Below are 48,774 nucleotides of genomic sequence, written 5' to 3' on the forward strand. Positions count from 1 at the left end.
CGATGACCTGAAGCAACTCGCTGCCGAAAACTGCGTAACTCATTGTTTACCAAGGAGTTTTCCGTTTCGACTGCGCCGGAAGTGGGGCGAATTATAGACTTCCAGAATCTGCCGTCAACCCTTAATTACGCTTTTCGTGCAGAAGGTGTCTTTTTGGCTATTAATCGTGGGATTCGGCGGGTTACAGGGGGTAGTCGCAACACTAATAGCAATGCACCTATAGAGGCGTAAACCGCCCACTCCTTAAGATCAGCGCGCACGATCCACAACATATGCAGCAATCCAAGCCCGAGAACCACATAGGCAAGACGATGTAATTTCTTCCAGCTAGAACCCAAACGCCGCTGACTATAGCGATTTGAGGTCAGCGCCAAGGCCAATAAACACAGAAACCCAAGCGTCCCGACAATAATGTACGGCCGTTTGCGCAACTCGACACCCAACTGCGACCAATCAAAGCCGAGGATGAACGCCGTATACCCACTCAAATGCAAAACCACATAAGCGAAGCACCACAACCCCAGTTGCCGCCGGACAGCAACCCACCCCGCCCAACCGGTAAGCTTCTGCACAGGTGTCATGCTTAACGTAATGAGCAGCAGGACAAGCGCCCCCAGCCCCAATCGATCCACCAGCACCTTGCCCGGATCAGGCCCCAGCACATCCTCCCAGGCCTGATACAACCAAAGCAGCGGCCAGACCGCAGCAGCTATAAAGACGCCAATTCGCCAAAACGGAAATCGCATCAGTAGTTCTTCCGCAAATCGAGCCCTGTATATAGAGAGGCGACTTCATCCGAGTAGCCATTGAACATCTGCGTGTCCCGCACATTGGGCTTGAACAGCCCGCTCGGCAAACGCCGCTCACGCGCCTGAGTCCAACGCGGATGGTCGACCGCAGGATTTACGTTCGCATAAAAACCATACTCATCCGAGGCAATGCTCTGCCAGGTGGTTTTCGGCTGCTCACTCACCAAACTGATCCGCACGATGGATTTGATGCTCTTGAAGCCGTATTTCCACGGCACCACCAAACGCAGAGGCGCGCCGTTCTGATTAGGCAACTCCCGCCCGTACATGCCCACGGCAAGAATCGCCAACGGATTCATCGCCTCATCCAGACGCAGCCCTTCCACATATGGCCAATCGATCAAGCCAAAACCGGAACGTTGCCCGGGCATGCTCTTGGTATCTTCCAGGGTTTCGAAGCGAATGAATTTGGCATTGGACGTCGGCTCAACTTCCTTGAGCAAGGCCGAGATGGGAAATCCGATCCATGGAATGACCATCGACCAAGCCTCTACACAGCGAAGACGGTAAATACGCTCCTCCAACTGATAAGGCTTCATGAAGTCTTCCAGTGCGTACCGTCCCGGCTTGCCCACCTCCCCGTCCACCACCACACTCCAAGGTTCGGTTTTCAGCGCGCCGGCGTTGGCGGCAGGATCACCTTTATCGGTGCCGAACTCATAGAAGTTGTTGTAATGGGTGGCGTCCTTGAATGGCGTGATCGCCTCATCCTTGACGTTGACCGCGCCCCACTGCGTAGAAGGAAGTTTTTCGGCAAACCAGGAAGGCGCCTTGCCAGGCTCGACATCAGCATAACGCGCAGCATCGTCGGCAGAGGCCCAACGCGGCAGGCTGCTCACGGCCAGACCGGCAACGGCGGCGCCAAGAACATTGCGACGAGATAGATAGAAGGATTCAGGCGTGACGTCCGACTCATGGCAGTCAGACGCTTTGGAGACTTTGATCAGCATGGCAACTCCGCAGCATTGGAGGACAGATGTACCAATAGACTGCGGAGTATGAGGGAAATTACATCACTCGGCTTTTTTGTGCCGACGAAGGCGCAGCAGGTACTGCACCGGCCCGGAAGCCGCATAGGCAAGGAAAACCAGCAGCAGGATGCGCGGCGGATCACTGAACACAACGGCGAATACCAATACCACTGCGAGGATCGCGACAAAAGGAACGCGCCCTTTCAAGTCCAACTCTTTGAAGCTGTTGTACTTGATGTTACTGACCATCAGCATGCCGGCGGCAGCGACCATCAGCGCAACCAGGAAGGACATCTTCGAGCCCTGAATGCCGTAATCACTGAACGCCCAGACAATGCCTGCAACCACACCAGCAGCAGCCGGACTGGCCAGACCAATGAAGTAGCGCTTGTCCGCAGTGCCGACCTGGGTATTGAAACGCGCCAGACGCAACGCTGCACCGGCTACATAAATGAAGGCAACCATCCAGCCGACCTTACCCATGTCGCCCAAGGCCCAACCGAATGCCAACAATGCCGGCGCAACACCAAAGGCAACCATGTCGGACAGCGAGTCGTACTCGGCACCGAAGGCGCTCTGGGTATTGGTCATACGGGCAACGCGACCATCGAGGCCGTCGAGCACCATCGCGACAAAAATCGCGATCGCTGCAAAAGCAAAATACTTGCTCGCACCAATCGAATCACCGGCACTCAAGGCGCTCTGGGCGCTCATCGAGTTGATGATGGAATAAAACCCTGCGAACAGGTTCGCAGTCGTAAACAGATTCGGCAGAAGATAGATACCACGATGCCGGACTTTACGACCTTCAGCGTCATGCCCTTCCTCGATGTGCTCATCGATGGGCAGCAGGCTTTCGGCGTCAGAAGCCTGGTTTGGCTCTTCGGGACGTTCGCTCATGGACATTACCTTGCAACGGGGTGGAAAGTTTGGACAGGTGTCTGGGACGACGGTTCGGCCGCAAACGATGCAGCTTTATACCAGAACCGGCCACCCAAACGAAAAAACGCGGCCTAGGCCGCGTTTTTCGTACAAGTGCGCGACTTAGTTTTTAGCTTTGTCGACGATCTTGTTGGCACCGATCCACGGCATCATGGAGCGCAGTTGCTCGCCGATGATTTCGATACCGTGAGCGGCGTTGTTACGACGCTTGGCGGTCATCGAAGGATAGCCGGTAGCGCCTTCGCTGATGAACATCTTGGCGTATTCGCCGTCCTGAATACGTTTCAGGGCGTTGCGCATAGCCTGACGGGATTCGGCGTTGATCACTTCCGGACCGGTCACGTACTCGCCGTATTCAGCGTTGTTGGAGATCGAGTAGTTCATGTTGGCGATACCGCCTTCGTACATGAGGTCAACGATCAGTTTCAGTTCGTGCAGGCATTCGAAGTAGGCCATTTCCGGCGCGTAGCCAGCTTCAACCAGGGTTTCGAAACCGGCTTTAACCAGTTCAACGGTACCACCGCACAGAACGGCTTGTTCGCCGAACAGGTCGGTTTCAGTCTCGTCCTTGAAGGTGGTTTCGATGATACCGGTACGACCGCCACCAACGCCTGCGGCGTAGGACAGTGCAACGTTTTTGGCGTTGCCGGAAGCATCCTGATAGATAGCGATCAGGTCAGGAATACCGCCGCCTTTGACGAACTCGGAACGCACAGTGTGGCCCGGAGCTTTCGGCGCGATCATGATCACGTCGAGGTCAGCGCGCGGAACAACCTGGTTGTAGTGGATCGCGAAGCCGTGGGAGAAGGCCAGGGTGGCGCCTTTCTTGATGTTCGGCTCGATTTCGTTCTTGTACAGAGCGGACTGGAACTCGTCCGGGGTCAGGATCATGACCAGGTCGGCAGCCGCAACAGCGGAAGCAACGTCGGTCACTTTCAGGCCGTGAGCTTCGGCTTTGGCAACAGTCGCCGAACCTTTACGCAGACCAACAGTAACGTCAACGCCGGAGTCTTTCAGGTTGCACGCTTGAGCGTGGCCCTGGGAACCGTAACCGATGATGGCAACTTTCTTGCCCTGGATGATGGACAGGTCGCAGTCTTTTTCGTAATAAACTTTCATGAAATTCCCCTATGTATCCAGGCCGTTCAGGCCATTCGCTAATTTGGTTTAGATGCTGAGTACTTTGTCGCCGCGGGCAATGCCGGTTACGCCGCTGCGGACGGTTTCCAGAATCGAGGCGGTGCCAATGGACTGAATGAAGCTGTCGAGCTTATCGCTGGTACCGGTCAATTGAACGGTATACACGCTAGCGCTGACGTCAACGATCTGCCCACGATAAATATCGGTAGTGCGTTTGATCTCGGCGCGCTGGGCACCGGTGGCCTTGACCTTGACCAGCATTAGTTCGCGCTCGATGTGAGCACTCTCCGACAGGTCGACCAGTTTGACCACTTCGATCAACTTGTTCAGGTTCTTGGTGATCTGCTCGATAACTTCATCGTGGCCAACCGTGGTCAGCGTCAGACGCGACAGGGTCGGGTCTTCGGTAGGTGCCACGGTCAGGCTTTCGATGTTGTAGTTGCGCTGCGAGAACAGGCCGACTACACGAGACAGAGCGCCCGGTTCGTTTTCCAGAAGCAAGGAAATAATGTGCCGCATGATTATGTACGCTCCGTCTTGCTCAGCCACATATCGCGCATGGAGCCGTCTTTGATCTGCATCGGGTAGACGTGCTCGCTGGTGTCGACCGAAATGTCGATCACCACCAGGCGATCTTTCATGGCGAACGCTTCCTCCATCTTCGACTTCAAATCTTTCGAGTCGGTGATGCGCACGCCGACGTGACCATAGGCCTCTGCCAGCTTGACGAAATCAGGCAGCGATTCCATGTAGGAGTGCGAGTGACGGCTGCCGTAACTCATGTCCTGCCACTGGCGAACCATACCCAGCACGCCGTTATTCAGGATGACGATTTTTACCGGCAAACCGTATTGCAGGCAGGTCGACAGTTCCTGAATGTTCATCTGGATGCTGCCCTCGCCCGTCACGCAGACGACGTCGTCATCCGGGAAGCTCAGCTTGATGCCCATGGCCGCCGGAAAACCGAAGCCCATGGTGCCCAGGCCACCGGAGTTGATCCAGCGGTTCGGCTTGTTGAACGTGTAGTACTGCGCCGCGAACATCTGGTGCTGGCCCACGTCGGAGGTCACAAAGGCATCGCCCTTGGTCACTTCGCACAGGGTTTCGATCACGGTCTGCGGCTTGATGATGCTGCCGTCGCCCTTGTCGTAAGGGAACAGGCCGCGATCACCGCGCCACTCATCAACTTGCTTCCACCAACTGGCAACGGACTCCTTGTTCGGGGTCTCGCCGATTTCCTTGAGGATCGCGACCATCTCGGTCAGGACACTCTCCACCGGACCGACGATAGGAACGTCTGCCTTGATGGTCTTGGAGATCGAAGCCGGGTCGATGTCGATGTGAATGATCTTGGCATTCGGGCAGAACTTGGCCGGGCCGTTGATCACGCGGTCGTCGAAACGAGCGCCGACTGCAAGGATCACGTCGGCATGGTGCATCGCCAGGTTAGCGGTGTAGCTGCCGTGCATGCCGAGCATGCCGATGAACTGACGGTCGGTGCCAGGGTAGGCACCCAGCCCCATCAGGGTATTGGTCACTGGCAGGTTAAGCATCTTCGCCAGCTCGGTCAGCGGCGCGGAGCCGCCACCGAGAATCACGCCGCCGCCGGCGTACATCACCGGACGCTTGGCCGCCAGGAGCATTTCTGCCGCCTTGCGGATTTGCCCGGAGTGACCGCGAACGGCCGGGCTGTAGGAACGCAGCTTGGCTTTTTTCGGGAAGATGTATTCGAACTTCTCGGCCGGGTTGGTCATGTCTTTCGGGATATCGACAACGACCGGACCAGGACGACCGGATTGCGCCAGGTAGAACGCTTTCTTCATGACTTCCGGGATTTCCGACGCGTGCTTGATCATGAAGCTGTGCTTCACGATCGGCCGGGAGATACCGATCATGTCGGTTTCCTGGAACGCGTCAGTGCCTACCATGTTGCTAGGCACCTGGCCGGAAATGATCACCATCGGAATGGAGTCCATGTAGGCCGTGGCAATACCGGTTATGGCGTTGGTTGCGCCCGGGCCCGAGGTCACCAGTACCACACCGGCTTTACCGGTGGCACGGGCATAGCCGTCAGCCATATGGGTCGCAGCCTGTTCGTGACGAACCAGAATGTGGGTCACTTCCGGTTCTTTGAACAGGGCATCGTAGACATGAAGAAGAGCACCACCCGGGTACCCGTAGATATATTTGACGCCTTCGTCACGCAAAAAGCGGACGAGCATCTCACCGCCAGATAAAAGCTCCACGTTGTTCACCTCTAAAACGCCAGAATACCGCCCACATAAAAGGGGACGGGTCTTAATAGGTTTACTTCTCAGCAGAGCATGAGCGACGGTGGTCGCCGACTACGTCAGCACTGACTGAGCAAGTATTGGGATCGTCCCAAGTGTTGCGGGCCTTTCCCACCCAGCGCGAGGTAACGCGTTGCGGGTGTAACAGGTCGGCGCGGATGTGCGCCTCATGATCTGCTGAGCGGGCCTGCTTCTGGCAGTCCCTCTACAGCGGACTTTGGATTCTTCTGTTTCGTCCTCTCCAAGTCAAGTCGTCTATGTGCTTTATTGAACTAAGCACATGAGAAAGCAAGAAAAAACCGCTAAACAGCAACTGTGTTAGCTTCAATTGCGCAACCCAATACAAGGAAATGGCATGCGAACGTTTTTCCTGACCGTCAGCCTGCTGATTGGCATCAGCCCTTTGTGCATGGCCGCTCAGATCTACAAATGGGTCGACGCCCAGGGCGTTACCCACTTCGACGCCCAGCCGCCCCAAGGCCAGGAAGCCACCACCGTGGTCACGCCCTCGCTGCCCGCCAGCAACCAGCCCCCGCCGCCACGCAGCAGCGCCATTGGCGATCAACAGGCCATCGACAGTAAAGTGAAAAAGCAGGTCGCCGAGCAGCAAGCCCAGCTAAAGGCATTCTGCGAACAGGCGCGGACGAATCTGGCTCAACTGCAGAACAATCCGCGAATACGGGAGGATGTCGAAGGTGAGATGCGCCGCCTGACCGACCAGCAACGTCAGGACCGCATCACCGAAGCACAGAAACAGATTGCGGATAACTGCCAATAAACAGCTGTAGGAGCTGTCGAGTGAAACGAGGCTGCGATTTTTTTAAAAGCAAAGTCAAAAGATCGCAGCCTCGTTTCACTCGACAGCTCCTACACAGCTCCTACAACGGATCGGCGTTAGCGAGAGGCGGTGATCAGTAGATCAAACTCTTTGAGCAGCACCTGCAACTGCCGGTCCTTGCCCTGGACATTACGGGCAGCGAAGACCATTTCGGCCATCTCCTGAATTCCCGAAGCGTTTGGCAAGGGCAGATCCTGCTCGAGGATCACCTTCATCCGCGGAAGGAAGATCCATTGCAGCCACTGCTCGAAATCCAGCATATCGACCGAGAATGGTTCGACGCTGGAAAGCGCTTCAGCGGATGGCGAGACTTCGTCCCACCAACCCTGAACCCGCAGCTCACGCTCGATCAACAGCAACTGCTCGGCAATTTTCGGAAAGCGTGCATCCATCACAGCGAAACCTTGGCCTTCTGACGGGCCAATGCTGCGCCAGCGGAATCACCCTGTTTCTCACGCGTCTGAGCGATCAATGCCCACAGACTGGCCTGAAGTGCCGGACGACCGTTGGCGAAGGTCAGGCCACGACGAGCAAACTGCTCGGCTTGTGGCGCATCGCCTTGAGCCATACGCACCTGAGCCAGACGATAAAGCACTTGCGGCTCACGCGGCGCAACACGCTGGGCGCGCTCAAGGCTGGAGGAAGCACCGTTGAGATCACCGCTCGCCTGTTGCTGCTGAGCGGTAGTCAGCAAGGCCAGAACCGGACCGTCCAATTGCTCGTCGGCAGACAAGCCACCGGAGCTCGCCGAAGGAATCCCGCTCGGCGTCGACGGCATGCTGTAGCTGCCCTGATTGACCGGTGCCGACTGGACCGGCGCGGTATCGATCGGCCCCGGGGTAATCGGGCCTGGCGTGATCGGCGCAGTACTGATCGGTGCCGACGTCACTGCGCCGCCACCTGGCACCATCACGACGACGCCGGTATCACCTTGTGGAATCGCCTGAGTCTGGGCTTGCGCAGGACGTTTAGTCGTCGTCTGACGGAAACCGCCATTCGCCGAAACCCGTTCACTGTTCGAAACGGCGCTACCGGAATCCACAACCGGAATCGAACCGCGTTGTACGGAGGAGCAACCGCTGAGCAAAGCCACGGCGGTAACCGCTGGAATCAACCACTTGTTCACTTGAAACCCTCTTTGCTTAATTCATCCAGCCCTTGACCCAATCCATCACCGTTTCGCCGGAAACAGGGCTTTCGCCACCGCAAGCGGCACCGGGAGGCGGTTCGCTGCCGCGAATATACGGCATCTGCACCGCACCTGGGCAGTTGGCATCAGAGCCTTGTCCTGTGCGCGAATCCACCCAGGCCAGAACAATGTTATCTGGCTGCGGCATGTCCAGCGGCAACGGATCGGCTTTGCGCATGAAACTGGTCCAGACTTGCAATGCACCGGTGGCACCGGTGAACGGTGTCTTGCCGTTGTCATCGCGACCCAGCCAGACCACTGCCAGCAGGTCCTGACTGAAACCGGCAAACCAGCTGTCCCTCGAGTCGTTACTGGTGCCGGTCTTGCCGGCCAGGGTCAGGGTTTTCGGCAACACGTTGTAAACCGAACTACCGGTACCTTCACGCATGACCCGCTGCATGGCGCTCTGGATCAGGTAAATGGAGGCCGGATCGAAGCGCTGCTGAATCTGGAACGGATAACGCTTGAGCGGTTCACCTTCAGCGGTCAATACGCTACGGATCCCGCGCATCGGCGTATTGAAACCACCGTTGGCCAACGTCTGGTACATGGCCGCCACTTCGATCGGGGTCAGACCGCCAGCGCCCAGCAACATCGACGGGAACGCCGGGAATTCGCGACTCACACCGAGACGCGCCAGGGTCTTCAGGACATTCGGTACGCCCACCGCCAACCCGAGACGCGCGGTCGACAGGTTGTAGGAATGCGCCAGGCCCTGATACAGAAATACGGTGCCATGGGATCGGCGGTCGTAGTTCTGCGGTTTCCAGACTTGACCGTCCGCGCCTTTGACAGAGAAGTAGTCGTCCGACAGCCAACTGGTCAAGGTGTACTGGCTCGGTTTCTCCAGGGCTGTCAGATAAACCGCCGGTTTGATCAAGGAGCCGATTGGTCGTACAGCATCCAGCGCACGGTTGAAGCCGGCAAAACCTGCCTGACGACTGCCAATCATGGCCTGCACTTCACCGGTTTCCGGGTTGGTCACGACCATGGCCGCTTCAACCTCATCAGAGCCCTTGCGCCCGGCCAATCGTTTGAAGGTGTCGTTGACCGACGCTTCGGCTTTCATCTGCAGGATCGGGTCGAAACTGGTAAAGATCCGCAGGCCTTCTTCGGTCAAGTCTTCGTCGCGATAGTCTTCGCGCAGCTGACGTTTAACCAGGTCGAGAAAACCCGGGAACGAGCTGTCCGCCAGGCTGCCGCGCTTGGTCACGCCCAACGGCATCTTCTTCGCGGCTTCGACTTGTTCGGCAGTGGCGACGCCTTGCTCCTGCAACACGTCGAGTACCAGATTGCGCCGCTCAAGAGCACGTTCCGGATAACGACGTGGGTTGTAGGAAGACGGCCCTTTGACCATGCCCACCAGCAACGCCACTTGATGCAGCTTCAGTTCGGCCAACGGCTGGCTGAAGAAGAACTGACTGGCCAGACCAAAACCGTGCACCGCGCGCTGACCGTCCTGACCGACAAACACTTCATTGAGGTAAGCCTCAAGGATTTCGGGTTTGTCGTAATGCAGCTCAAGCAGCAGCGCCATCATCGCTTCGGTGAGCTTGCGGCTCAGGCTGCGCTCATTGGTCAGGTAGAAGTTTTTGACCAACTGTTGAGTCAGGGTACTACCGCCCTGGCGCATTCGACCGGACGAACCGTTGACCCAGATCGCCCGAGCGATCGACTTCGGTGAAACGCCAAAGTGGTGATAGAAGTCGCGGTCTTCAACAGCCACCAAAGTCTCGAGCAAGTACGGCGGCACCTGATCGATCTTGATCAGGATCCGGTCTTCAAGGTTTTTCGGGTACAGGCCACCGATCAGCAGTGGCTCAAGGCGCACGACCGAAAGCTTCGAACCGTTGGTCGCCGAAAGTTCGGCCACGTAGTCGCCAGAGAAGCGCACCCGTACCGGCTGCGCTTGCTCCATGCCTTCATAGAACTGAAAGCCACGAGTATTCAGATCGACGGTATTGCCATTGACCGAGGCGGCGCCGGGGCCGTTGGCCGCGCTTTCGCGTCGATAGCCCAAGGCATCGAGTTCGGTCAGAAAATCGTCCTTGCTGAGCTTTTGTCCGACGAACAGCTCCAGCGGGCGCGCGTACACCTTGGCCGGGATGGTCCAGCGCTTGCCGGAGAACTTCTCCTGGACGATCGCGTCGAGGTAAACCGCGAACCCGGCCAGCACCACAAGGCCGACCAGACTGAGTTTAAGGGCCCAGCCCAGCCAGGGGCGCAGGCCCTTGGAAGGTGGTTTTTTGGGGGTGCGGGGGGATCGAGTACGAGTCATGGCGGCGGATTATACGCACTTTATTCATACTCAACAGGAGCCCTCCGAGGTTTGCGTCAGACGGACTTGCGGCCATAATGACGGCCGTGAATTTTCCCCAGACTCTGAAGGATCGCCTGTGAGCCAGTCCCTGATCGCTGCCCTGCAAAACCCGGCCCTCTACCCGCATCCCGTAGACGGGTTCCAGGTCATCGAAACCCATATTTCCTGGGTAATCCTCACTGGCCCCTTTGCTTATAAAGTGAAGAAGCCAGTGAATTTCGGCTTCCTGGATTTCACCAACCTCGACGCTCGCAAGCATTTTTGCGGGGAAGAGCTGCGTCTTAACCAGCGCCTGACCAACGATTTGTACCTCGAAGTATTGCCAATCACCGGCAGCGCCGAAGCCCCACAACTGGGCGGCGAGGGCCCGGTCGTCGATTACGCACTGAAAATGCGTCAATTCCCACAGAGCCAACTGCTCAGCACGCTGCAAGCCAACGGCGAATTGACCCCCTTGCACATCGACGAGATGGCCGCGCAGATCGCCCAATTCCACCTCAGCGCACCCAAAGTGCCTGCCGAACACGAAGCCGGCACGCCGGATAGCGTGATGGCACCGGTACGCCAGAACTTCGAACAGATCCGCCCGTTCCTCAGCGACAAGGCCGATCTGCTGCAACTGGATGCGCTGCAAGCCTGGGCCGAAAGCAGCTTCGAACGCCTCAAGCCACTGTTCGCCCAGCGCAAGGCCGAAGGTTTCATCCGCGAATGCCACGGCGACATCCACCTGGGCAACGCCACCGTGATCGACGGCAAGGTCGTGATCTTCGACTGCATCGAGTTCAACGAACCGTTCCGCTTCACCGACGTTTACGCCGACACCGGTTTCCTGGCGATGGACCTGGAAGACCGTGGCCTGAAGAGCCTGGCGCGCCGCTTCATCAGCCAATACCTGGAATTGACCGGCGATTACCAGGGTCTCGAGTTGCTGAACTTCTATAAAGCCTACCGCGCACTGGTTCGCGCCAAGGTCAGCCTGTTCAGCATGCCGGCCGAGGCCGACCCCGTGCAGCGAGCCACCACCCTGCGTCAGTACCGCAATTACGCCAACCTGGCGGAAAGCTACAGCACTATTCCTTCGCGCTTCATGGCCATCACCCACGGTGTTTCTGCCGTCGGCAAGAGCCACGTGGCCATGCGTCTGGTGGAAGCGTTGGGCGCCATTCGCCTGCGTTCCGATGTAGAGCGCAAACGTCTGTTCGGCGAGCAAACCGTGCCAAACGACCCGCAGGCCGGCATCTATAGCGCCGACGCCAGCGCCGCCACTTACACCCACCTGCATGAAATTGCCGCAGTGATCCTGCGTGCTGGTTTCCCGGTGGTAGTCGATGCGACGTACCTCAAGCGCGACCAGCGTGACGGCGCAGCGAAAATCGCCGAAGCCACCGGCGCGCCATTCCTGATCCTCGATTGCAATGCGCCGCAAGCGGTGATCGAGAGCTGGCTGGCCCTGCGTCAGGCAGACAAAAAGGATCCGTCTGACGCCAACCTGACCGTTATCGACGCCCAGCAAGCTACGCGTGAGGCCCTGACGCCAGCAGAGATTCTCTGCAGCAAACGCGTTCAGACCAATGAAAGCGGAACCCTCGACACAGTCGTTGCACAGATTCGCCAGCGTCTGCCGGGTCTGTAAGAAACTATTTCAGCCGTGAAGCCTTCGCCGGCTTCACGGGTGTCAAATAGTGGCACTATACTGGCGTCATAAAACCAACAGGTGATGTGACATGAGCCAGCCGAAACTTCTAGACACCCCGCTTTATGCTTTGCTGCACAAAGACGACATCACAGGTTTCAACAACGAGCGCCCAAAAGACGGACCTATCGACATGGTCGGTGGCGATTTCCGGGGTCTGGACCTGCGTGAACTGAACGCTGACGGCGTCGACTTTACCGATGCCTACTTCCGCTCCGCCGACTTGCGCGGCATCGACTTTCGTAACGCCTCCCTTGAAGGCGCGAGCCTTGCTCACGCACAGATCTCCGGCGCCTACTTCCCGCCAGAGCTGAGTGCTGACGAGATCCTGATGTCGATGAATTTCGGTACACGACTGCGTTATCGCACCCGCTAACATCCGTTTCACTTCCCAGACACAACACACCTTGTGGGAGCGAGCCTGCTCGCGAAAACGGTGTATCAGTCGACATAAGGGTTGAATGTCACACCGCTTTCGCGAGCAGGCTCGCTCCCACAGAGATTGCACCACCCTCCGCTACTGCATTCGCAGCCCCTTCGAACGCTTCAGGACCTTGCCTCTTAGAAGCTTTTGCGTCGAAACCGACCAAACAATCACGCTTTTCCTACTGATGGCTACACTCCTGAGAAGCTCGCCCACGCACCGTTCGGCCGTCGCAAGGAGGCTTGATGAATGATGAACTGCAGCACCTGAAGAATCTTGGCAAGACGTCGGCGCAGTGGCTGCATGCCGTGGGCATCCACAGCGCCTCGGACTTGCGTCGCCTGGGGGCGGTGGATGCTTATCGGGCCGTGCGCACGCGCGGGTTTCGGGCGTCCAAAGTGTTGTTGTATGCCATCGAAGGCGCCCTGATGGATGTGCACTGGAATGACATTCCCGCCGAGCGCAAGGACGCCTTGAACAAACAGCTGGAAGCTATCTCGTCACGTCACAAGAACTGAACGGACGCAGCAGCCATGTACCTACTTGGGGAACAACCGGCTTACGCCGACGCGCTGATCAACCGACTGCAACATATTCCCGTCCGGCTGCTGGAAGGTTTGATGCCCTGCGGACCGAGCCTGGAATTTTCAGCCGTCGATGATCTGGCCGTCCTGTTACCCGGCAATCAACTCTTTGTGCTGGAAAATGGCCTGCTGCATGGATGCATCGACGAGCGGGCATTGTTCTATCTGCACGAGGGAGATCTGATCGGCTTGCGCCAGGGCACAGAGCTGCCGCGTTGCCGCTTTCGCAGCGATAGCCCGTTAGCACTGACGCCTTATCTGCGATCCGAGGTTTTTCAGCATATCTATGCCGACCCGGAGCGTTCGGAGCTGTTCCTTCAATACATGGCCGGTCAGTCCGCCCTGCTGTCCGACGCCGTCGCCCGCCTGAAACAACCGGAGTTTCGAAACACCAATGGCTTTCAGCGCGTGGCCAGTGGCGAAGTGTTGATCCGTCAGGGCGATGAACCGGATCAGGTGTTCGTCATCATTGATGGCCACGCCGAAGCCTTTGTCGACGGGCGTAAAGTCGGCGATATACCCAAGGACGAGATTTTTGGCGCCATGGCGGTGTTTACCGGCGAGAAGCGTAACGCCAGCGTGATCACCAGCGAACCCAGCACTGTCATGCTGATCCCCAAGGACCAGTTTCTCAGCCTGACCCAAAGTAATCCGAAGATCGCCCATAGCCTGATTGCGAGCATGGCCCGACATATCGACCTGCTGAACAAGCAGATCATTCTGATGAGCTCGCTCAACCGCACAGGCTGAAACCCAATGATTACGGGCGTTTCCAGCGAACGGGCAGCGTATTTCAAATAATTGAGAAATCAGCGGTTGACTTGGTAATGAGAATCGCTATGATTATCACAACTGGTCGCGAGACTGGTCGATATTTGAAAAGCCCTTGGTTCGGACTCTCAGATATCTCCTCATCAGGCTAATCACGGTTATTTGACCCGGCTTTTGCCGGGTCTTTTTTTGCCTGGAGAAAAGTCGTTCGATCACTTGCCAAATTGCTTACGCATTTGTACGCAGTAATCCTGCAGTGGCTTGGCAGGCGTGTACCAGACGTAATCCGCCATGGCCGGTGTGACCTCACTACCCTGCTCCGCCAGCATCAACACTGCAGGCGCCTGAAGCTCTCCCAGATCAAGCACATGAATGGGCACGCTGACATCCTTGCGCGCATGGTAAGCGCCGGCAAACAGCAGTGAAGGAGTGGGTGCCGCCAGCAGGCGTTCGGCCATCCGTCGGTCACGTTGTTGCTGGACCGCCAGCATCGCCGGCATCTGCGATTCGGGCAGCAGACCACAGTGGGAGTCGCTGACTTGCTTCAGCAACTCGTCCTTCACTGAAGCTGCGCTGGAACGCGAACCCCTCAATGTCGGAGGATTGGCGTAAACGGCACGGACTTCAGGCGTGTCCAGATTGGCTGCCAGCAGCGGGTATGGCTGGGTCAGGGCGAAACGAACGATCGGCCCGTACAGATTCCAGTCCCAGCCAGACTGCCAGGCCAATGCACCGGGCAAATCCGCCGGTGGTGTCGAGGCGTGACGAACGTCATCGACGCGCAGCTGTTGATCCGGCGTGAGCATTTCCAGCAGCAGACTGCCTTGAGGTCGCCGCTCACTTAGCGACTGCAATAACCACAATTGCAGTGCATGGTGATCGCGATTGTCATGTTGCTCGCCCACGATCAGCCGTGAAGGCTTTTCCAACCGCTTAACCAATTCCTCTGCCGTGAGGGTCTGACCGCTGCGCAAGTCCCGGATCTCGCCGACAACCGGCGGCGGAGTCGAAACATGCTGACAGGCACTCAGCATCAGCAAGGCCAGCATCAAAATCCCACGCATGTTTTCACTCCATAAAAAACTCAGCGGGCGATGATCAGCGGATGCCCACGCTCCGGGTGTTGCTGCACGAGCACTTCCAGCCCGAACACGGCCTTGAGTGGCTCCGGGCGCAACACCTGCTCCGGAGTATCGAGCGCCACAGGGCGCCCGCCTTCGAGCAGTAACAGGCGATCACAATAGCGCGCTGCCAGGTTCAGATCATGCAGGATCACCAGCACCGCCGCGCCTCTATTGGCGAACTCGCGCACGGCTTGCAAAGTGGTGTGCTGATGAAGCGGGTCGAGCATCGACGTTGGCTCATCGAGCAACAACGTTTGCCCCGCTTCGCCCGGCCAGAGCTGCGCCAGAACCCGCGCCAGATGCGCCCGCTGACGTTCGCCACCGGACAAGGCCAGATAGCTGCGGCCACTCAAATGCCCGGCATCGGCTGCGTGTAATGCGGCGGCGACGATCTCGTCATCGCGGACCCGACCGCTTTGATGGGGTAAGCGGCCCATGCCGACCACCTCTTCGACACGAAAGGCGAAGTCCAGGGTCGACACCTGCGGCAATACCGCCAAACGCTGCGCTCGCGCCGTCCCCGCCCAATCGCTCAACTCGCGCTCGTCGAGCCAGACGCTGCCATGATGAGCCTGAAACTCGCCGCACAAGGCGCCGAGCAAGGTGCTTTTGCCGGCGCCGTTAGGTCCCAGCACACCGAGGACTTCGCCCGGTTTGAGCTCAAGCGTAATGTCCGCCAGGACAATCTTTCGGCCCCTACGGATTTGCAGATTTTGCGTTCGCAACATCAGGCACGCCCTCTGAGCAATAAATACAGAAAGAACGGCGCACCGATAAAAGCAGTGACGATCCCGATCGGCAATTCAGCCGGCGCCAGGGCCAGTCGCGCCACCAGATCGGCAAATAACAAAAGACTGGCACCCGCCAAGACTGACGCAGGCAACAGCACCCGATGATCCGGACCGGCCAGCAATCGCACCAGATGCGGCACCACCAGACCAACAAACCCAATCATCCCCGCCGCGGCCACTGCGGCACCGACACCCAACGCCGTGCAAAACACCAATTCACGCTTGAGCCCTTCGACATCGATGCCCAGGTGACCAGCCTCCGACTCACCCAGCAACAATGCATTCAAGGCCTTGGCCCGGCGCGGCAGCCACAGCGCCACGCCGGCACTGATCAGCAGCAACGGCCAGAGCCGCGAATAGCTGGCACCATTGAGGCTGCCCAGGTTCCAGAACGTCAGGGTGCGCAGCGTCGCGTCATCCGCCAGATAGGTGAACAACCCCACGGCGGAGCCGGCCAGCGCAGTCAACGCTATACCGGCCAACAGCATGGTCGCGACATTGGTCTGCCCGTTGCGCCGGCCCAGTCGATACACCAATGCCGTCACGCCGAGCCCGCCGAGAAACGCGCACAGCGATAACAGATACGGCCCGAAGGATTCAGGCAGGCCGCCGAACACAGAACCACCGACGATCGCAATCGCCGCGCCCAATGCCGCACCGCTGGAGACGCCGACCAGCCCCGGATCGGCCAGAGGATTACGAAACAACCCCTGCATCGCCACACCGGACAATGCCAACACCCCTCCCACAGCCAAACCCAACAAGGTTCGCGGCAAGCGAATCTGCCCGAGGATCAGCTCGGCCTGTTCCAGTCCATCGGGCGCGATCGGTACACCCACCAGCCGCAGGGCTGCACGCAAGGTGTCGAACAACGGCAAGCTCACCGGCCCAAGCGCCAACGACAGCCAGATGGCCAAGACACACAGCAGGATCAGACCAACGAATAAAGCGCGGGGTTTAACCAGGATGGTCATTGGCCGGTCGAACCGGGGTAGAAAGCGTCAGACAGCTTTTTCAACGCATCGGGTAGCCGTGGCCCCAAGCCCCCCACCAACAAAGTCGGATCAAGCTCCATGACTCGCCCGTCCTTGGCCGCGCGGGTCGAGGACAGGATCGGGTTCTCCTTGAACAACGCAGCACGTGCCGCATCGCCGGTCAGTGCCCGATCGGCAAATACCAGCACCTCGGGATCCAGGCTGACCAGGGATTCGACAGAAAAGGGTTTGTAGCCGGTATGCGTGGCCAGATTGTGCCCACCGGCCTGTTGCAGCAACCAATCGGCGGCGGTGTCCTTGCCGGCGATGAGCGGTTTACCGCCCGCGTGACCAAGCAACAACAGCACGCCCGGTGATTTTTCTTTCAACTGCGCCCGAGTGACCCGGATCTTTTGCTGATCGAGTTGCTGTTGATAAGTCTGAAACACCTGTGAGGCCTGATCTTCAGCGCCGAGCAACTTGCCCAAATGCTGCAAATTACCCTGCAAGGTCGGCAGATCCGGCTGGGCCGAGAACAGTTCGACCTGCACGCCTGCACTGCGAACCTGCGAAAGTACCGGTGGCGGTCCCATTTCCTCGGTGCCGACCAATATCTGCGGGCGTAAGCTCAAGATGCCCTCCGCCGACAACTGCCGCTGATACCCGATGCTGGGCAATGCCTTGAGGGATTCAGGGTGCTGACTGGTGGTGTCGACACCGACCAGTTTCGATTCACCGCCCAGCGCGCTGATCCACTCCGATAAAGCTCCCCCGGCACTGACCCAACGTTGTGGCAACTCGGCCGCTGCGGCGTTGTGGCTGACGAGGAGTCCGACACAGAGCGCAGCAACGCGGGTACTCAGGCGCATAAACAGCTTCCTTTAAGGGTTTTCCCGGGCATCGAGATGACAGGCCACGTATCCTTGGCGCCTGGCATCCGTAACCGAAGGGCAAGGCGGCCATTTGATAATTGTTTGCATTTGAACGTCAAGCTCGGACATATCCGGTCACGAGCCGCAGGACTTGAGGATAGACATGAAGTTTCTTTGCGCAGGCGTTGAGCTGGCCGATGCCAGCAGCCGCGGTTTCGACATCGACGGCCAAAAGCTCTTTGCCGTGCGCCGTGGCGGCCAGGTTTACGTCTACATCAATCGCTGCCCGCACCGTGGCGTCGGACTGGAATGGAAGCCCGACCAGTTTCTCGACCCCAGCAACAGCCTGATCCAGTGCGCGACCCACGGCGCACTGTTTCTGATCGAAGACGGCGAATGCGTCGCCGGCCCTTGTGCCGGTCAGTCCCTGACCACCATCGCCTGCCACGAAGACGGGCAAGGGATCTGGGTCAGTCTTTAGCCGTTCAGCAACACGTCCAGACGCCGATCGACCACCATTTCTTCGTGGGTCAAGTGCACGCCATAGGCCAGCACCTCGACCCCGCACGACACCGCCTCACGCAAGGCTGCGGCGTAGGCCGAATCGATTTCTTCTGCAGGACGCACGGCGTCGATGCCGGTGAGATTGACGCAATACAACTGCACCGCACGAATTCCGTCCCGGGCCAAATGGGCCAATTCGCGCAAATGCTTGGCCCCGCGCTGGGTCACCGCATCGGGAAACGCCGCCACCGAAGAACCATCGAAGCCCAAAGTGACGCTTTTGACTTCCACATAAGTCGGCCCGCTTGGGTAATCGAGGCGAAAATCGATGCGACTGCTCTCCTGACCGTAGGCTACTTCACGTTTCAGTTCAGTAAAGCCGTTCAGTTCAGGGATGACGCCGGCTCGCAGTGCCTCCTCGATCAAACCGTTGGCCCGCCCGGTGTTCACACAAAAAAAGCGTCCCTGCGGGGTTTCGCCGATTTCCCAGGTACCGGGCAACTTGCGCTTGGGGTCATTGGAACGGCTGAACCAGACCTGCCCGCCCTCAACTTGGCAATTGAGCATCGAGCCGGTGTTCGGGCAGTGAATAGTCAGCAACTCGCCGCTAACAGTTTCGATATCGGCGAGAAAACGCTTGTAACGACGAATCAAACGGCCTTCTTCGAGTGGAGGATGAAAACGCATCAGCCTTGCCAGCTCTTCAAGCCGCGCGCAATCCGCTCGACTGCTTCTTGTAGGCGCGGAAGACTTTGGGTGTAGGCAAACCGCACATGATGGCCGGCCTGATAACGACCGAAGTCCAGACCCGGAGTAATCGCCACGTATTCGGTTTCGAGGAAATGTCGGCAGAACGCGAAGGCATCACCGCCGAACTTGCTGATATCGGCATACAAGTAGAAGGCCCCTTCAGGCTCAACGGCGATACCAAAGCCCAACTCTCGCAGGGCTGGGAGCAGGAAATCCCGACGACGGCCGAATTCGGCGCGACGTTCTTCCAGAATGCTGATCGTGGCCGGTTCGAAGCAGGCCAGAGCGGCGTGCTGAGCCATACTCGGGGCGCTGATGTAGAGGTTCTGGGCGAGTTTTTCCAGCTCACCGACCGCTGCTTCAGGCGCCACCAGCCAACCCAGTCGCCATCCCGTCATGCCGAAATACTTGGAAAAACTATTCAGTACAAAGGCACTGTCATCGACTTCCAGCACGCTGGCCGCATCAGTGCCATAGGTCAGACCGTGATAGATCTCATCCACCACCAGATGACCGTGACGCTCCTTGATCGCAGCCGACAGGCCCGCCAGCTCATCGCGGGTCAGGATCGTCCCGGTCGGGTTCGCTGGCGATGCCACCAACGCACCGACGCTGTCGTGATCCCAATGGCGTGCAATCAGGTCCGGCGTCAGTTGATAGCGCACGTCTGGACCGACCGGCACCAGTTGCGCTGCGCCTTCCACCAGCCGCAAAAAGTGCCGGTTGCACGGGTATCCCGGGTCCGCCAGCAGCCAGTGCTTGCCCGGATCCACCAACAAGGCGCTGGCCAGCAGCAGCGCACCGGAACCGCCAGGCGTGATGAGGATTCGCTGCGGATCGATGTTCAAACCGTAACGTTGCTGATAAAAGCCGGCAATGGCCTCACGCAACTCGGGAATGCCACGCGCGGCGGTGTAACGGGTCTTCCCCGCCGTCAATGCGGCCTGGCCGGCCTGAATGATCGGCTCGGCGGTGGTGAAGTCGGGTTCGCCGATTTCCAGGTGGATCACGTCGTGACCAGCGGCTTGCAGTTCATTGGCCCGCGCCAGCAGCGCCATGACATGAAAAGGTTCGATCGCGCGACTGCGGGCACTGTAGGACTGAGCCATTAGCCTTCCTTCAACGGGGAAAAAAACCAATTCTACCCAAGCGCAGGAACGAGCGAGAACCTAAAGCGGTCAGACCGTTATAACGCGGATCTCAAACGACTCAAGCGTGTGTCCCAGGTTTGACTAAAATCAATAATTGATCAGGTCTCCAGCGCCACCAGACAAGGCTTTGCAATCATTTGCAAGCACAGCGGGCCACTACCTCGACATCCGGGAGTAGCGCGGTCCGATTTGATCTGGTAAGTTCGCCCGCTTGCAGCCGCAGGGCCGGCAGGTGTCGGTGATGGAGCAATCCTGCGCAATGGATTACAAGAGTAGAGGCGGTCCATTTCATGCCCACCCAAGCAAAGCAGCAAAACCAGTCGATCAGCGGCTTCGAACCCTACAAAGAAGTAAAGGGCGAGGAATACATGGGCAAGCCCATGCGCGCTCACTTCACCAAGATCCTGAATAAGTGGAAACAGGACTTGATGCAGGAAGTCGACCGTACGGTTGATCACATGAAAGACGAAGCAGCCAACTTCCCGGACCCGGCAGACCGTGCCAGCCAGGAAGAAGAATTCAGCCTCGAGCTGCGTGCCCGCGACCGCGAGCGCAAGTTGATCAAAAAGATCGACAAGACGCTGCAACTGATCGAAGACGAAGAATATGGCTGGTGCGAGTCCTGCGGCGTCGAAATCGGCGTCAAGCGACTGGAAGCCCGCCCTACCGCCGATATGTGCGTTGACTGCAAGACCCTGGCGGAAATCAAGGAAAAGCAAGTCGGCAAGTAATCTCGACTTGAACGAAAAACGGAGCGTGCGAACGCTCCGTTTTTGTTTCTGACGCTTTTTGACTTTAAGCTTTTTGACTTTAAATAGCCGCCATGACCGCCATCGCCTCCCCCACCTACATCGGGCGCTTCGCCCCCACACCCAGTGGACATCTGCATTTCGGTTCGCTGGTCGCAGCGCTGGCCTCGTACCTCGACGCGCGCTCGGTGGGTGGCCGCTGGCTGATGCGTATGGAGGATCTCGATCCACCACGGGAAGAGCCCGGCGCTCAAGCGGCCATTCTCAAGGCGCTGGAAAGCTACGGTTTCGAGTGGGATGGCGAAATGGTCCGACAGAGTGACCGGCATGATGCCTACGCCGAAGTCCTCAATCGCCTGTTCAATCACGGCCTGGCCTACGCGTGCACCTGTTCACGCAAAACACTTGCGCCCTACCACGGGATTTATCCAGGGTTGTGCCGCAACGCAGGTCATGACACTAAAGATGCTGCGATTCGCCTGCGTGTCCCCGAGCTGGAATATCACTTCATCGACCGGGTGCAAGGCGAATACCGCCAACACCTGGGCCGGGAAGTCGGCGATTTCGTGATTCGTCGCCGCGACGGGCTCTACGCCTATCAACTGGCGGTGGTGCTGGACGACGCCTGGCAAGGCATTACCGATATCGTCCGCGGCGCCGATCTGCTCGACTCCACACCGCGCCAGCTCTACTTGCAAGAACTGCTTGGCCTGCCGCAACCGCGCTATCTGCATATCCCGCTAATCACCCAGCCCGATGGCAACAAGCTCGGCAAGTCCTATCGTTCGCCGCCGTTGACCGAAGATCAGGCGACCCCTTTGTTGCTGCGTGCGTTGCGCGCATTGGGGCAGAATCCCGGTGCCGAACTGGCTTACGCCACACCACGGGAAGTGCTGAACTGGGGCATCGCCCACTGGGATGCAGTGTTGATCCCGCGCACACTCAACCTGCCCGAAGCACAACTACAGTGATCACACTTGCAGTGGCGCGCCCATCCGTTACCATCGCCGCACGTTTTCGGGCACGCGCATAAAAAAGAGAGGCCGGGATGTACATCTATCGCTTGGTCCTGCTCCTGGTAGTGGGGATTTATCTATTTTCCCCGGCCATCATGGATTGGTGGATCGACGCCACTGGCGCCTGGTATCGCCCTTATCTGCTCTGGCTGATTCTGATCGTCGTGACCTTCATCCTGCAGAGCCAAAAAGATGCCGATGAGCTTTAGCCTGACCCAGATGATCCTGATCAGCGCCGCCTACCTGGCGGTGCTGTTCGGCGTAGCCTGGGTCAGCGAACGGGGCATGATCCCCCGGGCGATCATTCGCCACCCGCTGACGTACACCCTGTCGCTGGGCGTGTATGCCAGTGCGTGGGCGTTTTACGGCACGGTGGGCCTGGCCTATCAATACGGCTACGGATTTTTGTCCAGCTATCTGGGCGTCTCCGGCGCATTTCTGCTGGCACCGGTGCTTTTGTATCCGATCCTGAAAATCACCCGCACGTATCAGCTGTCTTCGCTGGCCGATCTGTTCGCCTTCCGCTTCCGCAGCACCTGGGCCGGCGCACTGACCACGATCTTCATGCTGATCGGCGTGCTGCCGTTGCTGGCGTTGCAGATTCAGGCGGTGGCCGACTCCATCGGCATCCTCACCCGCGAGCCGGTACAACATCGCGTAGCCCTGAGCTTCTGCGCACTGATTACGCTGTTCACGATTTTCTTCGGTTCCCGCCACATTGCCACCCGCGAGAAACACGAAGGCCTGGTGTTCGCGATTGCTTTCGAGTCGGTGATCAAGCTGATCGCCATCGGCGGCGTTGGTCTCTATGCGCTGTATGGCGTGTTCGACGGCCCGCAACAGCTGGAACTGTGGCTGCTGCAAAACCAGACCGCGCTCGCCGCTTTGCACACGCCATTGCAGGAAGGCCCATGGCGCACGCTGCTGCTGGTGTTCTTCGCTTCGGCGATTGTGATGCCGCACATGTACCACATGACGTTTACCGAAAACCTCAACCCGCGCTCGCTGGTCAGTGCGAGCTGGGGCTTGCCGCTGTTCCTGCTGTTGATGAGCCTGGCGGTACCGCTGATTCTCTGGGCCGGACTGAAACTGGGCGCCACCACCAACCCGGAATATTTCACGCTGGGCATTGGTATCGCGGCCAACAGCAAGGCTTTGGCGCTATTGGCCTATATCGGCGGATTGTCGGCGGCCAGCGGTTTGATCATTGTCACCACCCTGGCCCTGTCCGGGATGGCGCTGAACCATTTGGTACTGCCGCTCTATCAGCCGCCAGCCGAAGGCAATATCTACCGCTGGCTGAAATGGACCCGCCGGGGGCTGATCGTCGCGATCATCATGGCCGGTTACGGTTTCTACCTTCTGCTGGGCGCGGAACAGGATCTGGCGAATCTGGGCATCGTCGCCTTTGTCGCCACCCTGCAGTTCCTGCCGGGCGTGCTGTCGGTACTGTACTGGCCGACCGCCAACCGCCGTGGTTTCATCGCCGGTTTGCTCGCGGGGATTCTGGTGTGGCTGGTGACCATGCTGCTGCCGCTGGTCGGCAATCTGCAAGGCTTCTACATACCGCTGCTGAACATGATCTACGTGCTGGACGACACCAGTTGGCACATGGCAGCGATCGCCTCGCTGGCTGCCAACGTGCTGATGTTTACCCTGATTTCGCTGTTCACCAACGCCAGCAGCGAAGAGGCCAGCGCCGCCGAAGCCTGTGCCGTGGACAACGTGCGCCGGCCGCAACGCCGCGAACTGCACGCCGCCTCACCTCAGGAGTTCGCCACACAGCTTGCAAAACCATTGGGTGCGAAAGCGGCGCAGAAAGAAGTCGAACAGGCCCTGCGCGATCTCTACCTGCCTTTCGATGAGCGCCGGCCTTACGCCTTGCGCCGCTTGCGCGACCGTATCGAAGCCAACCTCTCCGGCCTGATGGGGCCGAGCGTGGCTCAGGACATGGTCGAAACATTCCTGCCTTATAAGGCCGGCGGCGAAAACTACGTCACCGAAGACATCCACTTCATCGAAAGTCGCCTCGAGGATTACCACTCGCGCCTGACCGGGCTTGCCGCCGAACTCGATGCCCTGCGCCGCTATCACCGCCAGACCTTGCAGGAATTGCCAATGGGCGTCTGCTCGTTGGCCAAGGATCAGGAAATCCTCATGTGGAACAAAGCCATGGAGGAGCTGACCGGGATTGCCGCGCAGCGGGTGGTCGGATCGCGACTGAGCACCATTGCCGATCCCTGGAAAGAGCTGCTGCAAGGCTTCATCAATCTGCCGGACGAGCATTTACACAAACAGCACCTGGCCCTCGACGGCCAGACCCGCTGGCTTAACTTGCACAAAGCGGCGATCGACGAACCGCTCGCACCGGGTAACAGTGGCTTGGTACTGCTGGTGGAAGACCTGACCGAAACCCAGATGCTCGAAGACAAACTGGTGCACTCCGAGCGCTTGGCCAGCATCGGTCGACTGGCCGCCGGCGTGGCCCATGAAATCGGCAACCCGATCACCGGCATCGCCTGTCTGGCGCAGAACCTGCGCGAAGAGCGCGAAGAAGACAGCGAATTGAAGGAAATCAGCGGGCAGATCCTGGAGCAGACCAAACGCGTGTCGCGCATCGTTCAGTCACTGATGAGCTTCGCCCACGCCGGCAGTCATCAGCACAGCGACGAGCCCGTCTGTCTGGCGGAAGTGGCCCAGGATGCCATCGGTTTGCTGGCCCTGAACCGACGCAATTTCGAAGTGCAGTTCTACAACCTGTGCGATCCCGATCACTGGGTCGAAGGCGACCCGCAACGGCTTGCACAAGTATTGATCAACTTGCTCTCAAACGCCCGCGACGCCTCGCCTCCCGGAAGTGCGGTGCGGGTCAAAAGCGAAGCCGGCGAACACACGGTCGACTTGATCGTGGAAGACGAAGGCAGCGGTATTCCGAAGAACATCATGGATAGATTGTTCGAACCTTTCTTCACCACCAAGGATCCTGGCGAAGGCACCGGTCTGGGCCTTGCACTGGTCTATTCCATCGTTGAAGAGCATTATGGACAAATCACCATCGACAGCCCGGCTGATGTTCAAAGCCAACGCGGCACCCGTATCCGGGTGACCTTGCCGCGTCATGTCGAAGCGACGTCCGCTGTGAACTGAGACCGTCGAGAGTATCGAATCAATGCCGCACATTTTGATCGTCGAAGACGAAACAATTATCCGCTCCGCCTTGCGCCGCCTGCTGGAACGTAACCAGTACCAGGTCAGCGAAGCCGGTTCAGTGCAGGAAGCACAAGAACGCTTCACCATTCCCACGTTCGACCTGATCGTCAGCGACCTGCGTCTGCCTGGCGCGCCTGGCACCGAGTTGATCAAACTCGGCCAGGGCACTCCGGTGCTGATCATGACCAGCTACGCCAGCCTGCGTTCGGCGGTCGACTCGATGAAGATGGGTGCGGTGGATTACATCGCCAAGCCTTTCGATCACGATGAAATGCTGCAAGCCGTCGCGCGAATCCTGCGTGACCGTCAAGCAGTGCAAGCCAGCGGTGAGCCGGTCGCCGGTAAAGCCGGTAATGGCGCCGCGAAACCGGGCGCCAGCAACAACAACGGCGAAATCGGCATCATCGGCTCCTGCCCGCCTATGCAGGATCTGTACAGCAAGATCCGCAAGGTCGCGCCAACCGACTCCAATGTCCTGATCCAGGGCGAATCCGGCACTGGTAAAGAACTGGTGGCGCGCGCCCTGCACAATTTGTCCAAACGCGCCAAGGCGCCGATGATTTCGGTGAACTGCGCAGCCATTCCGGAAAGCCTGATCGAGTCCGAACTGTTCGGCCACGAAAAAGGCGCGTTCACTGGCGCCAGCGCCGGGCGTGCCGGCCTGGTAGAAGCCGCCGACGGCGGCACCTTGTTCCTCGACGAAATCGGCGAACTGCCACTGGAAGCCCAGGCCCGCCTGCTGCGCGTGCTGCAGGAAGGTGAAATTCGTCGTGTGGGTTCGGTGCAGTCACAGAAAGTCGATGTGCGCCTGATTGCCGCGACTCACCGGGACCTCAAGAGCCTGGCGAAGATCGGCCAGTTCCGTGAAGACTTGTATTACCGTCTTCACGTGATCGCCCTGAAACTGCCGGCCCTGCGCGAGCGCGGCGCCGACGTCAACGAAATTGCCAACGCGTTCCTGGCGCGGCAGAGCGCGCGGGTCAACCGCACCGACCTGAAGTTCGCCCCGGATGCCGAGCAGGCCATTCGTCATTACTCCTGGCCGGGTAACGTTCGGGAGTTGGAAAACGCCGTAGAGCGTGCCGTCATCCTGTGCGAGAGCCCGGAGATTTCCGCCGAGCTGCTGGGGATCGACATCGAACTGAGCGATCTGGACGATGACGATTTCATCGGCCTGCCCCCACAACAGGGCAGCGCCACCGGTAACAATAGCCATGAGCCGACCGAAGACCTGTCACTGGAAGATTACTTCCAGCACTTCGTTCTCGAGCATCAGGACCACATGACCGAAACCGAGTTGGCGCGCAAACTCGGTGTCAGTCGCAAATGCCTGTGGGAACGCCGTCAGCGCCTGGGCATTCCGCGGCGCAAGACCGGAGTGGCCAGCGAGAGCTGAACCGTGCCTGTCTGATGCGCGAGTAACACGTCACCTTGTGAAAAAACTGTTACCTCAGCTTTTTCACGTAACAGAAGCCGGGGCTTACGGTAACGAAGCCCCGGTTTTTTTTGGCCTCTAAAAACCTCACCAGCTAGCCTAACCCCTTGTTTTACTGGGCCTCACAAAAGTTGGCACGCACCCTGCTATATGTTTGGTACAAGAACAATAACAAGCAATGCACAAGACAATAAAAATAAGACGTATCGACTCACGCACAATAAAAACAAGACGGCGAGAGGCGCAGCTAACTGATTCTTTTGGAGAGGCGTTGTATTTGGGGCTTGCCCCACGACCAGGCCGAGAACAACAAAAACTGTCACAAGACAGAGCCTGAACTGGTTGGATCGCAAGATCACTGCAACACAGCGACCAAAGCAATCCGTTTGCTCTTGGCTCCCGATTGGGAGGGTCATGAAGGAAAAACTTCATGGCGAGGGCACTCAACAAAAACAAGAAGCCCGAATCAAAAATAAAAATAGAGCACGCAACTACTTTCTTGGGGAGCTTCGGCTCCCCTTGTAGTTTCTGCGATTCGGCATTCACGCTGCCCCTGTAGCTGCCGAGCCTGCGAGGCTGCGTTCGACTACGCAGTAGTCGCAATATGGGCAACCGACTTTCTCCTGACACACCGCAATCTCAGGTTTTACGACGGCTTCGTCCGAACGCGGCCCGCACCGAACGCAGCCTCGCGCTGCTCGGCAGCTGCTACATGCCTATGCGTACCAGCCCCTGCTTCAAGCGCTTGCGCAGCTTCCTACACCATCCCCCGACTAAATGCTAGAATCCCCGCCCATCATGCGGTCATTCTTCGTTTTGGCCGAACATTCCTTCAAACAGTGCATCCCATGCTGAAGAAGCTGTTCCAGTCATTCCGTTCTCCCAAGCGTCATACGCAACACATTCGCAGCACGCCTGAAGTGCTCAACAGCGGCCAACATTCGCTGCAAAAGGCCCAGTTCAGTCGCTACGCGGTGAACATCGTCGAACGCCTGCAGAACGCCGGTTATCAGGCTTACCTGGTCGGCGGCTGTGTGCGTGACATGCTGCTCGGCATCACGCCGAAAGATTTCGACGTCGCCACCAGTGCCACGCCTGAACAGGTTCGGGCCGAATTCCGCAACGCGCGGATCATCGGTCGACGCTTCAAGCTGGTGCATATTCACTTCGGCCGCGAAATCATTGAAGTCGCGACCTTCCGCGCCAATCACCCGCAAAGCGATGAAGAGGAAGACAGCAACCAGTCCTCGCGCAACGAGAGCGGGCGCATCCTGCGCGATAACGTCTACGGCACGCTGGAAGAAGACGCGCAACGCCGCGACTTCACCATCAACGCCTTGTATTACGATCCGGTCAGCGAGCGCATCCTCGACTACGCCAACGGCGTACACGACATCCGCAATCACCTGATTCGCCTGATCGGCGATCCGAAGCAACGCTACCAGGAAGATCCGGTACGGATGCTGCGAGCCGTGCGTTTCGCCGCCAAGCTGAATTTCGGCATCGAAAAACACAGCGCCGCGCCAATCCGTGAACTGGCGCCGATGCTGCGCGAGATTCCATCGGCCCGCCTGTTCGAAGAAGTACTCAAGCTGTTCCTCTCCGGCCATGCCGCGGACACCTTCGAGATGCTGGTCGACCTGCAGCTGTTCGATCCGCTGTTCCCGGCCAGTGCCGAGGCGCTGGAATACAACCCGACGTACACCCACACGCTGATCAGCGAAGCGTTGATCAACACCGATCTGCGGATCAAACAGAACAAACCGGTGACCCCGGCGTTCCTGTTTGCGGCGCTGCTTTGGCCTGCCCTGCCGGCTCGTGTATTGCGCTTGCAAGAACGTGGCATGCCGCCGATTCCGGCCATGCAGGAAGCCGCTCATGAACTGATCGCCGAACAGTGCCAGCGCATCGCGATTCCGAAACGCTTCACCATGCCGATCCGCGAGATCTGGGACATGCAAGAGCGTCTGCCACGCCGCAGCGGCAAGCGCGCCGACCTGTTGCTGGACAACCCGCGGTTCCGTGCCGGTTACGACTTCCTGCTGCTGCGCGAAAGCGCCGGCGAGCAGACCGATGGCCTGGGCGAATGGTGGACGGACTATCAGGACGCCAACGACAGCGAACGTCGCGACATGATCCGCGACCTCAGCGGCAAGGACGACGGCACCGGAGCTCCACGCAAACGTCGCCGCAGCGGTGGCGCCAAGCGCAAACGCACCGCCGGCGCACCGAGCGCGACGGGCGAGTAATCCATGGAACGCATCTACATCGGCATGGGCAGCAATCTGGCTGCCCCCGCCGAACAATTGCGCAGCGCCGTCGAGGCGCTGACGCAGTTGCCGCAAACCGAACTGATCGGGGTTTCCGCGTTTTATCAGAGCGACTCGCTGCTGCCCGGCCAACCGCGTTACACCAACGCGGTTGCCGCCCTCGACAGCACACTCCCGCCACTTGAGCTGCTGGATGCGCTGCAAGCCATCGAGAACGGACAGGGCCGCGAGCGCCTTGAACGTTGGGGGCCGCGTACGCTGGATCTCGACATCGTACTGTTCGGTGATCGGCTGATCGATGAACCTCGCCTCAAGGTGCCTCACTACCATATGCAGGAACGAGCTTTCGTTCTCTATCCACTGGCCGAACTGGCGCCTGCGGATTTGCGTCTCGCTGATGGTCGAAGCCTGAAGGAATTACTCGCGAGCTGCCCGTTCGTCGGGCTGGAACGCCTTTCCAAAAATTGACAAAAATCTCCTGTGGGAGCGAGCCTGCTCGCGAAAGCGACCTCATATTCACCATTTCCGTTGAATGTCAGATCGCTTTCGCGAGCAGGCTCGCTCCCACAATGGTTTGTGTCGCCTCAAAGATCCGCAGCAGCAAAAAGTTGCTGAATCGCATCAGTTACCCCGGTAACACCCCTGGCGTAACAATGCGGTAACACACGCAATTGACTTCCCGAGTTCTCCTCACGACTATAGGCGTCCCGCTGCCGCCAACACGGCGTTGAAGGGCGCAATCCAGGCCTTAAAAGCACGACAACAGACCGTGCGCCTGTATTTAACGAAGAATCACGCGCGTTACTCGCAGTAGTTTCCACAGCGCCTGAATGAGGAACTTTTCATGCCAGCCATCACCCTGACCACTCTGCAAGGTCTCAAGCAAAAAGGTGAAAAAATCACCATGCTGACCTGCTATGACGCGACCTTCGCCCACGCCTGCAATGAGGCTGGTGTCGAAGTACTGCTGGTGGGCGACTCCCTTGGCATGGTTTTGCAAGGTCACGACAGCACCCTGCCGGTCACCACCGCGGAAATGGCTTACCACGTGGCGTCCGTCAAACGCGGTAACACCGATGCGTTGATCCTCGCCGACCTGCCCTTCATGGCCTACGCCACCACCGAACAAGCCATGACCAACAGTGCCCTGTTGATGCAGGCGGGTGCGCACATGGTCAAGGTTGAAGGTGCGCTGTGGCTGGCGGAATCGATCCGTCTGCTGGCCGAACGCGGTATCCCGGTGTGCGCCCACATGGGGCTGACACCGCAATCGGTGAATATCCTCGGCGGTTACAAAGTCCAGGGCCGTAGCGAAAACCAGGCACGCCAGATGCGCGCCGATGCCATCGCGCTGGAGCAGGCGGGTGCATCCATGTTGCTGCTCGAGTGCGTACCGAGCGAACTGGCTCAGGAAATTACCCAGGCTGTGGGCATTCCGGTAATCGGTATCGGTGCCGGCAGTGGCACCGACGGCCAGGTATTGGTTCTGCACGACATGCTCGGCCTGTCGATCACTGGCCGTGTGCCGAAGTTCGTGAAGAACTTCATGGCCGGGCAACAAAACATTCAAGCGGCGCTTGGTGCGTACGTCACTGAAGTCAAAGCGGCGACTTTCCCTGGTATCGAACACGGATTCTCTGCATGAACACCGTAAAAACCGTACGCGAATTGCGGGCCGCCGTGGCCCGTGCCCGTGGCGAAGGCAAGCGAATCGGCTTCGTGCCGACCATGGGCAACCTGCACAGCGGTCATGTTGCACTGGTGACCAAAGCCACCCAACGGGTGGATTTCGTGGTCGCGAGCATTTTCGTCAATCCGTTGCAGTTCGGCGCCGGCGAAGACCTCGACAAGTATCCGCGCACCCTCGCAGCCGATCAGGAGAAACTGCTCCAGGCTGGTTGCCACTTGCTGTTCGCGCCCACCGTTGAAGAAATGTATCCCGACGGCATGGTCGGCCAGACCCGCGTCAGCGTTCCCCAACTCTCCGAAGGCCTCTGCGGCGCCAGCCGTCCCGGGCATTTCGAAGGTGTGGCGACGGTGGTCACCAAGCTGTTCAACATGGTCCAGCCGGACCTGGCGATCTTCGGCCAGAAAGACTTCCAGCAACTGGCGGTGATCCGCGCCCTGGTGCATGACCTGAACATGCCGATCCAGATTATCGGCGAACCGACGGTTCGTGCAGCCGATGGCCTGGCGCTGTCGTCGCGCAATGGTTTCCTCAGCGAAGAACAGCGGGCCGTTGCGCCGTTTGTGTATCGCGGTTTGAGCCAGATTGCCGACGCGATCAAACAGGGCGAACGGGATTTCCCCGCCGTAATCAGCGCGCAGATCAAGCAGCTTGAAACGGCTGGTTTGCGTCCTGATTATCTGGAGATTCGCCATGCGCTGACCTTGCGCCCGGCAACTGCGCAAGATCGGGATCTGGTGATTCTGGTGGCGGCGTTCCTGGGTACAACGCGGTTGATCGATAACCTGCATCTGAACCTCGACGCTGCGGTTTAAACGGCAAGATCAAAGAATAAACAACAAGATCAAAAACTGAACGGCTAGATCAAAAGATCGCAGCCTACGGCAGCTCCTACGCGCCTGTGGGCGCTGCCCGCCGTTCGATTCCGACCTGGGGAAACACTCATGCACGCCATCATGCTCAAAGCCAAGCTGCATCGCGCCGAAGTCACCCACGCTGTACTCGATTACGAAGGTTCTTGCGCCATCGACGGCGAATGGCTGGACCTGTCCGGCATTCGTGAGTACGAACAGATCCAGATCTACAACGTCGACAATGGTGAACGCTTCACCACCTACGCGATTCGTGGCGAAGAAGGCTCGCGCATGATCTCGGTCAACGGTGCCGCAGCGCACAAGGCTAAAGTGGGTGACCGCGTGATCATCTGCGCATACGCCCACTACAGCGAAGCCGAGTTGCTCAACTTCAAGCCACGCATGCTCTACATGGCGCCGGGTAATGAACTGAGCCATACCAGCAATGCCATTCCGGTTCAGGTCGCCTGATCCAGTCTTAGCCCCTCCCCTTCCGTTTGTCGGACCGTTCCCTGCTCGATGTATAAAAAAGTACCGGGAACGGGTCAGACAAAGTCAAGACAGATCGCAGCGCGAGGTTTACTGTATTCGCCCTGTGTCATGAAATCGTGTCGACGCAGTTAACCGGACGCCCACCCACAGCGCTCCGGTATTTTTAGTGTTCAAAAGGCCGTTCAAGTAAAAAGGAAACCCGCAGCGATGGCGTATTACCGCACCCCTCAAGACGTTACCGCTCTGCCCGCCTGGCAAGCGTTGAATGACCACCGCCAAGCCATGCAGGATTTCAGCATGCGCGAAGCCTTTAATGCCGATCCGCAGCGCTTTACCCAATTCACCCTCAGCAGCTGCGGCCTGTTTCTCGACTACTCGAAGAACCTGATCAACGCCCAGACCCGCAATCTGCTGGTGGGCCTGGCCAACGAAGTCGACCTCCAGGGCGCGATCAAAGCGCTGTTCGAAGGCGAAATCGTCAACTCCTCCGAAGGTCGCCCGGCCTTGCACACCGCCCTGCGCCGTCCGGTCGGCGACAAGCTGAAGGTCAACGGCGTCAACGTGATGCCGGAAGTGCACAAGGTCCTGAACCAGATCACCGACCTCGTGGGCCGTATCCACGACGGTTTGTGGCGCGGCTACTCCGAGAAGCCGATCACTGACGTGGTGAACATCGGCATCGGTGGCTCGTTCCTCGGCCCGGAGCTGGTCTCCGAAGCACTGCTGTCCTACGCTCAGAAAGGCGTGCGCTGCCATTACCTGGCGAACATCGACGGCAGTGAGTTCCACGAACTGACCATGAAACTGCGCGCCGAAACCACGCTGTTCATCGTTTCGTCGAAATCCTTCAACACCCTCGAAACCCTGAAGAATGCCCAGGCCGCACGTGCCTGGTACCTGGCTCAGGGTGGTTCGGAAGCCGAGCTGTACCGTCACTTCATCGCCGTCTCCAGCAACAATGCAGCGGCGGTGGCATTCGGGATCCGCGAAGAAAACATCTTCCCTATGTGGGACTGGGTTGGCGGCCGTTACTCGCTGTGGTCGGCCATCGGTTTGCCGATTGCCCTGGCCATCGGCATGTCGAACTTCAAGGAACTGCTGTCCGGTGCCTACACCATGGACCAGCATTTCCAGAGCGCGCCCTTCGACCAGAACATGCCGGTGTTGCTGGCGTTGCTCGGCGTCTGGTACGGCAACTTCTGGGGTGCACAGAGCCACGCGATCCTGCCGTACGACCACTACCTGCGCAACATCACCAAGCACTTGCAACAGTTGGACATGGAATCCAACGGCAAGAGCGTGCGTCAGGACGGCACTCCAGTGTCCACCGACACAGGCCCGGTGATCTGGGGCGGCGTCGGCTGCAACGGTCAGCATGCGTATCACCAGTTGCTGCACCAGGGCACCCAACTGATCCCGGCCGACTTCATCGTGCCGATCGTCAGCTTCAACCCGGTGTCCGACCACCACCAGTGGCTGTATGCCAACTGCCTGTCGCAAAGCCAGGCGCTGATGCTGGGCAAGACCCTTGCCGAAGCCGAAGCCGAGTTGCGCGACAAGGGCATGAGCGAAGAAGAGGTGCACAAAATCGCACCGCAAAAGGTGATCCCGGGCAACCGTCCAAGCAACACCTTGGTGGTTGAGCGCATCAGCCCGCGCCGTCTCGGCGCATTGGTGGCGATGTACGAGCACAAAGTCTTTGTGCAAAGCGTGATCTGGGGCATCAACGCCTTCGACCAATGGGGCGTGGAGCTGGGTAAAGAGCTCGGTAAAGGCGTCTACAACCGCCTGGTCGGCAGCGAAGAAACCCCGGCTGACGATGCTTCGACCCAAGGCCTGATCAACTACTTCCGCGGTCGTCACCGCGGGTGATAGGCTGAAGGGGCGGCTTACCCGCCCCTTCTATTTGCAGCATCGACAGTTCCACGGCACCGGGTTTACCGCAAAATCGGTGGCGTGCGCTATCACTGTAGGAGCTGCCGAAGGTTGCGATCTTTTGATTTTGATTGTTAAAAACAAGATCAAAAGATCGCAGCCTTCGGCAGCTCCTACGAGGGTCGCGCAGCTCCCCTCTTGTCGCAAAACAAGAATAAGGAACCGTCATGTTCGATATCAGCACGTTCCCCCAAGCCGATGCCGTCCGCCGGGCTGCACAGTTAAGTCAGGACGACTACACGCGCCTGTACCGCCAATCCATCGACCACCCCAGCACCTTCTGGGCTGAACAGGCCACACGCTTTCTCGACTGGAGTACGCCGTGGGATACCGTCCAGCGCTATAACCTGAAAACCGGTGAGGCGAGCTGGTTCGCCGGCGGAAAGTTAAATGTCAGTTACAACTGCATCGACCGCCACCTGGAAAAGCGCGGCGATCAAATCGCGATCATCTGGGAAGGCGACGACCCTGCCGAATCCGCGCAGATCACCTACAAAAAACTTCATCACAACGTCTGTCGCCTGGCCAACGTGCTCAAAAGCCGTGGCGTGAAGAAAGGCGACCGCGTGTGCATCTACATGCCGATGATCCCCGAAGCCGCCTACGCCATGCTCGCCTGCACGCGCATTGGTGCGGTGCATTCGGTGGTGTTCGGTGGTTTCTCTCCGGACTCTGCGCGTGACCGGATTCTCGATGCCGACTGCCGCACCGTGATCACCGCCGATGAAGGCGTGCGCGGCGGTAAAGTCGTGCCGCTCAAGCAGAAGGTCGACAAGGCGCTGCAAAGTTGCCCGAACGTGAGCACCGTCATCGTGGTCGAGCGCACTCAGGGCGAAGTGGACTGGGTTGACGGTCGGGACATCTGGTATCACCAGGCGCTGCGCGACGTCAGCGACGATTGTCCGCCTGAACCGATGGACGCCGAAGACCCGCTGTTTATCCTCTACACCTCTGGCAGCACCGGCAAACCCAAAGGCGTGCTGCACACCACCGGCGGCTACCTGCTGCAAGCGGCGATGACCTTCAAGTACGTGCTCGACTACCGCGACGACGAAGTCTTCTGGTGCACCGCCGATGTCGGCTGGGTCACCGGCCACAGCTACATCGTCTACGGTCCGCTGGCCAACGGCGCGACCACGCTGATCTTCGAAGGCGTGCCGAGCTACCCGAGCAGCTCGCGCTTCTGGCAGGTGATCGACAAGCACCATGTGAACATTTTCTATACCGCCCCGACCGCCCTGCGTTCCCTGATGCGTGAAGGTCCCGAACCGTTGAAGGAAACTTCCCGCGCGAGCCTCAGATTACTCGGCAGTGTCGGTGAGCCGATCAACCCGGAAGCGTGGGAGTGGTACTTCAATGCTGTCGGCGAACAGCGTTGTCCGATCGTCGATACCTGGTGGCAGACCGAAACCGGCGGCATCATGCTCAGCCCGTTGGTCAGCGCTCAAAGGATCAAACCCGGTTGCGCCACGCAACCGATGTTCGGCGTGCAACCGGTGTTGCTCGATGAAGTAGGCAAGGAAATCAAAGGCGCCGGCAGCGGTGTGCTGGCGATCAAATCCAGCTGGCCGGCGCAGATCCGCAGTGTCTATGGCGACCCGCAACGAATGGTCGACACCTACTTCAAGCCCTACCCCGGTTACTACTTCACCGGCGACGGCGCCCGGCGCGATGAGGATGGCGATTATTGGATCACCGGGCGCATCGACGACGTGATCAACGTTTCCGGGCACCGCATCGGCACCGCGGAAGTGGAAAGCGCGCTCGTGCTGCACGACAGCATCGCCGAAGCGGCGGTGGTCGGTTACCCGCACGACGTCAAGGGTCAGGGCATCTACGCCTTCGTCACCCCCATGAAAGGCACCGAGCCCAGTGACGAACTGAAGAAAGCATTGCTCGCCCACGTCAGCGAGGAAATCGGCAGCTTCGCCAAACCGGACCTGATCCAGTGGGCGCCGGCCTTGCCGAAAACCCGTTCGGGCAAGATCATGCGGCGCATTCTGCGCAAGATCGCCTGCAACGAACTGGACAGCCTGGGTGACACCTCGACGCTGGCTGATCCAAGCGTGGTCCAGGGCTTGATCGACAAACGTCTGAACCAATAACCCCGGCGCGGCCACCACTGGCCGCGCGTTTTTTTCCCCCACTGAGTTGCCATGGAATTCATCCGTACCCGCATCGAAACCCAACTCATGAGCCTGACCGGTCTGTCCCTCGGCAAGCTCGACCTGGAAAACCCCAAAGGCGATCCCGGCCTGTTCGGTCCCGATTCGGTGAGCTGGCAAGTCCACGGCGACTTCAGCAGCATGCTGATTGGCGGCATCAGTGCGCTGATGCTGCAAGCCTTGCATCCGCTGGCCTTGGCCGGAGTCTGGGATCACTCGAATTTTCGCGAAGACATGATCGGCCGATTGCGCCGCACCAGTCAGTTCATCTCCGGGACTACGTTCGGTTCGCGCAAAGACGCCGACTGGCTGATCGAGAAAGTCCGCACCATTCACCTGCAAGTGGTCGGTACCGCGCCGGATGGCCGGCCTTACGCCGCCAGCGATCCCGACTTGCTGACGTGGGTGCACGTGGCCGAGGTCAGCAACTTCCTCGCCGCGCATTTGCGCTATCGCAATCCACACTTGTCCATGGCTGATCAGGACCGTTACTACGGCGAAATCGCGCTGGTTGCTGAGCGGTTGGGCGCCCGCGATGTGCCGCGAAGCCGCAAGGAAATTGCTGATTACCTTGAACGAATCCGCCCGCAACTGCTGTGCGACCAACGCAGTCGCGAGGTGTTGCGACTGCTGTTGAACGCGCCCGCCCCCAGCCGTCTGGCCAAACCGTTTGGCGGCTTGATGATGCAGGCCGGGATCGATCTGCTGCCGGACTGGGCCAGTGACATGCTCAGCGTCAATCAGACCTCGCTGCAACGCAAGTTGATCCGCGCCAGCGTCATGCGTAGTGCGCCGATGATGCGCTGGGCGATGCGTAATGGCTCGGTGCAGCGCGCCAAGCGGCGGATGGGGTTGCTCAGCTAAGCGCTTAAAAGCTTCGCGAGCAGGCTCACTCCCACATTGGATGTGTGTTGTTCATCAAATCATTGTGGGAGCGAGCCTGCTCGCGAAGGCATCACCGCGGTCCCGCGCCAAGCTGTTAAACTCCCGCGCCAAATTCCCTCCTGCAAGGCGCCCAGCATGTCTTCCTTGAATCAGGCGCTGCGCGCCGCCCTCGATCGTCGTCAGGACCTGCTGGCCGAACTGCATCAGCAAGGCACCGATTGCTATCGACTGTTCCACGGCAGCCAGGAAGGCGCCGGCGGCCTGACGATCGATCGCTACGGCCCGCAATTGTTGGTGCAAAGCTTTCACCAGTCGCTGGAGCGAGATGCGCTGCTGCAACTGCACGACACCATCAATCAGCACCTGGGCCTCGAAACGCTGCTGGTGTACAACGATCGCTCCCGTGGCAACTCGCGCATCGACCGTGAAGACACCGTCTACCGCGCCGACGAAGCCGCCCTGCAAGACCTGATCGGCCACGAATGGGGCCTGAATTACCGGGTTCGCGGCCGCCACGCCGGCCAGGATCCGCTGCTGTTCCTCGACCTGCGCACCACGCGCGGCTGGGTCAAGCAGCACAGCAAAAACAAAAGTGTGCTGAACCTGTTCGCCTACACCTGTGGCGTCGGCCTGAGTGCTGCGGCCGGTGGCGCTAGCGAAGTCTGCAACCTCGACTTCGCTGAGGGCAACCTGGCCGTCGGCCGTGAGAACGGCCTGCTCAATCCGCAATTGCCGACCATGGACTTCATCCAGTCCGATTATTTCCCGGCCATCCGCCAACTGGCGGGCTTGCCGATCAGCCAGCGCCGCGGGCAAAAACTGCCGAGCTATCAGCGTCTGGAACAGCGTCAGTACGATCTGGTGCTGCTGGACCCGCCGGCCTGGGCCAAGAGCGCTTTTGGCACCGTCGACTTGCTGCGCGACTATCAGAGCCTGCTCAAACCCGCGCTGCTGGCCACCGCCGACAATGGCGTGCTGATCTGCTGCAATAACCTGGCAAAAGTCAGCATGGACGACTGGCGCGAGCAAGTTTTGCGTTGTGCAGAGAAAGCCGGCCGGCCAGTGCGCGAGTGGACAGCGATGAAACCGGGCGGCGATTTTCCGTCAATGGATGAGCAGCCGCCGCTGAAAACCCTGATTCTGCAGCTCTGAGATTCGTCCGGAAAATCAGATAAATCCTATAAAGCATGATCACTTCGGAACCGGAATCGCGTGCCATACTCCAACGCACTCCGATTCAGACAGATGAAGCCGCACATGCCCAAAGGATTGATTCGCGCTATTGGCGCTCTGTTGACCGCTCTAGCCCTCTACAGCCTGCTGGGGTTTCTGATTTTGCCGGGTATCGCGTTACGGGTGGCCAATCAACAATTGGCCAGTTACGCGACGACGCCCGCGACGATTTCGCGGATCGAACTCAACCCGTTCAGCCTTGAAGTGACCCTGTGGGGCTTGATCATCGGCGATCCGGGCAAGGAGCAGGTCGGCTTCGAGCGGCTGTATGCCAATCTCCAGATCGACAGCCTCTGGACCAAGGCGCTGCACCTGTCCGATATCGAAATAGACAAACCCAAGACCGAAATCCTCTTCGGCAAGGACGGTAAGCTCAATCTGCTTGGCCTGTTCAAAATCCCCGCCAGTGAGCCGACCCCGGCCGACCCGAACGCCAAACCGTTCCCGTTGCGCATCGAGCGGATCAAACTGGCCGACGGCTATGTGCACTTCCAGGATGCACGGCCCAGCGAGCCGATCGAATTCCTCTACGACAAACTCGACTTCGAGCTGAAAAACCTCAGTACCCTGCCAGAAGATAACGCCGACATGACCCTGGTGGCCGCCGGCCCTGCCGGTGGACAGATCGACTGGACCGGTAATTTCAGCCTGATCCCGATCGCCTCCGAAGGTAAGTTGAAAGTCACCGATGCCAACATGAAAGTCTGGTGGCCTTACGTGCGCGATTCGGTGCCGTTGGATCTGGAAAACGGCACCCTGAACCTGAGCACCGATTACAAGCTGAACCTGTCCAAAGAAACCGAACTGCTGCTGAGCAACGTCGCCGTCAGCGTCGCGCCTTTCAACATCAAGGCACCGGACGGTCGGCCGCTGGCGAAGCTTGGGCGGCTGGACATCAGCGAAACCACCGTAGACCTGGCCAAGCAGCAAGTGGTCGTCGGCAAGATCCGCAGCCAGAAACTGGAAACCTGGGCCACCCTTGAAGCCGACGGCCAACTCGATTGGCAGAAACTGTTCGCCAGCCAACCGTCCAAACCGGCCGTCAAAGCCAACGCCGAACCGGCCAGCACCCCGGCAGCCGCCGATTCACCGAAACCCGACCCGGCGCCACCGAGCAAGCCATGGCAGGTGCTGCTCAAAGACGTGCAACTGCGCGATTACCAGGTGCATCTGGCTGACCGCAAGGCGCAACCCGCCGTCGCGTTGGATGTCGGCCCGCTGAACCTGGACCTGCAGAATTTCGACAGCCTCAATGGCTCGCCTTTTAACCTCAAGCTCGATACGGGCGTGGGCAAGCAAGGCAAGATCACGGCAGACGGTGTCGTCAATCTCGCCCCGGTCAGCGCTCAGTTAAAAGTGCAAACCAAGGACATCGACCTGCGCGTCGCCCAGTCCTATATCAACCCGTTCATCCGCCTGGAACTGCGCAGCGGCATGCTCGGCAGTGATCTGGCGGTCGATCTGAAAAGCACCGAGCCGCTGGCGTTCAGCGTCACAGGCAAAGCCCAGGTCGATCAACTGCATACCCTCGACACCCTCAAAACCCGCGACTTCCTCAAGTGGCAGCAGTTGGTGCTCGAAGGCCTGAATTATCAGCACGGCGATAGTCTGTCGATCGACAAGGTCAACCTGTTCCAGCCTTATGCGCGCTTCATGATCAACGATGACCGCACCACCAACATCGATGACCTGCTGATCCCGCAACCGGCCGACTCAGGCGCCAAAACGGCTGCAGCCAAACCTGCCAGCAAGGAAAAACCGCTGGGCATCCACATTGGCGGCATTGCCATCAATGACGGCTCGGCCAACTTCGCCGACTTCAGCCTGACCCCGAACTTCGCCACTGCTGTTCAACAGCTCAACGGACAGATCGGCACCATCGACAGCCGTCAGGCGAAACCTGCGACCGTGGACATCAAAGGCAAGGTCGACCGCTATGCGCCGGTGACCATCAAGGGCTCGGTCAATCCGTTCGACCCGATGGCCAGCCTCGACATCACCACCAGCTTCAAACGGGTGGAACTGACCACGCTGACGCCCTACTCCGGCAAGTTCGCCGGCTACCGCATCCGCAAGGGCCGGCTCAATCTCGACCTGCATTACCTGATCACCAAGGGCCAGCTCAAGGCCGAAAACAAAGTGGTGGTCGAGCAGTTGCAACTGGGAGAGAAAGTCGACAGTCCGGACGCCGTGAGCCTGCCGCTGAAACTGGCGATCGCGTTGCTCAAGGACGTCGATGGCAAGATTTCCATCGAGCTGCCGGTGACCGGCGACCTGAACAACCCGCAGTTCAGCATCATGCCGATTGTCTGGCAGACCTTGCGCAACCTGATCGTCAAAGCCGCCGCGGCACCATTCAAAATGATTGGCGGGCTGGTCAGTGGTGGTGGTTCGGAAGATTTGGGCACTGTGTCGTTTGCCCCGGGTTCAAGCAACCTGAGCAAGGAGGCCGAGGGTGCGCTGGTCAAACTGTCCCAGGCCCTCAAGGAACGTCCGGCCTTGCGCCTGGAAATCGAAGGCACGGCTGCTGCAAGCAGCGATGGCCCGCTGATCGCCGAGCAACGTCTGGAGCGGGAATACCAGTACAACTACTACAAAATGCTCCAGCGTCGCGGTGACAAGGTGCCGGCTCAGGCTTCATTGCTGGAAGTACCGGATAACGAGAAAGGTCCGCTGCTGGAAGGGATCTACCGCACGCGCCTGAAGACTCAGCCGCCCGCCGAATGGAAGGATCTGGGCAAGGAAGAACGCACGGTAAAAATGCGCGAAGGCGTGATCAAGTTCTGGAGTTCCAGCGATGTGCTGTTGCGTCAGTTGGGTCAGGAACGCGCCAGCAGCATCAAGGACTATCTGGTCGACAAGGGTCAGTTGGCCGATGACCGCGTGTACTTCATCGACGCTAACCTCGGCGAGGCGGAAAGTGACGGTGGGGTCGTTACGCCGCTGCATCTGGACGCCGAGTGATGGGCGCAAAATGGCTGATGAGCCTGGCTCTGGCGATGGCCACCAGTCAGGCCTCGGCAGCCGACACCCTGCGCTGCGGCAGTCAATTGGTCAGTGTCGGGGACAGGTCCAGCGAAGTGCTGCAGAAATGCGGTGAACCGGTCAGCCGTGATCTGTTGGGCTACAAGCGCAGCGCCAACCGGCGGGAAGAGTTTCAAGTCGAGGAATGGACCTACGGACCCAACGGCGGGATGTATCAGTACCTGCGTTTTGAAGGCAATCGTTTGAAGCAGATCACCAGCAAGCGCGGTAACTGAAGATCAAAAGATCGCAGCCTCCGGCAGCTCCTACAGGTGCACACACTCCACTGTAGGAGCTGCCGGAGGCTGCGATCTTTTGCGTTTGCCAAATAGAACAGGCCCCGACACGAATGCCGGGGCCTGTAATGGCCACATCCTTATGGCCTTCGCATGAACTCTCCAGAGGCGGCAGACGTATTGCTCGGCCCGCCTGTCGCGCCTTCTCCCAGTCCAGGCGAGAAGTCTTGCCTTACTCGGCTTTCAGGCCATCAGCGGAGACCGCTTTGACGCCTTTGATTTTCTTGGTGATGGCCACAGCAGTGGTTTTCTGAGCGTCAGTCACCGCAACGGTGGACGACAGAGACACAACGCCTTTGTTGGTTTCGACTTTGATATCGGTACCAGGAATCCCTTTTTCAGTCACCAGGTCACTTTTGACTTTGGTGGTGATCCAAGTATCGGAAACATCCTCTTTCGCTTCAGTGACCTCACCAGCAGCCAGCATCATAGGTGCTTGAGTGGCTTGGGTTTGAGCAAATGCAGCGTTGGCCATGGTCAGGGTCAGCGCGGTAGCAGTAGCGGCAGCGATAGCGAACTTCTTCATACGAGTAACTCCTGTTTTTCATAAAGTCTGCTGCGTGTCTTGTCAGCAGGGTTACTGGAGATATTGCGAACGCTGTGCCAAGTTTGAGACAGCCAACAAACACATATAAATCAATAACTTACAAAAACACCTGATTTTCGGAATCATGCAAAATGCATGACTTCCAAATTATCGACATGCAAGTTGCGGGTTTTACCGCAGGCCTAAGGCCATGAATTGTTGGAAGTTTTCTCATTACTCCAATTTGCCCCGAACGGCGAACAAAAAAATGCCCCGTCAACAGACGAGGCATCAGATCAAGCAGCCAGATTACACGCCGCTGCCGGGACAGCCTTTTGGTGCGAAGTCAGCGTTGACATTACTGGCACACGTCCAGGCACCCGCCGTGTTCCCCTGATGAGCGAGTCAGTGTGATGGTCTTGCCCAACACCGGTCCTGGAGCATTAACCAGCGTACAAGTGATCGTCCCTGCACCTGTCGAAGCTGTGCCTGAAGCCGCCAACGTGCAATTAGAGGTCGTCGCCGCCGCGTTACCTGCAACCAATAACAATGTAGGGTCGGTGCCTTGGTTGATGGTGTCTTCAAAAGGCACTTTCAACGCGCTGATTTCAGCCAGCCCCGCCGTTACTTTGGCCCGCGCTTGGTACTTGGAATATTGCGGCAACGCAAACGTCGCCAGAATCCCGATGATCGCCACCACGATCAGCAGCTCGATCAGGGTAAAACCTTTTTGAGTCTTCATAGACAAGCTCCATGCATGAGTCGAAATCTCATGATCTGAAGTAGCCGCAGCACAGCCCATGCCAAGCGCCGAGCCCCCTGTTGGCAGGACGCAAAGTGAGTGCAACGCCCTTTCCCACCCCCAGATTCCGCACTATCTGACACTTTTTGTCACCTGAACGCCGCTGGTTTGGTTCCTCCGCTTGACTAGGCTATAAGTCATGAACTGTCTGCGTCCGGTATCCCAATGAATGACATCGCCCTTAGCGGTCTGGCCAAGCAATTGGTCCTGGCCGAGCTGCTCACTGACAAAAGCGCGCAACAGGCGTATCAGCAAGCCCAACGCAACAAAACCTCCCTGGTCAGTTATCTGGTGCAGAACAAACTGGTGAAGAGTCGCCAGGTCGCCGAGATCGCTTCGGAACACTTCGGCATGGCCTTGCTCGACCTCAACTGTCTGGATAAGGAAACCCAACCCAAGGGTCTGGTCAGCGAGAAGCTGATTCGCCAGAATCACGCGCTGCCCCTCTGGCGGCGCGGCAACAAGTTGTTTGTGGGCGTTTCCGACCCGAGCAATCAGCAAGCCATCAATGACATCCAGTTCAGCACCGGGCTGAATACCGAAGCCATCCTGGTTGAAGACGACAAGCTCACCGATGCCATCGAAAAATTCTTCGATACCCAAGGCACCGGCCTGGAAGACATGGCCGACGTTGACCTCGATGGCGTGGACATCGAGTCGATCGATGACAACAAACAAGACGCCATCGCCGGACAGGATGCCGATGACGCGCCCGTGGTGCGCTTCGTTCACAAGATGTTGCTGGACGCGATCAAAAGCGGCTCTTCCGACCTGCATTTCGAGCCCTATGAAAAAACCTACCGCGTGCGGGTGCGTACCGACGGTATCTTGCGTGAAGTCGCCAAACCACCGATTCAACTGGCCAATCGCATCGCCGCGCGGCTGAAAGTCATGGCCAGCCTCGACATCTCCGAACGGCGCCGGCCCCAGGACGGGCGGATCAAGATGCGCCTGTCCAAGAGCAAATCCATCGACTTTCGGGTCAATACCCTGCCGACCCTGTGGGGCGAGAAAGTGGTGATCCGGATCCTCGACCCGTCCAGCGCTCAAATGGGCATCGACGCCCTCGGCTATGAGCCCGACCAGAAAGAACTGTACATGGCCGCCCTCAAGCAGCCGCAGGGGATGATTCTGGTGACCGGGCCCACCGGCTCGGGCAAGACCGTATCGCTCTACACCGGGCTGAACATTCTCAACACCGTGGACATCAACATCTCCACCGCCGAAGACCCGGTGGAGATCAACATGGAAGGCATCAACCAGGTCAACGTCAATCCCAAACAGGGATTGGACTTCGCCCAGGCGCTGCGCTCATTTCTGCGACAGGACCCGGACGTGATCATGGTCGGAGAGATCCGCGACCTCGAAACCGCCGAAATCGCCATCAAAGCCGCCCAGACCGGTCACCTGGTGCTGTCGACCCTGCACACCAACAGCGCCGCCGAAACCCTGACTCGCCTGCACAACATGGGCATTCCGGGTTTCAACATTGCCACCTCGATCAGCCTGATCATTGCCCAGCGCCTGGCACGCAAGCTGTGCAGCCATTGCAAGAAACCCATCGAGATTCCCCGGGAAGCGCTGCTCAAGGAAGGCTTCCCCGAGGAACGCATCGGCTCGTTCACGATCTATGAACCGGTCGGTTGCGATTACTGCAACGGCGGTTACAAAGGGCGAGTCGGGATTTATGAAGTGGTGAAGAACACACAGGACCTGCAACGGCTGATCATGGCCGAAGGCAATTCACTGGAAATCGACAGTCAGATGCGTAAAGACGGCTTCAACGACCTGCGCACGTCAGGCCTGCTCAAGGCCATGCAAGGCATCACCAGCCTTGAAGAAATCAACCGGGTCACCAAGGACTGAATATGGCGGTCAAAGCAGCAAAAATCAGCGTCTTTGCCTGGGAAGGCACAGACCGCAAAGGCACCAAAATGACGGGCGAATTGAGCGGTCAGAACCCGGCGTTGATCAAGGCCCAGTTGCGCAAACAGGGCATCACCCCCGGCAAGGTACGCAAGAAGTCCGCCTCGATTTTCAACCTGGGCAAGCGCATCAAGGCCCAGGACATCGCTCTGTTCACCCGGCAGATGGCGACCATGATGAAGGCCGGTGTACCGCTGTTGCAGTCCTTCGACATCATCGGTGAAGGCTTCGATAACCCGGCCATGCGCACACTGGTCGACGAGGTGAAACAGGAAGTCGCGGCGGGTAACAGCTTCGCCGCGTCGTTGCGCAAAAAGCCTCAGTATTTCGATGAGCTCTACTGCAACCTGGTCGATGCCGGCGAGCAGGCCGGTGCCCTCGATACCCTGTTGGAGAGAGTGGCGACCTATAAGGAAAAGAGCGAAAGCCTCAAGGCCAAGATCAAGAAAGCCATGACCTATCCGCTGGCGGTGGTGTTCGTCGCGATCATTGTGACCGGGATTCTGCTGGTCAAAGTGGTGCCGCAGTTCGAATCGGTGTTCAAAGGGTTTGGTGCCGAATTGCCAGCCTTCACGGTGATGGTCATCGGCCTCTCGGAATTCATGCAGGACTGGTGGTGGGCGATGCTCGGCGTGCTGATCGCGGCCATCTTCGGCGTGCGCCACGCCTTTAAAACGTCGCAAGCCTTTCGGGACCGAATGGACACCTGGCTGCTGAAATTGCCGCTGATTGGCACGCTGATGTACAAGTCCGCCGTGGCCCGTTACGCCCGCACACTGTCGACTACCTTTGCGGCAGGTGTGCCACTGGTGGAAGCCCTGGATTCGGTGGCCGGCGCCACCGGCAACATCGTGTTCAAGCGCGCGGTGCTGCGCATCAAGCAGGACGTATCCACCGGTATGCAACTGAACTTCTCCATGCGCGCCTCCGGTATCTTTCCGAATATGGCGATCCAGATGACCGCGATTGGCGAAGAGTCCGGCGCACTGGACGACATGCTCGACAAGGTCGCGAGCTTCTATGAGGACGAAGTGGACAACATGGTCGATAACCTCACCAGCCTGATGGAGCCGTTCATCATGGTGGTGCTGGGTGTTATCGTCGGTGGCCTGGTGGTTGCGATGTACCTGCCCATCTTCCAACTCGGCACAGCGATCTGACATGCCCTTGAACGACATTCTGACCCTCCACCCGTTGACCTTCGTGATCGCAGCCATGTTGGTCGGCCTGCTGATTGGCAGCTTTCTCAACGTGGTGGTCTGGCGCCTGCCAAAAATGCTTGACCGCGAATGGCGTGAGGAGGCTCGTGAAGTGTTGGGCTTGCCAGGCGAAACGCCGCTGCCGACCTTCAACCTGATACTACCCCACTCCCAGTGCCCACATTGCGGCCATCGAATCCGCGCCTGGGAAAATATTCCGGTGCTCAGTTATCTGTTTTTACAGGGTCGATGCTCGAACTGCACGGCAGCCATCAGCAAACGCTACCCGCTGACCGAACTGGTCTGCGGTTTGCTCTCGGCGTTCATCGCCTGGCATTTCGGTTTCGGCTGGCAGGCCTGCATGGCGCTGCTCCTGAGTTGGGGGTTGCTGACGATGAGCCTGATCGACGCCGAGCACCAACTGCTGCCGGATGTGCTGGTGCTGCCGCTGATATGGCTGGGGCTGATCGTCAACAGCTTCGGGCTCTTCGTGTCCCTGCATGAAGCATTGTGGGGCGCGGTGGCCGGCTATATGGCGCTGTGGACAGTGTTCTGGCTGTTCAAGCTGATCACCGGTAAGGACGGCATGGGCCACGGTGATTTCAAGCTGTTAGCGATGTTTGGCGCCTGGGGTGGCTGGCAGATCTTGCCTCTGACCATCCTGTTATCGTCGATGGTGGGCGCCGTTGTCGGCGTGATTTTACTGCGCCTGCGCAACGCGAAACCGTCGACACCGATCCCCTTCGGACCCTTTCTGGCAATTGCCGGCTGGATTGCCTTGCTCTGGGGTGGTCAAATAACCGACTTCTATTGGCAGTTTGTCGGTTTGAAATGAATACCCCTGTGGAAAAACCCTGGATTCTCGGCCTGACCGGCGGCATCGGCAGCGGCAAAAGCGCGGCTGCCCAGCACTTCATCGATCTGGGCGTGCACGTAGTGGACGCCGATCACGCAGCGCGCTGGGTAGTAGAACCGGGTCGCCCGGCGCTGGCAAAGATTGCCGAACACTTCGGCCCCGACGTATTGCAAGCCGACGGACAGCTGGATCGCGCGGCGTTGCGCAAACTGATCTTCGAAGTGCCAGAGGAACGCCGCTGGCTCGAAGCGTTGCTGCATCCGCTGATCGCAAAGGAAATCGCCGATCATCTGGCCAAGGCACAATCGCCTTACGCGATTCTGGTTTCGCCGCTGCTGATCGAGTCCGGGCAGTACGCCATGACCCAACGTGTTCTGGTGATCGATGCCCCGGAACAATTACAGATCGAGCGCACCCTGCAGCGTGACCAGACCAGCGAGCAACAGGTCCAGGCGATCCTCAAGGCCCAGTCCAGCCGGCAGGACCGCGTGAGCCACGCCGACGATGTGGTGGTCAACGACCGCGACCTCGCCTGGCTGCACAGCGAGGTCGAACGCCTGCATCACTTTTACCTTACTTTGCCTGGAGGCCAGTCATGAGCCAAACCCCAACCGTCGAATGCCCAACCTGCGGCGCCCCTGTTGAATGGAGCCCCGAGAGCAAATTCCGGCCTTTCTGTTCGGACCGTTGCAAGCTGATTGACCTGGGCGCCTGGGCGTCGGAAGAACACAAGATTCCAGTCAGCCCGGATGCAGAAGACGAACTGTTCAGCGAAGACTTCGACCCGCGTCACTGATCTTCAAGGCCGCATAAAACCGTAGTCCTGGCTGTCATCGAGGTTTTCCGCAAGAAAACGCAACTCATCGGCCAGGTCTGCGGTGCTGCGCACCGCCTTGCTCTGTTGCACCACTGCGCTTAGCAAGGCGCGCAGGCTCAAACCCGGATCAAACCCCACTTCCTGCGCCCCATCCAGACTCTGGCGCAACTCCTGCCTTGCCCATTCGTAGACACTCATTTCGATGCTCCTGAAGGTTTTCCCGAGCATGGATTCGTCAGCGATTTTTGGATTTGATGTGGATCAAGATTTGGGATCGTCGTCTTTCCAGGGCGCCGAAAGGTAGCGCGTGCGATTGAACGTCTCCAGCCACTCAGGGCAAAACACCACCAGCGCGCTGACCACCATGCCGTTGATAAATGCTTCCGGGAAAATCAGTAACCACAGATAACCGACAAAATCTTCCAGCCAGTACGGCATGGCGAAACGTTCGTCGAACCACAGCAACCACAGCGCCAGCAGCAGGCACAGCAACGCCGACAGCGCCGCTGCAAAAAACCCGGACACGAAGATATACACAAAGGGATTACGCGGTTGCGCTCGCTCCACCAGGATCGCGCAGCACTCGGTGACCAGCACCGGCAGTAGAATCAGCAGCGCACCGTTGACCCCCATCGCGGCCAGATCCTGCCGCCCGAGCAACACCAATCCCGCTTGCGCGACCAACCCGCCGACAATCGCCAGCGGCCAGTCGAGCAACAGGGTCACGGCGGTCATGCCGATAAAGTGGTAGGACACGCCGGTGTCGAAGTCTTGTCGCACCAGCCAGAGCATGAACAGCGCGAACACCGTGCCGAACAACAGATGCTGGCGGCGACTGTCGCTGAACAGTTCGACCCACGGTGCTCGCGCAACGGCCCAGATCAGCACCGGCACATAGATCAACCACCCCGCCGCGAGGGATTCGGGTGACAGTAATTCGGCACCGATCATGGTGAGGCGCACTCCTTTGTCTTGCCGAAAGAGGACAGGTTCTCAGTCTACACCGGGCTTTGGATGCGCTTCGACTTCGGGGGGCGCTCCCTGGCTGGGTACATATCCATTTCTGCGGTAGCGGCTGCTGGCGGTTTCGCTTTTACAGCGAGTCACTTTCGAAAAGCGCGAAAGTAACCAAAGCGCTTCTGCCCCTCCATTCGGTGCCTCGCCTAGGCTCGGCATGCCCTCACTCCGGCATTGCTCCGGGGGCCCGCCGCCATCGGCCATCCATGGCCGGGGGCGGCTACCGCGGCATCCTTGCCGCG

At 58.8% G+C, this 48,774-nt stretch carries 45 protein-coding genes and 1 pseudogene; 27 read left to right on the plus strand and 19 right to left on the minus strand.

Translation table 11 applies throughout. The annotated features are described in order from the left end of the window. Window positions 1-125: 125 nt before the first annotated feature. The 6 genes from msrQ to WLY71_RS12540 all read right to left on the minus strand — a co-directional run bounded on the left by msrQ (window position 126) and on the right by WLY71_RS12540 (window position 6,108). The gene (msrQ, locus tag WLY71_RS12515) at window positions 126-746 is read right to left on the minus strand and encodes a protein-methionine-sulfoxide reductase heme-binding subunit MsrQ (protein ID WP_347803792.1); all 621 of its coding nucleotides are present in this window, start codon (window positions 744-746) and stop codon (window positions 126-128) included. Further along, entirely contained in the window at window positions 746-1,759 is a 1,014-nt protein-coding gene (msrP, locus tag WLY71_RS12520) for a protein-methionine-sulfoxide reductase catalytic subunit MsrP (protein ID WP_347803793.1), read from the minus strand. Before msrP ends, msrQ begins: the two co-directional genes overlap by 1 nt. A gap of 63 nt (window positions 1,760-1,822) precedes the next feature. Beyond that, the gene (pssA, locus tag WLY71_RS12525; RefSeq protein ID WP_076029747.1) at window positions 1,823-2,680 is read right to left on the minus strand and encodes a CDP-diacylglycerol--serine O-phosphatidyltransferase; all 858 of its coding nucleotides are present in this window, start codon (window positions 2,678-2,680) and stop codon (window positions 1,823-1,825) included. A 144-nt stretch (window positions 2,681-2,824) separates the two neighbouring features. Further along, window positions 2,825-3,841 carry a ketol-acid reductoisomerase gene (ilvC, locus tag WLY71_RS12530; RefSeq protein WP_007948647.1) on the minus strand — a complete coding sequence of 339 codons (1,017 nt, stop codon included), beginning with the start codon at window positions 3,839-3,841 and terminating at the stop codon, window positions 2,825-2,827. Between the two features lie 48 nt (window positions 3,842-3,889). Beyond that, window positions 3,890-4,381: an acetolactate synthase small subunit gene (gene ilvN / locus WLY71_RS12535; protein WP_003176102.1), complete on the minus strand. Its 492-nt coding sequence runs from the start codon at window positions 4,379-4,381 to the stop codon at window positions 3,890-3,892. Between the two features lie 2 nt (window positions 4,382-4,383). Next, the gene (locus WLY71_RS12540; RefSeq protein ID WP_347803794.1) at window positions 4,384-6,108 is read right to left on the minus strand and encodes an acetolactate synthase 3 large subunit; all 1,725 of its coding nucleotides are present in this window, start codon (window positions 6,106-6,108) and stop codon (window positions 4,384-4,386) included. A gap of 400 nt (window positions 6,109-6,508) precedes the next feature. On the opposite strand from WLY71_RS12540, the gene WLY71_RS12545 reads away from it, so the two are divergent. Next, on the plus strand, window positions 6,509-6,931 hold the full coding sequence (locus tag WLY71_RS12545) for a DUF4124 domain-containing protein (protein WP_347803795.1): 423 nt from the start codon (window positions 6,509-6,511) through the stop codon (window positions 6,929-6,931). Between the two features lie 116 nt (window positions 6,932-7,047). Here WLY71_RS12545 and WLY71_RS12550 read toward each other — a convergent pair whose 3' ends face one another. From WLY71_RS12550 to mrcB, 3 genes are read right to left on the minus strand one after another with little or no spacing between them, the layout of a single operon-like run. Continuing rightward, window positions 7,048-7,383 (minus strand): YqcC family protein, encoded by a 336-nt coding sequence (locus WLY71_RS12550; protein ID WP_347803796.1) that lies wholly within the window; start codon window positions 7,381-7,383, stop codon window positions 7,048-7,050. Continuing rightward, window positions 7,383-8,117, minus strand: a complete 735-nt coding sequence (locus WLY71_RS12555; protein ID WP_347803797.1) for a tetratricopeptide repeat protein — start codon at window positions 8,115-8,117, stop codon at window positions 7,383-7,385. Before WLY71_RS12555 ends, WLY71_RS12550 begins: the two co-directional genes overlap by 1 nt. Window positions 8,118-8,133: 16 nt before the next feature. Next, window positions 8,134-10,458 (minus strand): penicillin-binding protein 1B, encoded by a 2,325-nt coding sequence (gene mrcB, locus WLY71_RS12560; RefSeq protein ID WP_347803798.1) that lies wholly within the window; start codon window positions 10,456-10,458, stop codon window positions 8,134-8,136. 118 nt (window positions 10,459-10,576) lie between these two features. Here mrcB and WLY71_RS12565 point away from each other — a divergent pair, with 118 nt between their 5' ends. The 4 genes from WLY71_RS12565 to WLY71_RS12580 all read left to right on the plus strand — a co-directional run bounded on the left by WLY71_RS12565 (window position 10,577) and on the right by WLY71_RS12580 (window position 13,951). Further along, window positions 10,577-12,133 (plus strand): bifunctional aminoglycoside phosphotransferase/ATP-binding protein, encoded by a 1,557-nt coding sequence (locus WLY71_RS12565; protein WP_347803799.1) that lies wholly within the window; start codon window positions 10,577-10,579, stop codon window positions 12,131-12,133. Between the two features lie 91 nt (window positions 12,134-12,224). After that, window positions 12,225-12,569 carry a pentapeptide repeat-containing protein gene (locus tag WLY71_RS12570; protein ID WP_008015079.1) on the plus strand — a complete coding sequence of 115 codons (345 nt, stop codon included), beginning with the start codon at window positions 12,225-12,227 and terminating at the stop codon, window positions 12,567-12,569. A 293-nt stretch (window positions 12,570-12,862) separates the two neighbouring features. After that, the gene (locus WLY71_RS12575; protein ID WP_003228231.1) at window positions 12,863-13,135 is read left to right on the plus strand and encodes a TfoX/Sxy family protein; all 273 of its coding nucleotides are present in this window, start codon (window positions 12,863-12,865) and stop codon (window positions 13,133-13,135) included. Window positions 13,136-13,150: 15 nt separating this feature from the next. Beyond that, window positions 13,151-13,951: a Crp/Fnr family transcriptional regulator gene (locus WLY71_RS12580; protein WP_347803800.1), complete on the plus strand. Its 801-nt coding sequence runs from the start codon at window positions 13,151-13,153 to the stop codon at window positions 13,949-13,951. A gap of 233 nt (window positions 13,952-14,184) precedes the next feature. Here WLY71_RS12580 and WLY71_RS12585 read toward each other — a convergent pair whose 3' ends face one another. From WLY71_RS12585 to WLY71_RS12600, 4 genes are read right to left on the minus strand one after another with little or no spacing between them, the layout of a single operon-like run. Further along, the gene (locus WLY71_RS12585) at window positions 14,185-15,036 is read right to left on the minus strand and encodes a ChaN family lipoprotein (protein WP_347803801.1); all 852 of its coding nucleotides are present in this window, start codon (window positions 15,034-15,036) and stop codon (window positions 14,185-14,187) included. A 20-nt stretch (window positions 15,037-15,056) separates the two neighbouring features. After that, window positions 15,057-15,824 carry a heme ABC transporter ATP-binding protein gene (locus tag WLY71_RS12590; RefSeq protein WP_347803802.1) on the minus strand — a complete coding sequence of 256 codons (768 nt, stop codon included), beginning with the start codon at window positions 15,822-15,824 and terminating at the stop codon, window positions 15,057-15,059. Further along, on the minus strand, window positions 15,824-16,861 hold the full coding sequence (locus WLY71_RS12595; RefSeq protein WP_347803803.1) for a FecCD family ABC transporter permease: 1,038 nt from the start codon (window positions 16,859-16,861) through the stop codon (window positions 15,824-15,826). The genes WLY71_RS12590 and WLY71_RS12595 overlap by 1 nt, the downstream gene beginning before the upstream one ends. Then, window positions 16,858-17,730 carry a heme/hemin ABC transporter substrate-binding protein gene (locus WLY71_RS12600; protein WP_347803804.1) on the minus strand — a complete coding sequence of 291 codons (873 nt, stop codon included), beginning with the start codon at window positions 17,728-17,730 and terminating at the stop codon, window positions 16,858-16,860. The genes WLY71_RS12595 and WLY71_RS12600 overlap by 4 nt, the downstream gene beginning before the upstream one ends. Window positions 17,731-17,896: 166 nt before the next feature. Between WLY71_RS12600 and WLY71_RS12605 the strand changes: the two genes are divergently transcribed. Beyond that, window positions 17,897-18,214, plus strand: coding sequence for a Rieske (2Fe-2S) protein (locus WLY71_RS12605; protein ID WP_347803805.1), 318 nt, complete (start codon window positions 17,897-17,899; stop codon window positions 18,212-18,214). On the opposite strand, the gene sfsA is transcribed toward WLY71_RS12605, so the two are convergent. Next, the gene (sfsA, locus tag WLY71_RS12610) at window positions 18,211-18,924 is read right to left on the minus strand and encodes a DNA/RNA nuclease SfsA (RefSeq protein WP_347803806.1); all 714 of its coding nucleotides are present in this window, start codon (window positions 18,922-18,924) and stop codon (window positions 18,211-18,213) included. The two genes, WLY71_RS12605 and sfsA, sit on opposite strands and share 4 nt — an antisense overlap. Beyond that, entirely contained in the window at window positions 18,924-20,096 is a 1,173-nt protein-coding gene (locus WLY71_RS12615) for a pyridoxal phosphate-dependent aminotransferase (protein WP_347803807.1), read from the minus strand. Before WLY71_RS12615 ends, sfsA begins: the two co-directional genes overlap by 1 nt. A gap of 332 nt (window positions 20,097-20,428) precedes the next feature. Here WLY71_RS12615 and dksA point away from each other — a divergent pair, with 332 nt between their 5' ends. The 16 genes from dksA (at window position 20,429) to WLY71_RS12695 (ending at window position 41,329) form a co-directional block, all read left to right on the plus strand. Beyond that, a complete protein-coding gene (gene dksA / locus WLY71_RS12620) occupies window positions 20,429-20,869 on the plus strand; it encodes an RNA polymerase-binding protein DksA (protein WP_007902025.1) in 441 nt (146 codons plus the stop codon). A 92-nt stretch (window positions 20,870-20,961) separates the two neighbouring features. Next, the gene (gene gluQRS / locus WLY71_RS12625; protein WP_347803808.1) at window positions 20,962-21,858 is read left to right on the plus strand and encodes a tRNA glutamyl-Q(34) synthetase GluQRS; all 897 of its coding nucleotides are present in this window, start codon (window positions 20,962-20,964) and stop codon (window positions 21,856-21,858) included. A 77-nt stretch (window positions 21,859-21,935) separates the two neighbouring features. Next, window positions 21,936-22,112: a hypothetical protein gene (locus tag WLY71_RS12630; protein WP_003176118.1), complete on the plus strand. Its 177-nt coding sequence runs from the start codon at window positions 21,936-21,938 to the stop codon at window positions 22,110-22,112. Further along, complete coding sequence (locus WLY71_RS12635; protein WP_176471621.1) at window positions 22,096-25,050, plus strand: sensor histidine kinase; 2,955 nt, start codon at window positions 22,096-22,098, stop codon at window positions 25,048-25,050. The genes WLY71_RS12630 and WLY71_RS12635 overlap by 17 nt, the downstream gene beginning before the upstream one ends. Window positions 25,051-25,072: 22 nt before the next feature. Next, window positions 25,073-26,509, plus strand: coding sequence for a sigma-54-dependent transcriptional regulator (locus WLY71_RS12640; RefSeq protein ID WP_347803809.1), 1,437 nt, complete (start codon window positions 25,073-25,075; stop codon window positions 26,507-26,509). 887 nt (window positions 26,510-27,396) lie between these two features. After that, window positions 27,397-28,797 carry a polynucleotide adenylyltransferase PcnB gene (locus tag WLY71_RS12645; RefSeq protein ID WP_347803810.1) on the plus strand — a complete coding sequence of 467 codons (1,401 nt, stop codon included), beginning with the start codon at window positions 27,397-27,399 and terminating at the stop codon, window positions 28,795-28,797. A gap of 3 nt (window positions 28,798-28,800) precedes the next feature. Then, window positions 28,801-29,286 (plus strand): 2-amino-4-hydroxy-6-hydroxymethyldihydropteridine diphosphokinase, encoded by a 486-nt coding sequence (gene folK, locus WLY71_RS12650; RefSeq protein ID WP_347803811.1) that lies wholly within the window; start codon window positions 28,801-28,803, stop codon window positions 29,284-29,286. Between the two features lie 376 nt (window positions 29,287-29,662). Beyond that, window positions 29,663-30,463: a 3-methyl-2-oxobutanoate hydroxymethyltransferase gene (panB, locus tag WLY71_RS12655; RefSeq protein WP_347803812.1), complete on the plus strand. Its 801-nt coding sequence runs from the start codon at window positions 29,663-29,665 to the stop codon at window positions 30,461-30,463. Continuing rightward, complete coding sequence (panC, locus tag WLY71_RS12660; RefSeq protein ID WP_347803813.1) at window positions 30,460-31,320, plus strand: pantoate--beta-alanine ligase; 861 nt, start codon at window positions 30,460-30,462, stop codon at window positions 31,318-31,320. The genes panB and panC overlap by 4 nt, the downstream gene beginning before the upstream one ends. Window positions 31,321-31,449: 129 nt before the next feature. Beyond that, window positions 31,450-31,830, plus strand: a complete 381-nt coding sequence (gene panD / locus WLY71_RS12665; protein WP_003228271.1) for an aspartate 1-decarboxylase — start codon at window positions 31,450-31,452, stop codon at window positions 31,828-31,830. Between the two features lie 228 nt (window positions 31,831-32,058). Continuing rightward, window positions 32,059-33,723 carry a glucose-6-phosphate isomerase gene (gene pgi, locus WLY71_RS12670; RefSeq protein ID WP_347803814.1) on the plus strand — a complete coding sequence of 555 codons (1,665 nt, stop codon included), beginning with the start codon at window positions 32,059-32,061 and terminating at the stop codon, window positions 33,721-33,723. 230 nt (window positions 33,724-33,953) lie between these two features. Next, window positions 33,954-35,891 carry an acetate--CoA ligase gene (gene acs / locus WLY71_RS12675; protein ID WP_347803815.1) on the plus strand — a complete coding sequence of 646 codons (1,938 nt, stop codon included), beginning with the start codon at window positions 33,954-33,956 and terminating at the stop codon, window positions 35,889-35,891. Between the two features lie 51 nt (window positions 35,892-35,942). Then, window positions 35,943-36,815, plus strand: a complete 873-nt coding sequence (locus WLY71_RS12680; RefSeq protein WP_347803816.1) for an oxygenase MpaB family protein — start codon at window positions 35,943-35,945, stop codon at window positions 36,813-36,815. Window positions 36,816-36,971: 156 nt separating this feature from the next. Beyond that, the gene (locus tag WLY71_RS12685; RefSeq protein ID WP_347803817.1) at window positions 36,972-37,988 is read left to right on the plus strand and encodes a class I SAM-dependent rRNA methyltransferase; all 1,017 of its coding nucleotides are present in this window, start codon (window positions 36,972-36,974) and stop codon (window positions 37,986-37,988) included. Window positions 37,989-38,081: 93 nt separating this feature from the next. Further along, window positions 38,082-41,033: a DUF748 domain-containing protein gene (locus tag WLY71_RS12690; protein WP_347803818.1), complete on the plus strand. Its 2,952-nt coding sequence runs from the start codon at window positions 38,082-38,084 to the stop codon at window positions 41,031-41,033. Next, on the plus strand, window positions 41,033-41,329 hold the full coding sequence (locus WLY71_RS12695) for a DUF2845 domain-containing protein (protein WP_347803819.1): 297 nt from the start codon (window positions 41,033-41,035) through the stop codon (window positions 41,327-41,329). Before WLY71_RS12690 ends, WLY71_RS12695 begins: the two co-directional genes overlap by 1 nt. Window positions 41,330-41,561: 232 nt before the next feature. Here WLY71_RS12695 and WLY71_RS12700 read toward each other — a convergent pair whose 3' ends face one another. Both WLY71_RS12700 and WLY71_RS12705 read right to left on the minus strand, forming a co-directional pair. Beyond that, entirely contained in the window at window positions 41,562-41,915 is a 354-nt protein-coding gene (locus WLY71_RS12700; protein ID WP_274074573.1) for a BON domain-containing protein, read from the minus strand. 309 nt (window positions 41,916-42,224) lie between these two features. Beyond that, window positions 42,225-42,657: pseudogene (locus WLY71_RS12705) on the minus strand (pilin). 225 nt (window positions 42,658-42,882) lie between these two features. On the opposite strand from WLY71_RS12705, the gene pilB reads away from it, so the two are divergent. The 5 genes from pilB to yacG are packed head-to-tail and all read left to right on the plus strand — an operon-like array spanning window position 42,883 to window position 47,494. Further along, a complete protein-coding gene (gene pilB, locus WLY71_RS12710) occupies window positions 42,883-44,583 on the plus strand; it encodes a type IV-A pilus assembly ATPase PilB (RefSeq protein WP_347803820.1) in 1,701 nt (566 codons plus the stop codon). A gap of 2 nt (window positions 44,584-44,585) precedes the next feature. After that, a complete protein-coding gene (locus WLY71_RS12715) occupies window positions 44,586-45,803 on the plus strand; it encodes a type II secretion system F family protein (protein WP_347803821.1) in 1,218 nt (405 codons plus the stop codon). A gap of 1 nt (window position 45,804) precedes the next feature. Next, window positions 45,805-46,677 (plus strand): prepilin peptidase, encoded by an 873-nt coding sequence (locus WLY71_RS12720; RefSeq protein WP_347803822.1) that lies wholly within the window; start codon window positions 45,805-45,807, stop codon window positions 46,675-46,677. Beyond that, a complete protein-coding gene (gene coaE / locus WLY71_RS12725) occupies window positions 46,674-47,297 on the plus strand; it encodes a dephospho-CoA kinase (protein ID WP_347803823.1) in 624 nt (207 codons plus the stop codon). The genes WLY71_RS12720 and coaE overlap by 4 nt, the downstream gene beginning before the upstream one ends. Then, window positions 47,294-47,494, plus strand: coding sequence for a DNA gyrase inhibitor YacG (gene yacG, locus WLY71_RS12730; protein WP_223485972.1), 201 nt, complete (start codon window positions 47,294-47,296; stop codon window positions 47,492-47,494). Before coaE ends, yacG begins: the two co-directional genes overlap by 4 nt. A gap of 3 nt (window positions 47,495-47,497) precedes the next feature. Here yacG and WLY71_RS12735 read toward each other — a convergent pair whose 3' ends face one another. After that, window positions 47,498-47,713 carry a hypothetical protein gene (locus WLY71_RS12735; protein WP_347803824.1) on the minus strand — a complete coding sequence of 72 codons (216 nt, stop codon included), beginning with the start codon at window positions 47,711-47,713 and terminating at the stop codon, window positions 47,498-47,500. Between the two features lie 63 nt (window positions 47,714-47,776). Next, window positions 47,777-48,466, minus strand: coding sequence for an energy-coupling factor ABC transporter permease (locus tag WLY71_RS12740; protein WP_347803825.1), 690 nt, complete (start codon window positions 48,464-48,466; stop codon window positions 47,777-47,779). Window positions 48,467-48,774 lie beyond the last annotated feature (308 nt).

This window comes from Pseudomonas rossensis (assembly GCF_039888995.1).
GTDB lineage: Bacteria > Pseudomonadota > Gammaproteobacteria > Pseudomonadales > Pseudomonadaceae > Aquipseudomonas > Aquipseudomonas rossensis.

Excerpts from the sequence above, each read along its gene's own strand:
- WLY71_RS12570 (WP_008015079.1), top strand. The coding sequence starts at position 12,225 with ATGAGCCAGCCGAAACTTCTAGACACCCCGCTTTATGCTTTGCTGCAC.
- WLY71_RS12720 (WP_347803822.1), top strand. The coding sequence starts at position 45,805 with ATGCCCTTGAACGACATTCTGACCCTCCACCCGTTGACCTTCGTGATC.
- WLY71_RS12575 (WP_003228231.1), top strand. The coding sequence starts at position 12,863 with ATGAATGATGAACTGCAGCACCTGAAGAATCTTGGCAAGACGTCGGCG.
- WLY71_RS12645 (WP_347803810.1), top strand. The coding sequence starts at position 27,397 with ATGCTGAAGAAGCTGTTCCAGTCATTCCGTTCTCCCAAGCGTCATACG.
- msrP (WP_347803793.1), bottom strand. The coding sequence starts at position 1,759 with ATGCTGATCAAAGTCTCCAAAGCGTCTGACTGCCATGAGTCGGACGTC.
- gluQRS (WP_347803808.1), top strand. The coding sequence starts at position 20,962 with ATGACCGCCATCGCCTCCCCCACCTACATCGGGCGCTTCGCCCCCACA.
- pgi (WP_347803814.1), top strand. The coding sequence starts at position 32,059 with ATGGCGTATTACCGCACCCCTCAAGACGTTACCGCTCTGCCCGCCTGG.
- WLY71_RS12640 (WP_347803809.1), top strand. The coding sequence starts at position 25,073 with ATGCCGCACATTTTGATCGTCGAAGACGAAACAATTATCCGCTCCGCC.
- WLY71_RS12715 (WP_347803821.1), top strand. The coding sequence starts at position 44,586 with ATGGCGGTCAAAGCAGCAAAAATCAGCGTCTTTGCCTGGGAAGGCACA.
- WLY71_RS12690 (WP_347803818.1), top strand. The coding sequence starts at position 38,082 with ATGAAGCCGCACATGCCCAAAGGATTGATTCGCGCTATTGGCGCTCTG.
- WLY71_RS12605 (WP_347803805.1), top strand. The coding sequence starts at position 17,897 with ATGAAGTTTCTTTGCGCAGGCGTTGAGCTGGCCGATGCCAGCAGCCGC.
- WLY71_RS12685 (WP_347803817.1), top strand. The coding sequence starts at position 36,972 with ATGTCTTCCTTGAATCAGGCGCTGCGCGCCGCCCTCGATCGTCGTCAG.
- msrQ (WP_347803792.1), bottom strand. The coding sequence starts at position 746 with ATGCGATTTCCGTTTTGGCGAATTGGCGTCTTTATAGCTGCTGCGGTC.
- WLY71_RS12680 (WP_347803816.1), top strand. The coding sequence starts at position 35,943 with ATGGAATTCATCCGTACCCGCATCGAAACCCAACTCATGAGCCTGACC.
- WLY71_RS12550 (WP_347803796.1), bottom strand. The coding sequence starts at position 7,383 with ATGGATGCACGCTTTCCGAAAATTGCCGAGCAGTTGCTGTTGATCGAG.
- WLY71_RS12590 (WP_347803802.1), bottom strand. The coding sequence starts at position 15,824 with ATGTTGCGAACGCAAAATCTGCAAATCCGTAGGGGCCGAAAGATTGTC.
- WLY71_RS12595 (WP_347803803.1), bottom strand. The coding sequence starts at position 16,861 with ATGACCATCCTGGTTAAACCCCGCGCTTTATTCGTTGGTCTGATCCTG.
- WLY71_RS12735 (WP_347803824.1), bottom strand. The coding sequence starts at position 47,713 with ATGAGTGTCTACGAATGGGCAAGGCAGGAGTTGCGCCAGAGTCTGGAT.
- panC (WP_347803813.1), top strand. The coding sequence starts at position 30,460 with ATGAACACCGTAAAAACCGTACGCGAATTGCGGGCCGCCGTGGCCCGT.
- dksA (WP_007902025.1), top strand. The coding sequence starts at position 20,429 with ATGCCCACCCAAGCAAAGCAGCAAAACCAGTCGATCAGCGGCTTCGAA.
- sfsA (WP_347803806.1), bottom strand. The coding sequence starts at position 18,924 with ATGCGTTTTCATCCTCCACTCGAAGAAGGCCGTTTGATTCGTCGTTAC.
- coaE (WP_347803823.1), top strand. The coding sequence starts at position 46,674 with ATGAATACCCCTGTGGAAAAACCCTGGATTCTCGGCCTGACCGGCGGC.
- panD (WP_003228271.1), top strand. The coding sequence starts at position 31,450 with ATGCACGCCATCATGCTCAAAGCCAAGCTGCATCGCGCCGAAGTCACC.
- WLY71_RS12740 (WP_347803825.1), bottom strand. The coding sequence starts at position 48,466 with ATGATCGGTGCCGAATTACTGTCACCCGAATCCCTCGCGGCGGGGTGG.
- folK (WP_347803811.1), top strand. The coding sequence starts at position 28,801 with ATGGAACGCATCTACATCGGCATGGGCAGCAATCTGGCTGCCCCCGCC.
- acs (WP_347803815.1), top strand. The coding sequence starts at position 33,954 with ATGTTCGATATCAGCACGTTCCCCCAAGCCGATGCCGTCCGCCGGGCT.
- WLY71_RS12615 (WP_347803807.1), bottom strand. The coding sequence starts at position 20,096 with ATGGCTCAGTCCTACAGTGCCCGCAGTCGCGCGATCGAACCTTTTCAT.
- WLY71_RS12700 (WP_274074573.1), bottom strand. The coding sequence starts at position 41,915 with ATGAAGAAGTTCGCTATCGCTGCCGCTACTGCTACCGCGCTGACCCTG.
- yacG (WP_223485972.1), top strand. The coding sequence starts at position 47,294 with ATGAGCCAAACCCCAACCGTCGAATGCCCAACCTGCGGCGCCCCTGTT.
- mrcB (WP_347803798.1), bottom strand. The coding sequence starts at position 10,458 with ATGACTCGTACTCGATCCCCCCGCACCCCCAAAAAACCACCTTCCAAG.
- panB (WP_347803812.1), top strand. The coding sequence starts at position 29,663 with ATGCCAGCCATCACCCTGACCACTCTGCAAGGTCTCAAGCAAAAAGGT.
- WLY71_RS12600 (WP_347803804.1), bottom strand. The coding sequence starts at position 17,730 with ATGCGCCTGAGTACCCGCGTTGCTGCGCTCTGTGTCGGACTCCTCGTC.
- WLY71_RS12630 (WP_003176118.1), top strand. The coding sequence starts at position 21,936 with ATGTACATCTATCGCTTGGTCCTGCTCCTGGTAGTGGGGATTTATCTA.
- ilvC (WP_007948647.1), bottom strand. The coding sequence starts at position 3,841 with ATGAAAGTTTATTACGAAAAAGACTGCGACCTGTCCATCATCCAGGGC.
- WLY71_RS12635 (WP_176471621.1), top strand. The coding sequence starts at position 22,096 with ATGCCGATGAGCTTTAGCCTGACCCAGATGATCCTGATCAGCGCCGCC.
- ilvN (WP_003176102.1), bottom strand. The coding sequence starts at position 4,381 with ATGCGGCACATTATTTCCTTGCTTCTGGAAAACGAACCGGGCGCTCTG.
- WLY71_RS12580 (WP_347803800.1), top strand. The coding sequence starts at position 13,151 with ATGTACCTACTTGGGGAACAACCGGCTTACGCCGACGCGCTGATCAAC.
- WLY71_RS12585 (WP_347803801.1), bottom strand. The coding sequence starts at position 15,036 with ATGCGTGGGATTTTGATGCTGGCCTTGCTGATGCTGAGTGCCTGTCAG.
- pssA (WP_076029747.1), bottom strand. The coding sequence starts at position 2,680 with ATGAGCGAACGTCCCGAAGAGCCAAACCAGGCTTCTGACGCCGAAAGC.
- WLY71_RS12545 (WP_347803795.1), top strand. The coding sequence starts at position 6,509 with ATGCGAACGTTTTTCCTGACCGTCAGCCTGCTGATTGGCATCAGCCCT.
- WLY71_RS12695 (WP_347803819.1), top strand. The coding sequence starts at position 41,033 with ATGGGCGCAAAATGGCTGATGAGCCTGGCTCTGGCGATGGCCACCAGT.
- pilB (WP_347803820.1), top strand. The coding sequence starts at position 42,883 with ATGAATGACATCGCCCTTAGCGGTCTGGCCAAGCAATTGGTCCTGGCC.